Below are 57671 nucleotides of genomic sequence, written 5' to 3'. Positions count from 1 at the left end.
CACCGGCCTGGCCGGATTCGCCGCCGCCGTGCACGTTGATTTGCACGTCGAAAGCTTCGAGGTTTTCCGTGAGTGCCAGCGGTTGCTTAGCAATCATGATGGAAGTTTCGCGGCCGAAGTACTCTTGAATGTCTTTGCCATTCACAGTAATCTTGCCGGAACCTTTTTTCAGAAACACGCGGGCGACGCTGGATTTGCGACGGCCTGTGCCATTGTTCCAATCACCAATCATCTCAAGGCTCCTTAGATTTCCAGCGCTTTGGGCTGCTGTGCGGTGTGGGGATGCTCAGCACCGCCATACACCTTGAGTTTCTTGATCATGGCGTAGCCCAGAGGACCCTTGGGCAGCATGCCCTTGACGGCCTTTTCCAGAGCACGACCTGGGTGCTTCGACTGCATATCACGGAAGTTCGTGGCAGTGATGCCGCCCGGGTAGCCGGAATGACGGTAGTACACCTTGTCCAGGGACTTGGTGCCAGTCACTTTGAGCTGGGCTGCGTTGATGATGACGATGAAGTCGCCGGTATCAACGTGAGGTGTGTAAATGGCTTTGTGTTTGCCGCGCAGACGGAGGGCAACTTCGCTGGCTACCCGTCCGAGCACCTTGTCGGTGGCGTCAATCACAAACCACTCGTGTTGCACCTCAGCGGGTTTTGCGCTGAATGTAGACATGAGTTTTCTCTTTTCGATAAGAGGGTTTGAAGGTCCTTTTCCACGGTCGGCGCTTCTCTGAAGGAAGCCTCTTAGGTGGCGATGCCCACAGCATTGCATGCTGCAAACACTCCGCCGCGGGACCAAAAAATCGCTGCGAAGCTCTCCATTATACGAAATGCGCAACCCTTGTGCTGCATGGCCTTGGCCGGCATGTAAAAATACCTGCCCATTCCCAAAGACCTGCGCTCTTGCCTCCTGGCAGCGTCTGGTTACCATTGCCCCATGTTCAGTTATCGCCACGCCTTCCATGCGGGCAACCACGCCGACGTGCTCAAGCACGCGGTGCTGATTGCCACCTTGCAATACCTCACGCAGAAAGACGCGGCGTTGACCGTTCTGGATACGCACGCCGGCGCGGGCCTGTACCGCCTCGACGGCGACTACGCCAGCAAGAGCGGTGAAGCCAGCGAAGGCGTGCTCAAGCTCGCGGCCACGCCGACCGAAGAGCTCGCGCCCATCCTGCAGGAATACCTGGCGCTGGTGCGCTCCTTCAATCAGGGCAGCACCATCCGCAACTATCCGGGCTCGCCATTCATCAGCCAGGCACTGTTGCGCTCCCACGACAAACTCAAGCTGTTCGAGCTGCACCCGACCGACATGCGCTCGCTGGCCGGCAACGTGACCCAGCTCGACGCCGGCCGCCAGCTGGCCGTGCTGCACGAAGACGGCTTCGAAGGCGTGAAGAAATTCCTGCCGCCGGTGTCGCGCCGCGCGCTGCTGCTGTGCGACCCGAGCTACGAAATCAAGACCGACTACGGCCGCGTGCTCGACATGGTGACCGACAGCCTCAAGCGCTTTCCCACGGGCACCTACGCCGTCTGGTACCCGATCATTCCGCGCCCCGAAGCCCACGACCTGCCGCGTCGCCTCAAGACCATGGCCGTCAAGGCCGGCAAGAGCTGGCTGCATGTGACGCTGACCGTGAAGAGCAACAAGACGTCCGAGCGCGGCGGCCTGCCCGCCAGCGGCATGTTCATCATCAGCCCGCCGTTCCAGCTCAAGGAACTGCTCAAGCCCGCCATGCCCCAGCTGGTCAAGCTGCTGGGCCAGGATGGCAACGCGACGTTCTCGCTCGAATCCGGCGGCTGATTCTCGGCACCGAAACCAGAAAAAAAGCCAGGCAGATGCCTGGCTTTTTTGCATTCGCGCCTCAGCGCTTGCGCGGCCTGGGCGCCACGACTTTCTTGCGCGGCGCGGGGCTGGCTTTCTTCTGCACATTGGCGACGGGCTTGGCCGCCGCGGGCTCGGCGTCGGCCGCGGCTTCGTCGAACATTTCGGGGCACTCTTCCTCATCCTTGTCGAGCTGCCACAGCTCGACCGGCTTGATGCCCAGGCCGACCATGCCCAGCGCTTCGGCCGCGCCCTGGCTCAGATCGATCACGCGGCCATGCGAGAACGGCCCGCGGTCATTGATGCGCACCACCACGGCCTTGCCGGTGATGCTGCTGCGCACGCACACGCGCGTGCCGAATGCCAGCGTACGGTGCGCGGCCGTCAGATCCTGGCTGTCGAAGCGCTCGCCGCTGGCGGTGCGCCGGCCGTGAAAGCGCGGACCGTACCAGGACGCGAGACCTTGCTGATCGCTTTCGCGCGGCGGCGACAGGTCATAGGTCGACGACGCCGGCGGCTCGGCGGGCTCGACCACGGGCGGCAGCGCCGGTTTGGGCTTGCGCGGCGGCCGCGGCCGGGACGGCGCGGGGCGCTCGAAAGGCTCTAGCGGCTGCAGCGACTCGGACGGTGCGGGACAGGGCTGGGTCGTGGTGTCGCCCTCACCGCCGCCCACGGGCACGGTGCAGGTCGACAGCGCTTCGTCGGACTCCGGGGCTACGGGCAGGGGCGTACAGGCAGCAAGCCATAACGACATGCCGACCACGCCCGACCAGCGCATCCACCGCGCGAGGCGGCTATTGCTTTCATCCATTGTGTCTCCTGGAATGGCGGCGCAAGCGCGCAACGCCGGGCCGGCCGCAATGATTACAAGCCCAGCCGCTGGGCGATGGCCAGTACGGCGGCGCTCTGGTTCATGGTGTAGAAGTGCAGGCTGGGTGCACCTTGACTGCGCAGACGTTCGCACAATTCGGTCACCACATCCAAGCCAAAAGCCTTGATGGATGCAGTGTCATCGCCATAGCCCTGCAGGCGCAGACGGATCCAGCGCGGAATCTCGGCGCCGCAGGCGTCCGAAAAGCGCAACAGCTGCGTCGAGCTGGTGATGGGCATGATGCCGGGCACCACGGGAACGTCCAGGCCCAGCGCGCGTGCGCTGTCGACAAAGCGGAAGTAGGCGTCGGCGTTGTAGAAATACTGCGTGATCGCCGAGTCGGCACCGGCGTTGACCTTGGCGGCGAACGCCTGCAGGTCGGCGTCGGGCGAGCGCGCCTGGGGGTGCATTTCGGGATAGGCCGCGACTTCGATGTGGAAGGCGTCGCCGAACTCCGCGCGAATGAACGCCACCAGATCGCTCGCGTACTGGAACTCACCGCCCAGGCCGTAGCCGCTGGGCAGATCGCCGCGCAGCGCGACCAGGCGCGAAATGCCCATGGATTGCAGTTGGCGCAGCTCGGCGCGCACGCTTTCGCGCGTCGCGCCCACGCACGAGAAGTGCGAAGCCGCGCTCATGCCTTCCTGCTGGATTTCCTGCACCAGGCTGAAGGTGCCCGACTGGGTCGAGCCACCAGCGCCATAGGTCACCGAGCAGAACTCGGGCCGGCGCACGGACAGTTGCTGGCGCACGGCGCGCAGTTTTTCCGCGCCTTCGGGGGTCTTGGGCGGGAAGAATTCGTAGCTGATGGGAAAGGCGCTGGCCTGGATCATGCGCTCCTCCGCGCGTGTACAAAGAATTCACGGTTGCCGTCACCGCCGGTGATGGGGCTGTCGATCCAGCCGCGCACTTCCAGGCCCAGTTCGGCCAGGCATTCGCGGATGCGCTTCTCGACCACGGCGTACGACGCCGTGTCGCGCACCATGCCGCCCTTGCCGATATGCTCGGGCTGGAGTTCGAACTGCGGCTTGACCAGCATCACCAGGTCTGCGCCCGGTGCCAGGAAAGGCACCACGGCCGGCAGCACCAGCGTCTGCGAGATGAAGGACAGGTCGCCGACGATCAGGTCGAACTGCTGCGATTCATCGGGCGCGCCTTCGAACGCACCGGCTTCGATCAGCGTGTCGACATCCAGCGTGCGCGCATTGACGCGCTCCAGACACACGATCTTCTCGTGGCCGCGCAGCGTCAGGTTGAGCTGGTCATGGCCCACATCGACGCCGACCACGCGCTCGGCGCCCTGCTGCAGCAGGCAGTCGGTGAAGCCGCCCGTGGACTGGCCCACGTCGAGGCACCACTTGCCCTGCGCCGTGAGCTTGAACGACGCCAGCGCGCCTTCGAGCTTGAGCCCGCCGCGCGACACATAGCGCGCCGCGGCCTGATCGAGCAGCTGCAGCTCGGCATCGCCGGCGAGGTCTTCGCTGTTCTTCTTGATGGCTTGCCACACGCCCGTGGCCGCGGTGCGCCACTCGACGCCCGAAGCAATCAGGCGCTGCGCCTGCGCGCGTGAGGCGGCCAGGCCCTGGTCTACTAGCAATTGATCGGCACGCATGGAGAAATCCGTCTTAAAAAGAAATCGCGACCGCCGGCCTGAAGGCCGACGGCAAAGCCACCCCATCGAAGGGGCGAAAAAAGTATCTGGCGGCCATGCCGGCACGCGGCATGGCCTGGTCCGCTTTTAGTAGCGGTACGTATCGGGCTTGTAAGGGCCTTGTTGGGACACGCCGATATAGGCGGCCTGGCCTTCGGTCAGCTCGGTCAGCATCGCGCCGACCTTCTTCAGGTGCAGGCGGGCGACCTTTTCGTCCAGCAGCTTGGGCAGCACGTAGACCTTGCCGACTTCGTAGGCGTCGGGCTTTGTGAACAGCTCGATCTGGGCAATGGTCTGGTTCGCGAACGAAGCGCTCATCACGAAGCTGGGGTGGCCGGTGGCGCAGCCCAGGTTCACCAGACGACCCTTGGCCAGCAGAATGATCTTCTTGCCGTCGGGGAACTTGATGTGGTCGACCTGGGGCTTGATTTCTTCCCACTCGTACTTTTCGATCGATGCGACATCGATTTCATTGTCGAAGTGACCGATGTTGCAGACGATGGCCTGGTCCTTCATCGCCACCATGTGCTCGTGGCGGATGATGTCGCGGTTGCCGGTGGTGGTCACGAAGATGTCGGCCTTGTCGGCCGCCCATTCCATGGTCACGACCTTGTAGCCCTCCATCGCCGCTTGCAGCGCGTTGATCGGGTCGATTTCCGTGACCCAGACCTGGGCGCTCAGTGCGCGCAGCGCCTGGGCGCAGCCCTTGCCCACGTCACCGTAGCCAGCGACCACGGCGACCTTGCCGGCGATCATCACGTCGGTCGCGCGCTTGATGCCGTCGACCAGCGATTCGCGGCAGCCGTACAGGTTGTCGAACTTGCTCTTGGTCACCGAGTCGTTGACGTTGATGGCGCGGAACAGCAGCGTGCCCTTGGCCGACATTTCGTTCAGGCGGTGCACGCCGGTCGTGGTTTCTTCGGTCACGCCGATGATTTCGGCCGACTTGCGCGTGTACCAGGTGGCGTCAACGGCCAGCTTTGCCTTGATCGCGGCGAACATGATGACTTCCTCTTCGCTGCCGGGGTTGGCCAGCACCGACAGGTCCTTCTCGGCCTTCTGGCCCAGATGCATCAGCATGGTGGCATCGCCGCCATCGTCAAGAATCATGTTCGGACCTTCGCCTTCGCTGCCCTTGGGGCCGAAGTCGAAGATGCGGTGGGTGTAGTCCCAGTAGTCGGCCAGCGACTCGCCCTTGATGGCGAACACCGGCGTGCCGCCGTCGGCGATGGCCGCGGCTGCATGGTCCTGCGTCGAGAAGATGTTGCACGATGCCCAGCGCACTTGCGCACCCAGGGCCTGCAGCGTCTCGATCAGCACGGCCGTTTGAATGGTCATGTGCAGCGAGCCGGTGATGCGCGCGCCCTTGAGCGGCTGGGCGGCGGCGAATTCTTCGCGGATCGCCATCAGGCCGGGCATTTCGGTCTCGGCGATGCGGATTTCCTTGTGGCCCCAGTTGGCCAGGGAAATGTCGGCGATGGCCGATTCGACGGGGTTCAGGGGGATAGCTGCGTTCATGGTTTTCTCCGTTACGGATGGCAAAACCACGCTCTGGGGGAAGACACTCACCGCACAGACGACGTGGGCGAGCGTCGTTGCTGACGCCGGGGCACAGGCCGCGCGGCGGGTTCCGAGCCTCACGTACCGCCGGGCACCGAAATAGTGCGGGGGTGCGCTGCAACGCTCCTCGGAAAGCCGGTATTGTACTAAAAAGCGGGCGGCATGCTGCTCGCCCCCCTTCGTCCTGAGCGCGTCGAAGGATGAACTGCCTGTCTACAGCGCCGCAGCGGCCTTTGCCTTGGGCGCCAGGCGCTTTACGCGCAGCGCCAGCAACAGCACCCCGGCCAGCAGCACCAGCATGCTGGCCACCAGACCCGGCCAGCCGGTGTTCTGCAGGAACCAGCCGCCGCCCGCGCCCAGCAGGCTGGACCCCAGGTAATAGCCGAGCAAATAAAGCGACGACGCATGGCCCTTGGCCTGGGTCGCAAGCCGGCCCACCCAGCCGCTGGCCACGGAATGCGCGGTGAAGAAGCCCATGGTCAGCAGCGCGATGCCCAGCACGATGGCGCTCAGCTGCGCCGCCAAGGTCAGCAGCACGCCCAGCGCCATCAGCGCCACGCCGCTCAGCAGCACGGGCGCACGGCCGAAGCGGTCGGCCAGCGCGCCGGCCACGGGCGAGGCCACCACGCCGAACAGATAGGCATAGAACACATGGCTGATCTGCAAGGAGCTCAGCGCATGGGGCGCGCCAGCCAGCAGAAAGCCGACGTAGTTATAAATGCTGACGAACACGCCCATCAGGCCGAAGCCGATCAGGAACAGCGACAACAGACCGGGCTGGGCCAGATGCCGGCCCCAGGCCTGCAGATGGTAGGCCGCGCCCAGGCCCGACTTGCGCACGAAGTTGCGCGACGCGGGCAGCAGCAGATAGAAACCGACGGCCGCGCACAGATTGACCAGGCTCAGCGCGGCCAGCGCAATATGCCAGTCGACGTATTCGGTCATCACGCCCATGGCCACGCGCCCGAGCATTCCGCCCAGCGCCGAACCGCCGACATAAAGCCCCATCGCAAAGCCCAGCCCCCGGGGCTCGATCTCTTCGGACAGGTAGGCCATGGCCACGGCCGGCACGCCGCCGAGCAGAAAGCCTTCGAGCGCGCGCGCCGCAAGCAGCGTCTCCCAGCTCGGCGCCAGGCTGGCCGCGAGATTGCACAGCGCCGCCAGCAGCATGGAGACAAACATCAGGCCGCGCCGCCCCAGGCCTTCGGACAGCGCGCCCGCCAGCACGATGGCCACCGCGAGACATCCCGTGGTCAGCGACAGCGACAGCGCGCTGTTCGCGGGCGTGACGCCGAAGTGGGCGACGAACGCCGGCAGCAGCGGCTGCACGCAGTACAGCAGCGAGAACGTCGCAAAGCCCGCGAGAAACAGCGCCAGGCTGATGCGTCGATAGGCCGGCGAGCCGCGCTGGACCCAGGAAGCTTGCGGCGCGGCGCCGCTCGTTGGGGAGGACATGACCAGAGCAGGAGAAAGACAGACCTGCCGATTGTGCGGCGCAACACAACTCCCCGCGGCGCGCAGACCATTCACTGCGGTCCGCGCCGCCGTTCCTGCACGATCATGGGAATGCCGCCGCGCGGCCCCAGGCTCAGCGCGCGGCGCGCGTGCACCACCGTCTGCGAGCCAAGCAGCCGCAGGCGATGGTGGCGCACGATGGTCGCGACGACGACCTTCAATTCATACATCGCGAACGCCGCGCCCAGGCAGCGGCGCGCGCCGCCGCCGAAAGGGATGTATTCGAACGGCGAATACCTGCGCTCCAGGAAGCGCTCGGGCCGGAAGCGCCAGGGCTCGGGATAGAGTTCGGGCCGGGAATGCAGCAGCGCGCTCGAGGCGCGCAGCACCTCGCCCGCGGGAATCGTATAGCCCAGCAACTCGAACGGCGCGCGCACGACACGCGCCGGATCGACCACCGGCGGATAAAGCCGCAGGCACTCCTTGCAGACCACTTCGAGATACGGCAGCGCCGCCAGCGCTTCGGGCGAGGGCGCGGGCCCCAGGTCGTCGATCTCCTGCGCAATGCGGTCATGCACCGCCGGCTCGCGCCCCAGCCAATAAAAGATCCAGGCCAGCACCGTGGCCGTGGCCTCATGCCCGGCAAACAGCAGCCCGCGCAGTTGATCGAGGATTTCCGCGTCGCTCATGCCCCAGCCGTCGTCGTAGCGCGCCGCCAGCAGCCGGCCCAGCAGATCGTCTCCGAGCGTGCCCGATGCGCGGCGTGCGCGCATCTGTTCCAGCAGCAGCCCGGCCAATGCGTCCACCGCGCGCTGGTTTCTGGCCCAGGGGCCATGGCCGCCCAGAACGCGGCGCGCCGACGGAAAAAGAAAGAGGACCACATGCAACGACTCGATGAGTTCGAGCACCGCCGCACGGGTGCGCGTGACCCGCGCCGCGTCCTGCATGCCGAATACCACCCGGATCATGATGTCGAGCGTGATGCGCTGGGTCACATCGAGCATGCGGAACGGGCGCCCGACCTCGACCTGCGCCATCTTTTCCTCGGCGACCGCGGCCATGGTCGCGCCATCCGCGCGCATCGCGGGTCCGCTGAACGCCGGCGCGAGGATATTGCGGTCCTGTCGGTGCCGGTCACCCGAGATCACCACCACCGACGCTTTGCCGAACACCGGCTCGATGAAGCCCCCGCCCCACACATCGAAGCAGTCGGGGCTGGCCGTGTAGATCGTGCGCAGCGCCTCGGGGTTGCCGGTGAACGTGACGGGGCGCGAGAAGTACGACACGCGGAACGGGTCGCCATATCTTGCGGCCAGGCGCGCCAGCACCTGCACCGGCGGCGTGAGCCCGGCCTGGAAGAAGTTCAGCGGTCTCAGCCAGCGCGGCCCCGGCGGCAGCGGGCGCGCGCTCATGCCGGGCTCGTGACCGCGGCCCGGCTGGGGCTGCCGGGGTCGGTGCGATCTATGCCCAGGCGATCCTGCGCGGCAACGTCCAGCGACAGGCTCAGCTGCGCATCGACGGCGTCAAACACTGTGTGGACCATGGCGACCGCGACCCGTGCCTGCTCGGCGCTCAGCGGCTCGCTCTTGAACGGATAGCTTCGCCCGGGGTCGATCTCGCCGTCGGCATGGGCGAGGTAATGCCGGTCGGCGAGATAGTCGAGCCGCTGGCCGGTGTCGCGCTCGACGGCCAGCGCGAGTTCGCGGGTGTTCGCGAAGAAGGCCTCGCCGCTGGCTTCGAGCGCCTCGAGCAGCCAGAACCGCAGCACGGTCGATTCATGCGCGAGCGCGAGCTTGGTGAACTTGGCGATGTTGCAGCGGTGCAGGTCGGTGCCGGAATCGAGGAAGAGGAATTCGAGCGTGTCGCTGGAACGCCAGCCCAGGGCCGCGTCCATGCCCAAGGCATCCCAGTCGTTGAGGAACAGTTCGCTGTGCGTCTCCAGCGCCTGCACCCAGCGGTTGAAGGCGCGCTCGTCGAGCTGCTGCGGCGACTTGAAGCGCAGCGCGTAACGGTTCAGGTCGCGATAGCCCATGATGTCCATCACCCACATCGGAATGAAGCGCTGCAGGCGGCGCAGCGGCGACAGCGGGCCGCTGGCCTGCAGCCATGCATAGAAGGGATGGCGCGCCGTGCCCGCCTTGCGGCTCTCCAGCACGCGTTGCACCTCGGCATGGCGTCCCACGATCGCCTGCGCCTGTGGCGGCCCGGCATCTGGCCGGGGCCGCATCGGTGGCAGGGGCCGGCGCGTGCGCTGCGGCGCGACACCGCGCCCGACGTAGTTGCGCGCATAGGCATTGAAGCAGTCGTGCATGCCGAAGAAGATGTCGAACATCGCGTTGGCCAGCACCAGGCCTTTTTCGCGCCGCTGCGGATCGAGCTGCTGGCGGTCGAACACGCCTTCGGACGCAATCACATGTCCCTGCTCGCGCTGCAGGTGATAGTCGCCGAAATAGCGGTAATCGACGTCTGTCCGGCGCCGCAGCTCGACCGCCAGCGGGCTCACGGCGCTGAAGAAGGCATTGCCACAGGCTTCGCCGGCCTCCGAATGGGCAAAGCGCAGCAGCGGATCGCCGCGGTCGACCACCGTCATCCGCGCGAAGTCGAACGCGTAGGCGCGAAACGGCTCGGTCTCCGGCGCCAGGAACAGCCACCACAGCGCGTCTGACGCGCGCCAGCCCAGCTTTTCGTCGAGCTGCAGCTTGCGCCAGTCTTCGATGAAGAGACGCGAGTGGGTCTCGTCCTCGTCGGTATTGCCGTTGATGACCTGCTCGAACGCGTTGGCGGCGCCTTCGAAGCGTATGAACCACAGGTTCATGTCGCGGAAGTTCATGACGAAGTTGGCCATGATCGGCGCGATGTCGAGCTTGATGCCCAGAGGGACCTCGGCGTCACGCATCCACGCGAAGAAAGGATGGGCCGCCAGACGCTCCTTTCGGGCGGCAGCCAGCGCTAATATGCTCTTCATAAGACAAGCTCCTGGTCGGTGGTGGCCTGCGCCTCTGTCCGTACCCGCTGCATTCGGGAGACTCCATGGTCACCGAAGTCAAATCCAGGCCATGCCATCAAAGCCAGATATCGGCATGTCAGCAAAACCAGATGCCAGGCCGACATCAACGCGCCCCCCGTCGTCGGACGCCAACCGCAGGCGCGTAGCGTAGGTGCGCCCCCGTTTATTCCCGCTGCGCCCCACCGGTGCGCCGCGCTCGCTAAAATCCTGGTCTTCTTCGGGTCCCGTCGTCAGGCGCTGCATCAGCGCCGCGCACACGCGCCCGTCCGCCTTACTGCAGCCGGCCTCACCGCCAGCGACCACCCACCCGCACATGTCCTACGCTTCTGAGACCCGGCGCCGCCGCACGTTCGCCATCATTTCCCACCCGGATGCGGGCAAGACCACGCTGACCGAAAAGCTGCTGCTGTTCTCGGGCGCGATCCAGATCGCGGGCGCAGTGAAGGGCCGCAAGGCCAGCCGCCATGCGACGTCCGACTGGATGGAAATCGAAAAGCAGCGCGGCATTTCGGTGGCCTCGTCGGTCATGCAGATGTCCTACCGCGACCATGTGGTGAACCTGCTCGACACCCCGGGCCACAAGGACTTCTCCGAAGACACCTACCGCGTGCTCACGGCCGTCGACTCGGCGCTGATGGTGATCGATGCAGCCAACGGCGTCGAAGCCCAGACGCGCCGGCTGATCGAAGTCTGCCGCCAGCGCGACACGCCCATCATCACCTTCGTCAACAAGATGGACCGCGAAGTGCGCGATCCGCTGGACATCATGGATGAAGTCGAGCGCGAGCTGGGCATGCCCTGCTGCCCCATGACCTGGCCCGTGGGCCAGGGCAAGGCCTTCGGCGGCATCATCAACCTGCGCACGCGCACCATGACGGTGTTCGAGTCGGGCAGCGAGCGCCGCCCGCAGGACTTCGAAGCCATTCCGCTGACCGATGTCGACAAGCTGCGCGCGCGCTTCGGCGACACCTTCGACACCGCGATGGAAAGCATGGAGCTGGCCGTCGGCGCATCGCCGGAATGGGACCACGAAGCATTTCTCGCCGGCAAGCTGACGCCGGTGTTCTTTGGCTCGGGCGTGAACAACTTCGGCGTGATGGAAGTGCTGGACGCACTGGTCGACATGTCGCCCTCGCCCGGCCCGCGCGTCAGCACGCTGGTCGTGAACAAGCAGCCCGTGGTCAAGACCATAGAACCCGAAGACACGGGTTTCTCGGGCGTGGTGTTCAAGGTGCAGGCGAATATGGATGCGAATCACCGCGACCGCATCGCCTTCGTGCGCGTGGCCTCGGGCCGTTATGTGCCGGGCATGAAGCTGCGCGTGCAGCGCACCGGCAAGGACATGCGTCCGACTTCCGTCGTGACCTTCATGAGCCAGCGCCGCGAAGCCGTCGAAGAAGCCTATGCGGGCGACATCATCGGCTTCACCATCCATGGCGGCGTGCAGCTCGGCGACACCATCACCGATGGCGCGGCGCTGCAGTTCACCGGCCTGCCGTTCTTCGCGCCCGAAATGTTCATGACCGTGGTGCTGAAGAACCCGCTGCGCACCAAGCAGTTGCAGCAGGGCCTGGCCCAGCTCGGCGAAGAAGGCGCGATCCAGGTGTTCAAGCCCGATGCGGGCGGCAACATGCTGCTGGGCGCGATCGGCCAGCTGCAGTTCGAAGTCGTGCAGCACCGCCTCAAGGCCGAGTACGACGCCGACATCCGCCTCGAAGGCTGCCAGTACACGGGCGCGCGCTGGATCACGGCCGACACCCCGGCCGAACTGCGCGAGTTCGAAAACGCCTATGTGCTGCGCATGGCGCACGACGCCGCGGGCACGCTGGCGTATCTGTGCACTTCGCCCTACGACGTGCGCCTGGCGCAGGAGCGCTTTCCCAAGATCCACTTCCACCCGCTGCGCGAGCATGCGGGCCTGTCGCTGAGCAATAGCTGATCGATATGGCTTCCATGGAAACTCTGCTGCCCCTGGGGCAATGGCCTCGCCCTGCGCCGGGCCGGTTGCTCGGTGTGCTCACCGATATCGACGACACCCTCACCACCGACGGCGAAGTGCCCGCGCATGTGGTCGCATCGATCGCCGCGCTGCGCGATGCCGGCCTCAAGGTCGTGCCCATCACGGGCCGCCCCGTGGGCTGGAGCGAACCGTTCGCCCAGGCCTGGCCGGTCGATGCCATCGTTGCCGAGAACGGCGCCGTGGCGCTGCGCCGCAACGCGGCCGGCGGCCTCGACAAGCTCTATCAGCAAGACGCGGCCACGCGCAGCGCCAATTTCGCGCGCATGCAGCAAGTGCTTGAACAGATCGAGGCCACGGTGCCCGGCGCGCGCCGCGCGACCGACTCGGCGGGCCGCGAATGCGACATCGCCGTGGACCACAGCGAATTCACCCAGCTGCCCCAGGCGCAGATCGACGAATGCGTGGCGATCATGCGCGCGGCCGGCATGAATGCCACCGTGAGCTCCATCCACATCAACGGCTGGTTCGGCGCGCACAACAAGTGGGAAGGCGCGCAGTGGATAGTGCGCACGCTGTTCGACCGCGACCTGGCCGCCGAGCTCGATCGCTGGGTCTACATCGGTGACTCCACCAATGACCAGCTGATGTTCGAGCGCTTCGGCCACAGTTTCGGCGTGGCCAACATCGCGCGCTTCGTGCCCCAGCTCGCGCACCTGCCGCGCTATGTGACGCCCAGCGAGCGTGGCGAAGGTTTTGTCGAGCTGTCCAACGCCATTCTGGGCCGTACCCCGGCCTGAGCCAGGCACAGCCCGCGCATTCGGCGATGGCATCCATCGCCGAATGCGATCAACCTGTCACATGAATGTCGGCAATGTCCGACAACGCCCATCCAATGGGAGCTTGTTCCCGCGCAACAGCACCTAAAATGCGCCAGCGTTCCCGTTCCTATTTCACCACCTACAAGAGACAACTGCCATGCGCATGATTCGCCGTTCCTTCGTTGCCACCTGCGTCGCGGCTGCTGCAGCCACTGCTGCCGTGCCAGCCCTTGCCCAATCCAAGGAAGTCAAGATCGGGTATGCGCTGGCGATCAACTCGCACTACGGCGCAGCCGCCCAGGCCTGGGCCGACTCCGTCGAAAAGAACACCAACAACGCGTTCAAGTTCAAGCAGTTCCCCGCATCGGCGCTGGGCGGCGAGCGCGAGCTGATCGAAGGCCTGCAACTGGGCACCGTCGAGGCCGTGATCGTGTCCACGGGCGCGCTGAGCAACTTCGTTCCCGATGTGGGCGTGGTCGACATTCCTTTCCTGTTCCGTGACACGACGCATGCGCGCGCCGTGCTCGACGGCGCTTTCGGCCAGGACCTGCTGGGCAAGTTCCAGAAGCGCGGCCTGATCGCGCTGGCCTGGGGCGAGCAAGGCTTTCGCCACCTGACCAACAACAAGCACGCGGTGCAGAACGTTGCCGACCTCAAGGGCCTGAAGATCCGCGTGACCGAGAACCCGGTGCACATCACGGCCTTCCGCACGCTGGGCGCTTCGCCCACGCCCATGTCCTGGCCCGAAGTGATCGGCGCGCTGCAGCAGGGCACGATCGACGGCCAGGAAAACCCGATTTCGGTGCTGTCGTCGGCCAAGCTGTGGCAAGTGCAAAAGCACCTGACGCTCAGCGCCCACGTCTACGCGCCCGTCGCGCTGATCGTCTCGCCCGGCTTCTGGGCCAGCCTGAACGACACGCAAAAAGCCGCGTTCACGCAAGGCGCCAAGAGCGGCGCGCTGGCCTCGCGCGCGTTTGTCGACGCGGTCGAGAAGAAGGGCGTGGAAGAAGCCAAGTCGCACGGCATGCAGGTCGTGGAAAAGGTCGACCAGGCCGCTTTCCGCAAGGCCCTGGAGCCCGCATACAAGCAATACGCCACCAAGTTCGGCCAGAAGACGCTGGACAGCATTTCGAATACTAAGTAGCACCCCCTGAGCCGCTTACGCGGCTTCCCCTGAACAAGGGACGCAGGGAGGCGTGCCCCCTCGGGGCCCTGTGGACTGGGCGGCCCTTCCTCGGTGCCCCCCACGTTGTGCCCGTCAGTTACCTAAATCTGAGGTAGCGGCAGTGCCACAGATAAGTGAATTTTTTCAGAAAGCGGCTGCGCCCGTACTCCCCGGTATGCGCCACGACAGCCGATATGCATATGCTTGAACGAATCGAACGCGCACTTGTCGCCTGCAACCGCTGGCTGCTCATCGTGCTGCTGCTGGCCATGGCCTGCATCGTCTTTGCCAACGTGGTGCTGCGCTACACCACGGGCGACTCCATCGTCTGGGCCGAGGAAGTGGCGCGCCACATGATGATCTGGGTCACGTTCCTGGGCGCGGGCCTGGTGCTGCGCTTTGGCGGCCATGTCGCGATCGACAACCTGCACCGCGCCGTGAGCACGCGCTCGGCACGCATTCTGCGCGCCATCGTGGTCGTGGGTATTGCGGGCTTCTGCGTCTTCATGACCTATTTCTCGGTGCTCTACGCCTGGGCCACGCGCTTCCAGACCACGGCAGCGACCGACATTCCGATTTCCTATATCTATCTGGCGATGCCCGTGGGCTTCGCGCTGATGCTGGTGCACCTGCTGTTCGTCGCGCGCAACTACATCACGGCCGGCGATTACGCGCAGTCCGAAGAGATGAATGCGGACGCCGCAGCGTCCATCTAAGAGGTTCAAGCACCATGGGTATCACCCTTTTCATCGCCATCATCGTCCTGCTCGTGCTGGGCTTTCCGGTGGCCTTCGCTCTGGCCATCTCGGCCGCGCTGGCCGTGCTGGTCGGCGGCCGCTACCCCCAGCTGGTCGTGTTCAAGGAAATGTTCACCGGCATCGACAGCTTTCCGCTGATGGCCGTGCCGTTTTTCATTCTGTCGGCCGAGCTGATGTCGGGCGGCGCGCTGACCCATGTGCTGCTGCGCTTTGCCGCGCAGTTCGTCGGTCACCTGCGCGGCGGCCTGGGCTATGCCAACGTGCTGTCGCTGACGCTGTTCTCGGGCATTTCGGGTTCGGCCCTGGCCGACGCCGCGGGCCCGGGCTCGATGATGGTCAAGATGATGGACAAGGCCGGCTACGCCCGTCCCTATGCCGCGGCGCTCACGGCCAGCACGGCCATCGTCGGCCCCATCATTCCGCCTTCGGTCAGCATGATCATCTATGCGATGCAGGATGAGAACGTCTCGGTCGGCGGGCTGTTCATGGCCGGCTTCATTCCCGGCATCCTGATCGCGCTGGCCATGGCCGGCGTCAACTGGTGGGTCTGCAAGAAGCGCAACTACCATTCGTCCGAGCCACGTCCGACCGCGCGTCAGATGTGGGTCACGAGCTTCAAGGCGATTCCCGCGCTGATGCTGATCGTGCTGATCGTCGTCGGCATCCGTTTCGGCATCTTCACGCCCACCGAAGCTTCGGTGGTCGCGGTGTTCTACGCCCTGGTCTGCGGCAAGTGGATCTACCGCACGCTCGAATGGAAAGCCATTCCCGGCATCACCGCGCGCTCGGCCATGCTCACCGCTTCGGTGCTGCTGGTGATGGCCACCTCGGCGGCCTTCGCCTGGGTGCTCACGGTGGAAGGCATTCCGCAGTATCTGTCGGAGCTGATCGTCAGCTGGAACCTGTCGCCGACCATGTTCCTGGTCGCGGTCAACATCCTGCTGCTGGTGTTCGGCATCTTCATGGAGCCGCTGCCCGGCGTGATGATCCTGGTGCCCATCCTGGCGCCCATCGCGTTCAGCCTGGGCATCGATCCCACGCACTTCGCCATGGTGGTGATCGTCAACCTGACGCTGGGCATGATCACGCCGCCGGTCGGCGGCCTGCTGTTCGTGACCGCGGTCGCAACGCGCGTGACCATCACCGACCTGACGCGCGAAATGCCGCTGTTCCTGCTGGCCCACCTCGTGGTGCTGATCCTGCTGACCTTCATTCCCGAACTGTCGACCTGGCTGCCTCACTCGCTGGGCTTCCAGTAAACCGCGCCCTCCTCCGCTACCAAGGCCCCGCATGTCGGGGCCTTTTTTCATGGCGCGGCCGATGGCATGCGGTCCGAAAAACCATGGGCAGCAGCAAAAAAACAAGACAAGCTATCGAATAATAAATACAATAGTATTTATCAATGATGCATTGCAGGGCATGGCTTTACCGATCCTGGCACGCCGGATCCAGGGCGAGCTTGCATGCGGCAGACCACCGCCGCCGCACGGGAATGCAATTCAGCGCCATGCATCTTGATGGAAAAAATAATTCTTCAAGAGCCAAACATGAAACTCATCATTACGTCACTTGCCCTGCTGACATGCCTTGTCGCGGCGCATCCCGCCAACGCGCACGCCACGGCGTCAGGCCCGTCGACCGCACAGACCGCGGCAATCAGCAATGACTTCAGCTTCGTGCGCTACCGCGCCGACCATGAAGTGAATGCGGATGCCACCAGCGTATCGACCGAAAACGTGGAGATCCTGCTGAAGACCAAGGCGGCCATCGACCAGTTCAGCCAGGTTTATCAAAGCTACAGCGAAAAGATGGAGACGCTGGAAGTGCTCTCGGCCTATACGCTGACCGCCGACGGCCAGCGCCATGACGTGGAGCCGGAACGCATCTACACCCAGGCAAGCCATTCCAGTGCCGCGGCGCCGATCTATGCCGATCACAAGGTGCGCGTCATCGTGTTTCCCAACCTGGCTCCCGGCAATCGTCTGGCCTACCAGGTACGCCGCACGCGCAAGATCCCCCATTTCCCCGGCTATTTCAGCCTGTGGAACACCTTCAGCCTATTCAACCAGTATGAAAATGCCGAAGTCACCCTGACGGCGCCGGCCGACATGCCGATGAATGTGTTCAGCCGCGATGTGCAAGGCAGCAATACCGCGACCCTGAGCGATGGCCGCGCGCACTGGCGCTGGCAATATCAGCGCGCCCAGCCCCTGGCGGTGCAGAACCGCGCGGCGCCGGTGTGGACCTTCAGCCCGACCATCATGGCCAGCACCTATGGCGACTGGACACAGCTCGCCAAGGCCTACCAGTTGAAGGCCAAGCCGGCGGCCGAAGTCACGCCAGCCATCCGCGTGCTGGCGGAAGAAATCACACAGGGAGTGACAGAGCGCCGTGCCCAGGCCGCCGCCTTGCACCATTGGGTTGCACAGAACATTCGCTATGTCGCGGTATATCTGGGCAATGGCGGCCTAGAGCCCCACAGCGCGCAAAGCGTTCTGGACCACCGCTATGGAGATTGCAAGGACCATGTCGTCCTGCTGGAAGCGCTGCTGGCAGCCAAGGGAATCGCCAGTTCGCCGGTATTGATAGGCGCGGGCGGCGGCCCGATCCTGTCCAGCATTCCCCTGGTCGAGCGTTTCAACCATGTGATGACCTACCTCCCCGAGTTTGATCTGTATGTGGACTCGACCAGCCCCTGGGCCCGTTTTGGCCAGTTGCCCGCCGACGATCTGGGTGCCCCGGTGTTGCACACCCATGACGCCCGGCTGGCCTACACGCCGCACAGAGATTTTGTGCGCAACCGCAGCAGTGTCACGGTGGACCTGGTTTTCGACCCATCGGGCAACCTGCACGGCCAGACACGGCTGGAATTGAGCGAAAGCGACGAAATCTACCAACGCGCCCAGTTCTCCCAGCTGAATGCACAGAACCGCACGGCTGTGGAGGAGTCGTTCATGGCCGCCAGCGGCATGGACGGCCATGGACGCATCGAAATGAAGGGCGACCCCTTCGACCTGAATCTCCCGTTCAGCTCCACCTATGCCTTTCAGGCAAACGACTTCATCGATTTCAGCATGGTGGGCGGCATCGTCGTACCGACGCCGCCTGGCAGTTGGTCAATTCGCAGTCTGGCATCGAGCGCCGCCGCCCCGGCGAACGCCACGCCGTTTTCGTGCGACGTGGGACAGCGGGAGGAAACCTATCACGTGGAGTTTCCCGCCCACATCCCCATCATCGCCATTCCCGCCAACCAGCATTTCCGCAACGCGGCCGGCGAGTACCGGGCGCAATGGACACGCAAAGGCCAGCGCGTGAGCGTTCACCACCGGATTCAATTGAATGCGATGCGCGGCAACTGCAAGCTGTGCCAGCCAGAGGACTACCCTGAGATCCGTGCACTGTTCCAGCAGGCGCACCGCGGTTTTCGTGGACAGATCGTGCATGGCAAGCTGTCGGGCTTGCAGTGAGCAGCGACGCTTCAAAAGAAAAGGTCCCGCATTTTGTGCGGGACCTTTTTTGTCTGTGCCGCCGTGATCTCCGCTGCGGCCGCCAGAATCAACGCTGGCTCAGCCTTCCCAGCCCGAGTGCTTTTCGCACAATGCCTTGGTGCTCTTGCCTTTGGGCGTTTCGGCGAAACGCGCGAGGCTGCCCTTGAAGTCCTCGGGCGTCTCGTTCCAGACGCAGGTGCAGTAGGCCTGCGCCATGGTCTGGCCCTTGATCAGGCTTTTTGCATTGCCTCCGGTGTAGTTCTCGTTGGATGTCTTGATACAGGCCGCGTACTGGCTGTCGCCGGCCGGCGGCTTGTTGTAGTCCGTGGCAGCCATCGCGGCCCCTGTCGAAGCCAGCATCGCGGCGGACAGGAAAGCAAAGAACAGTTTTTTCATTTTGGAGGAGGTGAGTTTGCAAAAAGATTTTTGCGAACTCACGCTACCACTGCCAAAGAAGAAAGTAATGTAATTTACAAAATGTAACGAATTGCTTTTCTTTCGCACTACCTCCAGACATTCGCGCTCAACCGCCGACGATGGCCGAGACGTCGAGCACATACATCTGGCGCTGGTGTTCATGCACCGAGTCGATGCAGACCTCGCGGCCGTCGCGGCTCCAGCGCGGGTGCAGGTCGCAGCGGTTTTCCTTGCTCAGGTCGGGCGTCGCGTAGAAGCTGCCCAGGTTGCGGCGCTCGCCGGTCTGCATGTCGAACAGGAACAGGAAGCGCTCGTGCGTCCGGTCATCGGGATAGGTATCGCTGAGCAGCCAGCGCGTGCTCACGGGCGAGAACGTCATGTGGCCGTTCTCGACCAGTACGTCGCGACCGACCACCTGCACTTCCCCGCCGTCCACGTCATGGTAGAGGTGGTAGTGGATCTCGCCCGCGTGCGGGCCCCAGACGATGATGTGCGAATCGTCCTGCCACAGCGGGTGCGAGATCTGGTACTCGGACTTCTCGTAGTCGAACGTGCCCACGGCGCTGGGATCGAAGTCGGCGGCGAGCTGCGGCAGCGGGTGGTCCGAGCATTCGAGCAGGCGCATGTCCGAGCCGTCGGGGTTCATGGTGATCAGGCGGTGCAGGAAGCAGGTCTCGTCCTTCACGCGCTCGGTCCAGCGGTGCAGGAACAGCATGCGCGACGACGCCGGATTGACTTCGATATGGCTGACCCAGTGGATCGCCTTCTCCATCGAGGCCTTGGGCTGAAACGCCTTGAGGTCGGCGTAGCTGACCAGCAGCGCGGCTTCGCCCGTGCCCATGTCCATGCGCCAGATGCCGTCGTCCGCGGGCGCGAGCGGCAGATCGAACGGGCCGCCGACTTCGCTGTAGCCAATGGTCTCGTGCGTCACATACAGACGCCGGTAATTGACCGAAAGCGCCCACTGGCTGCTGGGCGCGACCACATACACCGGCATGGGCAGCACGCGGCGCGCCAGCGTATCGACATCGACGACCACCGCGCCGAACCCAGGGTAGCGCGCCGCCATGTCGCCCGTGCGGTCGTTGTAGACCAGTTGACGTCCCGCGGCGCCCGCCAGCCACTGCAGCTGGCTGCCCATCTGCCAGTTCCAGGCACCGGTCTCGCCGACCGCATGGAAGCGGTCGCCGTCCAGCGTGTCGAAATAGCCGATGGTGGCCTTGGCGTCGGGCGTCAGGTATTGGTCCATCGCGGGCGTGCGCTGGCCCGCGATCAGGCGGTTGCTGCGGTCCCAGTTGGACTTGTTGTAGTAGCCGAAGAAATGGTGCTGGCTGCCATCGCCCACGCGACGGCAGGGCACGTAGGGGGCGGCGTTGGAAGATTCGGTCATGGAAGAAATGGAATGCTGAAAGGAAGCTGCCCGGCGGTCCGGGCAGAGGGAGGCGTGGGGTGGGCGCAGGCCAGGCCTCAGTCGGCCGAGACCTTGCCTTCAAGGATTACGCGGTCCCAGCGGACTTTTTCCTGGGCGACGAAACGCTGGGCTTCGGGCAGGCTGTTGGCCACGGCCGTCATGCCCTGGTCTTCAAGGCCCTTGCGGAACTCGGGCGTGTTGATCACCTTGCGCACATCGGCGCTGATCTTCTCCACAATGGCCTGCGGCACCTTGGCCGACACCGCGACCGTGGTCCAGGACGTGGCTTCGAAGCCCTGGATGCCGGCTTCGGTCGCCGTGGGCACGTCGGGCAGCGCGGCCAGGCGCTGCTTGCCGGTCACGGCCAGCGCCTTCATCTTGCCGCCGCGAATGTGGCCCAGCACCGTGGGCGGATTCTCGAACATCAGCTGGATCTGGTTGCCCAGCAGGTCGTTGAGCGCGGCCGAACTGCCGCGATAAGGCACATGCACGATGGGCGCGCCCGACTGCAGCTTGTAGAGCTCGCCCATCATGTGAACCGACGAGCCCACGCCGGCCGAGCCGAAGTTGACCGTTCCCGGTGCCTTCTTGGCCAGCGCCGTGAGCTGCTGCAGGTCCTTGACCGGCAGCCCCGGCGCGGCCACGACCACATGCGGCATTTCGGCAAGCACCGTGACCACGCGCAGATCGGTCGCGGGGTTGTACGACAGCTTCTTGTAGATGCCATAGGCCGCGTGCAGGCCGATGGAGCCGACCATCAGCGTGTAGCCGTCTGCGGGCTGATCGGCCACATAGCGGCCGCCGAGGTGACCGCCCGCGCCGGGCTTGTTCTCGACCACGACGGTCTGGTCCCAGAGGCGGCTGAGCTTGTCGGCCAGCATGCGCGCCTGCACATCGGAGCTGCCGCCCGCGGTGAACGGCACGATGATGCGCACCTGGCGCGACGGGTTGGGAAAGACGGCATCGCTGGACCAGGCGCTGGCCGAGCAGGCCATGAGGGTGGCGGCCAGGGCGGTCAGTCCGAAATGGCGGCGGGCGATTTGTGTCATGTGAATGCCTCTTGAAAATGCAGCCGCTGTGCGCGGCCTTGTCTGGTGTGAATCCAGTGTAGGCAGCACAGTCCACACCACAAAATGCATTTTTCGGCGCCACCTATACAGGATTGGTATACCCTAGCCCCATGCCCCGCCCTCTGAGTTTTCGCGAAATCGAAGCCTTCCGCGCCGTGATGCAGGCCGGTACCACCACGGCCGCCGCGCAGCTGCTGCACACCACCCAGCCCTCGGTCAGCCGCCTGCTCGCTCAGATGCAGGCCGGCGCGGGACTCAAGCTGTTCGACATGCACAAGGGCCGGCTGCGGCCCACGCCCGAAGCGCTCGATCTGTTCGCCACGGTGCAGCAGCATTTCGTCGGCCTGGAGCGCATAGAGCGCGACCTCCAAGGCCTGCGGCTGTCGGGTGCCGGCACGCTGCGCATAGGCTGCACGCCGGCGCTGGGCCTGTCGGTGTTGCCCGCCGTGGTGCATGCGTTCGTGCTGCAGCACCCGAGCACGCCGATCAGCCTGCAGACACTGGGCACGCCGCATCTGCGCGAAGGCCTGCAGCTGGGCCAGTTCGATCTCGTGGTCAGCACCATGGCGATAGACGCGCCCGACCTCAGCGCCAGCGTGCTGCACCGCAGCCACGCGGTCTGCGTGATGCACCCCGACCACCCCTTGGCGCAGCGCGCGCAACTGCATGTGAGCGACCTCGCCGACCAGTTGCTGCTGACGCTCAACGCCGACGACAACATCTTCCTGCAGCTGCAGCAGACCATGCAGCGCCATGGCGTGCAGGCGCGCTCGACCATAGAGACCACTTACTCATCGACCATCTGCTGCCTCGCGGCCGAAGGCACGGGCATAGGCGTGGTCAACCCCTATGTGGCGAGCAAGTTCGCGGCGCAACTGGCGATTCGCCCGCTGCTGCCGCAGTGCGCGGTCGAGATCGCGCTGGCCCTGCCGCTGCACCGCGCGCCTTCGGCCCGTGCCGATGTCTTCGTGCAGCTGCTGCAGCAGCATCTGCAGACCGGCCAGGGCTAGGGCGTCAGGGAATTTCCACCAGATCCGCATCGCAGCCCGCGCCGGCCGCAATCCAGCGCCGAGAAAGGCGCAGCCAGATGCGGCCCCGCCAGCGCTGCCAGCGTCCGGGCGCGGCGGCCAAGGCCTTGGCATCCTCCAGCACACCGCAGCGGTAATGCGCGCCTTCCTCGTCCCAGCGCAGCGCGCTGCAGGCGCCCGTGCGGCGGCGCGAGACCAGCATGCCCATGGGGCAAGGCTCGGCCAGGCAGCACAGGCCGCAGCCATTGCAGGGCGCACCCAGCAATGGCTTGGCCGGCGCCTGCGCATGCCAGTGCACGGCGTATTCGCGCATCAGGCGGGCGCCGTTGCGTCGGGCGCCGTTGCGTCGGGCGCCGCCACGCCGGCCTTGGCCGGTCCGCGCGCCAGCACCGATGCCAGTGCATTGCCGGTGTGCGTGCCCTGCGCCACCAGCGTTTCGGGCGTGCCTGCGGCGACGATGCGGCCGCCGCCATTGCCGCCTTCGGGGCCCAGGTCAATGACCCAGTCGGCTTCGGCGATCACGTCGAGGTCATGCTCGATGACGATCACCGAATGCCCGCCGTCGACCAGCCGGTGCAGCACTTCGATCAGCTTTTCCACGTCGGCCATGTGCAGTCCCACCGTGGGCTCATCGAGCACGTACAGCGTATGCGGCGCCTTGTTGCCGCGGCGCGCGATGTCGTCGCGCACCTTGGTCAGCTCGGTCACCAGCTTGATGCGCTGCGCTTCGCCGCCGCTGAGCGTGGGCGAGGGCTGGCCCAGCGTCAGATAGCCCAGGCCCACGTCCTTGAGCAGCTGCAGCGGGTGGCCTATGGCCGGCATGCTGGCAAAGAAGTCCACCGCTTCGTCGACTTCCATCTGCAGCACATCGCCAATGCTCTTGCCGCGCCAGGTCACGGCCAGCGTCTCTGGGTTGAAACGCGCGCCATGGCAGGTGTCGCAAGGCACTTTGACGTCGGGCAGGAAGCTCATTTCTATGGTGCGCAGGCCCTGGCCTTCGCAGGCCGGGCAGCGGCCTTCGCCGGTGTTGAACGAGAAGCGGCCCGGGCCGTAGCCGCGCGCGCGCGCTTCGAGCGTATCGGCAAACAGCTTGCGTATCGTGTCCCAGAAACCGATATAGGTCGCGGGGCAGGAACGCGGGGTCTTGCCAATGGGGGTCTGGTCGACTTCGAGCACGCGGTCTATGGTTTCGAAGCCGCGCAGGCCCGCGCAGCCGATCAGCGCCGGCGCCTGGCCCGAGTCCATGGCTTCGCGCCCGGCAAAGGTGCTGCGCTGGCCGACCCAGGCCGCGACATTGGTCCAGAGCACGTCGCGCGCCAGCGTCGACTTGCCCGAGCCACTGACGCCCGTGATCGCCACCAGGCGCTTGAGCGGCACATTGGCGTCGACTTTTTGCAGGTTGTGCAGGTCGGCGCCCAGCACCGTGAGCCAGCGCTGCGGGCCGCTGGCCGCACGTTCGCGCGGGGCCTCGGCCAGCGCGGCGTTCGCGGCCGCGCTGTCGGTCACCAGGGCGGCGGCGGCATCGGCGGCCATCTGCTTTTTCGTGCGCTTCTTCGGCGCTTCGACGGCTTCGGCGACATCGGCCTGGGCCACCGGCGGCCAGACCACGGGCCGGCGCGGCTGGAACGGGTGGCGCATGGCGTGCAGCAGATAGCGGCCGGTGACCGAGTCCTCGGCCTGCATCACATCCTCGGGGCTGCCCTGGGCGACCAGACGGCCGCCGCGCTTGCCCGCGCTCGGGCCGATATCGATCACATGGTCGGCGCGGCGAATGGTGTCTTCGTCATGCTCGACCACGACCAGCGTATTGCCCTTGTCGCCGAGCTTGTGCAAGGCGTTCAGCAGGATGTGGTTGTCGCGCGCATGCAGGCCGATGGTCGGCTCGTCGAGCACGTAGCACACGCCCTGCAGGTTGCTGCCCAACTGGGCCGCGAGCCGGATGCGCTGGGCTTCACCGCCGCTGAGCGTGGGCGCGCCACGGTCCAGCGTCAGATAGCCCAGGCCCACTTCTTCAAGGAACTCGAGCCGGCCCAGGATTTCAGGCAACAGGTCGCGCGCGATGCCGGCTTCGCGGCCGGTGAGCGTGAGCTTCTGCGCCCAAATGCGCACGTCGTTGACCGCGAGGCTGGCGATATCGGTGATGCCCACGCCGTGAAAGCGCACGGCGCGCGCCGTGGCGTTGAGGCGCGTGCCCGCGCAGCACGGGCAGGTGACTTCGGCCAGGTCTTCGACTTCCTGGCCTTCGAACTTCACTTCGCGGCCGCGGTTGTCTTCGGCCATCAAGGTGTCGTCATAGACCTGGCGCTGGTCCTTGGTCAGCTTGACGCCCGTGCCCACGCAGTCGGGGCACCAGCCATGCTTGCTGTTGTACGAGAACAGCCGCGGATCGAGTTCGGCATAACTGGTCGCGCAGATGGGACAGGCACGCTGGGTCGAATACGCCTGCAGCGTGCCCACGCCGGCCGTGCTCTGGCCGCCGGCCATGGCCGCGCCCAGGTTATCGATGCCGCTGAGCACATGCAGCACGCCCTTGCCCAGCTCCAGCGCCTGGGTCAGGTGGCGGCGCAGCTCGGCTTCGTTCGCCGGCGAGACTTCGATGCTGGCCACGGGCAGATCGATGCTGTGCTCCTTGAAGCGGTCCAGCCGCGGAAAACCCGTGGTCGGCAGGAACTCGCCGTCGACGCGCAGATGCGTGTAGCCGCGCGGCCGCGCCCAGTCGGCGAGCTCGGTGTAGACGCCCTTGCGGTTGACCACCAGCGGCGCGAGCAGGCCGATATGCTGGCCGCGGAACTGCGTCATCAGCTGTGCGGCGATGCTGTCGGGCGTCTGCGGCTGCACCGCAGCGCCGTCATGGATGCAATGTTGGGTGCCGAGCTTCACATACAGCAGGCGCAGGAAATGCCAGACTTCGGTGGTGGTGCCGACGGTGGACTTGCGCCCGCCGCGCGACAGCCGCTGCTCGATGGCGACCGTGGGCGGAATGCCGTAGACCGCATCGACTTCGGGCCGGCCCGCGGGCTGGACGATGGAGCGGGCATAGGCGTTGAGCGATTCGAGATAGCGGCGCTGGCCTTCGTTGAACAGGATGTCGAACGCCAGCGTCGACTTGCCCGAACCGCTGACGCCCGTGACCACGTTGAACTTGCCGCGCGGAATCTCCACCGACAGCTGCTTGAGATTGTGCTCGCGCGCATTGACGATCTCGATCACGTTCTTCGCGGGCAGCGCGGGCCGGGTGCGGGCCACGCGCGGGTAGAGCATGGGCGCGACTTCGGTGACCAGCTGGCCGCCCACGCCCATCGCCAGGTCATACTCGCGCAGCGCCTGGGCGGTGTGCGATGTCGGGTGCTGGCGCACGTCTTCGGGCGTGCCCTGGGCGACGATGAAGCCGCCGCCTTCGCCGCCTTCGGGGCCCAGGTCGATCAGCCAGTCGCTGGCGCGTATCACGTCGAGGTTGTGCTCGATGACGATCAGCGAGTGGCCGGCTTCGAGCAGTTTGCGCAGCGCGCGCATCAGCTTGGCGATGTCGTCGAAATGCAGGCCCGTGGTGGGCTCGTCGAACAGGAACAGCGTGCCCTTGCGCGCAATCGCCTGGCGCGACTTGGACGCGGTCTTCGCGGCCTCGGCCAGAAAGCCCGCGAGCTTGAGGCGCTGGGCCTCGCCGCCGCTGAGCGTGGGCACGGGCTGGCCCAGCTTCACATATTCGAGCCCCACTTCGACGATGGGCTGCAGCGCGCGCACCACGTCACGGTCCTGGGCGAACAGCACGGCGGCTTCGCTCACCGTGAGTTCCAGCACATCGGCGACGCTCAGGCGGCGTGGCTGCAATTCACCGACCGCATGGCGCTCGATATGCACTTCGAGGATTTCGGGGCGGTAGCGCTGGCCATCGCAGTCGGGGCAGCGCAGGTACACATCGGACAGGAACTGCATCTCGACATGCTCGAAGCCCGAGCCGCCGCAGGTGGGACAGCGGCCGTCGCCGCTGTTGAAGCTGAACTTGGACGCCGTGTAGCCGCGCTGGCGCGCCAGCGGCGCGACCGCGAACAGCTCGCGAATGCTGTCCCAGGCGCCGACATAGCTGGCCGGGTTGGAACGCGCGGTCTTGCCTATGGGCGACTGGTCGACAAACACGACGTCGCTCAAGTGGTCGGCGCCCATCAGGCGGTCGAACGCACCCGCGGAGTCGGTGGGCTTGCCGAAGTGGCGCAGCAGCGCCGGGGCCAGCACGTCCTGGATCAGCGTGGACTTGCCCGAGCCGCTGACGCCCGTGACGGTGACCAGGCGCTGCAGCGGGAAATCGAGATCGAGGTGCTGCAGGTTGTGTTCGCGCGCGCCTTCGAGCACCAGCCGCGGCGTCGAATCAGTGACCATGCGCTTGAAGCCGAAGCCCACCTGCTTGCGCCCGCCCATATAGGCGCCGGTCAGCGTGTCGGCATGGCGCAGGTCTTCGGGCGTGCCGTCGAACACGATCTGCCCGCCGCGCGCGCCCGGGCCAGGCCCCATGTCGATCACGCGGTCGGCGGCGAACATCACGGCCGGGTCATGCTCGACCACGACCAGCGTATTGCCCGCGTCGCGCAGGCGCTGCATGGCTTCGGTGATGCGCTGCATGTCGCGCGGGTGCAGGCCTATGCTGGGCTCGTCGAGCACGAACAAGGTGTTGACCAGCGAGGTGCCCAGCGCCGTCGTCAGGTTGATGCGCTGCACTTCGCCGCCGCTGAGCGTGCGGCTTTGGCGATCGAGCGTCAGATAGCCGATGCCCACATCGGCCAAGTATTTGAGCCGCGTATGGATTTCGGCGTGCAGCATCTTCAGCGCCTGGGCTTCGCCGTCAGACGCCTGGGCCTGTTCGGTGGGCACGAGCGAAGCGAAGAACTGCTGCAGCCGGTTGATCGACAGCCGCATCAGGTCGTGCAGGCACAGGCCGGGCAAGGCCTCGAGCTGGGCACGGCTCCATGCCACGCCTGCGGGCATGAAGCGCTGCGCGGGCGGCAGCACGGCGTCGGCGCCGGCCTTGCCGCCCAGGCGCCACAGCAGGCTTTCGGTCTTGAGGCGCGCGCCCAGGCAGGTCGGGCATTCGGTGTAGCTGCGGTACTTGGACAAGAGCACGCGGATGTGCATCTTGTAGGCCTTGCTTTCGAGGTATTCGAAGAAGCGCTTGATGCCGTACCAGGTCTGGTTCCACTTGCCGTTCCAGTTGGGCGAGCCGTCGAGCACCCAGGCTTTCTGCTCGGCCGTCATCTTGGCCCAGGCGGTGTCGCGCGGAATGCCTTCGGCTTCGGCGTGGCGCAGCAGGTCGTCCTGGATTTCCTTCCATGCGGGCGTCTGGATGGCCTTCACGGCGCCGGTGCGCAGCGTGAGTTTCTCGTTCGGGATCACCAGCCCCCAGTCGACGCCGATCACGCGACCGAAACCGCGGCAGGCCTCGCAGGCGCCGACCGCGGAATTGAACGAGAACAGCGACGGCATGGGCGTGGTGTAGCCCAGTCCGCTTTCGGGGCAGTGCAGGCCCAGCGAGTAGCGCCACAATTCGGGCTCGCCCTCTTCAGGCAGACAGTAGACGGTCATGTGGCCGCTGCCGCGCTTGAGCGCGACTTCGACGGCTTCCATCGCACGCGCGCGCTCGGTGCGGCCCAGACGGAAGCGATCGGCGACCACGTCGAGCATCTTCACGCGCGTGGGCGCGGCCTTCTTTGCCTTGCCCTTGGCCCCTTCAATCACTGGCGCCGCGATTTCGACTTCGCGCTCGGCCTGGACCTTGGTGAAGCCGCTGGCCGACAGCCATTGCTCCACTTCTTCGGCCGATGTATTGGCCGGCAGCTCGACCGCGAATGTGATCGCCAGCCGCGGATCGCCCGCGGCCGCACTGCGCTGCTCCAGCGCCGCATAGATGGACTCCGCGGTGTCATGCCGCACGGGCAGGGCCGTCACCTTGTCATGCAGATGAGCGGCGCGCGCGAACAACAGCTTCAGATGGTCGTTGAGCTCGGTCATCGTGCCGACCGTGGAACGCGAGTTGCGCACCGGGTTGGTCTGGTCGATGGCGATCGCCGGCGGCACGCCTTCGATGCGGTCTACAGCCGGCTTGTCCATGCGGTCGAGAAACTGCCGCGCATAGGCGCTGAACGTCTCGACATAGCGCCGCTGGCCTTCGGCATACAGGGTGTCGAACACCAGGCTCGACTTGCCCGATCCACTCGGACCCGTGACCACCGTCAACTCGCCGGTGCGAATGTCGAGGTCGACGTTCTGGAGATTGTGCTGGCGCGCGCCGCGGATGCGGATCAGTCCCTGGGACATACAGGCAGTCTTTCTGAATGAAGGCGAACCATTCTAGGACTGGACCTGCCGCGTGCGCCGAGCGTGGCAATAATGCCAGTCAATATTACTGTGTATTTATTCAGTAATATTCCGTGTACAGGATGCTGGCGCGCATAAAAAAACCTCCCTGCACCGAAGCGCAGGGAGGTCTAGGCTTTCACGCACTGGCCGCAGCCAGGCTCAGGCCATCAGAAGTTGTGGCGCACGCCCACGGCCAGCGAGCTGAAATCGGTGCCAGGAGTGCCGCCCTGGTAGCTGATGTTCGAGCCGTTGTCGATCTTGGTGTAGTAGCCGTAGACCTTGGTGCGCTTGCTCAGGTTGTAGTTGTAGCCCAGGGTCCACTGGTTGGCAGCCGTGCCCGACAGGTTGGAGCCACCGGCCTTGATCTTTTCGGCACGGCCGTAGTTGGCGTGGAATTCCGAAGCTCCCAGGGTGTACATGCCGGCCAGGCGGTAGGCGTGGCGCTTGGCATCGGCGCTGGTGCCGTTGTAGTTGTCCAGCGTCGTGTACTGGTAGTACGCGCCCAGGGTGAACGCACCCAGAGCGTAGGAACCGCGCAGTGCGACTTGCTGGGCTTCGCCAGAGAAGCCGCCGAACACGCCGGTCACAGCCTTGTTGCTGGTGTAGCCCAGGCCCAGGCCCAGGGGACCGGCGTTGTAGTTGCCCGACAGGTCAAACGCGTTCTTCGCGCCTGGCGCCTTTTCGCTCAGCGAAACCGCGCCTTCAGCGCTGAAACCACCGAACGCGGGCGAGCGGTAGCCGATCTTGTTCACGTCGCGCATCACATACGAATACAGCGCGTCGGCCGAAGTGCCGGTGTCGTGGTTGTGCATGCTGATGTAGTCAGCGGTGGCGTAGTACGAATCGGAGATGAAGTTACCCAGACGCAGGGCACCGAAAGCGCCCGACAGGTTCACTTCGCTCTGGCGACCGAAGAAGGAGGTCGCAGCGACGCCGGTGTCCGAAGCAAAGCCGCTTTCGAGCTGGAAGCCGGCCTTCAGGCCACCGCCCAGGTCTTCCGAACCACGAACGCCCCAACGCGAAGCATTGTTCTCCATGGCGGTGAGTTTGGCGTCGCCGACCTTTTGGCGTTCCACGGTGGTGTTCACACGACCGTAGATGGTGACGCTGCTTTGGGCCATGGCGGCCGAAGTGCCAGCGACGGCCAGAAGGGCCAGCAATGCGCGTTGGGTGTTATTCATGGGAGCTCCTTGATTTGTATGTTTCGACGCGGAGTAGACAGGGCGACGGCGCGACGCAGGCGCCCACTCCAGCTACGATGAAAATTTTAGAGTCACCGCGATGACGAAAGCCATAACGCCGGTGCTTTTGCACCAAATTGATGCTTCCCCACCACACTTTGGCAAAACGGGAGCTGTGTGACCCCGCTTCAAAAAACAATGCGCGGCGACCAGGGCCGCCGCGCATCATTGCGCCGTCATTCAGCGCGCAGGAGATCAGTCGCCCGCGTAGATGTCGATGTCCTTGGTTTCACGCACGAACAGCGTGCCGATGATCGCCGTCATACCGGCGATGATGATCGGGTACCAGAGGCCGCTGTACATGTTGCCGGTCTGCGCCACGATGGCGAACGACATCGTCGGCAGCAGGCCGCCGAACCAGCCATTGCCGATGTGATACGGCAGGCTCATCGAGGTGTAGCGGATGCGCGTCGGGAACAGTTCGACCAGCATGGCGGCGATGGGACCGTAGACCATGGTCACCAGCAGCACCAGATAGGTCAGGATGACGATCATCATCACCTTGTTCATCTTCGCGGGATCAGCCTTGGCGGGATAGCCGTCGGCCTTGAGCACATCGGCCACCGACTTCTTGAACGCCACGTCCTTGGCCTTGGCGTCTTCCGCCGTCAGACCCTTGGCCGAGAAGCTGGGGATCTCGGTCGTGCCGATCTTGATCACCGCAGGCGTGCCAGCAGGCGCGTCGACCGCGTCATAGCTGACCGAAGCCGAGGCCAGCACCTGCTTGGCGACATCGCACGAGCTGGTGAACTTGGCGGTGCCCGTGGGGTTGAACTGGAACGAGCATTCGGCCGGGTCGGCAACGATCACCACCTTGTTCTTCGCCTGGGCGGCGGCCAGATCGGGGTTGGCGGCTTCGGTCAGCGCCTTGAACACCGGGAAGTACGTCAGCACCGCCAGCACGCAGCCGAGCATGATGATCGGCTTGCGGCCGATCTTGTCGGACAGCGTACCGAACACCACGAAGAACGGCGTGGCGATCAGCAGCGAGGCGGCGATCATCAGGTTGGCCGTGATCGCATCCACCTTCAATTGCTGCGTCAGGAAGAACAGCGAATAGAACTGGCCCGTGTACCAGACCACGGCTTGGCCGGCGGTCAGGCCGAACAGCGCCAGCAGCACGATCTTCAGGTTCTTCCACTGACCGAAGGACTCCGCCAGCGGCGCCTTCGAGGTCTTGCCTTCAGCCTTCATTTTCTGGAAGGCCGGCGACTCGGACAGCGTCATGCGAATCCACACCGACACGCCCAGCAGCAGGATGGAGACCAGGAACGGAATGCGCCAGCCCCAGTCGGCAAATGCCGCTTCGCCCACCGACGTGCGCACGCCCAGAATCACCAGCAGCGACATGAACAGGCCCAGCGTTGCCGTGGTCTGGATCCATGAGGTGTAGGCACCGCGACGGCCGTGCGGCGCGTGCTCGGCGACATAGGTCGCGGCACCGCCGTACTCACCGCCCAGCGCCAGGCCCTGCAGCATGCGCAGGATGATCAGGATCACGGGAGCGGCCACGCCGATCGACGCATAGGTGGGCAGGATACCGACGATGAACGTCGACAGGCCCATGATCAGAATCGTCACCAGGAACGTGTATTTGCGCCCGATCATGTCGCCGAGACGGCCGAACACCAGCGCGCCGAACGGTCGCACGATGAAGCCCGCGGCAAATGCCAACAGCGCAAAGATGAAGGCCGAGCCTTCGTCCAGCCCGCTGAAGAACTGCTTGGCGATGATGGCCGCCAGCGAACCGTAGAGGTAGAAGTCATACCACTCGAAAACCGTGCCGAGTGACGACGCAAAAATGACTTTGCGTTCTTCCGGGGTCATGGGGCGTGGTGCCACCCCTTTGACACCCACGCCTGGTGAAGCGTTGATGGCCATGCTTTTGTCTCCTGTTGGTTATTGGTACCGCCGACAGCGGTCACCCCCATTCTTGGAGACGGTACTGACCCCTCTCTGACACCAAACCAACAGGAACTTGCATCAAACTGACGCAGCGCTGACATTCTCAGGTCCAACCCTTGGGCCGCATTTTGCGATGTGAAAACTGCGGCCTTGGAGCAGGTTTCAGGCTTTCAGACCCGATGGCGTCTGCGGCAATGCATCCCAATGCGCGGCGTCAAACCAGGGGTCCTGCGCCAGATAGGCGCGCAACATCGGCAGGCCGTCGAGCCCCCAGAAAATCTTGCCGTCCACTTCCCAGGCGGGCACGCCAAACACACCGGCAGCGGCCGCAGCGTCGGTGTTCGCGCGCAGCCAGTCCTTGGCGCGCTGCGCGGCCTGGTCATCGGTGCGCAACTGGGCGTCGAGTTGTTGCTGCAGTTGCGCGAGGCGCTGGCCATCGAGCGCCAGCTGGCCGCCCTGCCAGACATGGCGCAGCACCGTGCCGGCGACAAAACGGTTGATGCCGCCGTCGTCGCTGCACTGCAGCGCCAGCCGCAGCAGCGGCAAGGGATTGAACGGGTGCTCGGCCGGCATCTCCAGGCCCACGCCCAGCGATTCGCCCAGCCACTGCACATGGCGATAGGTCCAGGCGCGCTTGGCCGCAATGCCCGCCGGACCGGGATTGCCATCCCGCTGCAGCAGCGCGCCCAGCAGCACCGGCCGGTAGTCCACCGTATAGCTCAGGCCTTCGAGCACTTCGGGCATGCGCTCGAAGGCCAGCCAGGCATAAGGGGAAACGAAATCGAGATGGAAGGTGATGTGTTTCATGGCGAAACCTCTGGCCCGGCGCCACGGGTTTCACGCCGTTCGTCCTGAGCCTGTCGAAGGATGAACGGCCAAACCTCTAATCAGGCGCCGAAACCGCCGCCGGATGCGCAATGCCCGCTCGCACCAGCAGCTGCGCCCAGATGTCGCGCCGCTGCGCGGCACCGACCTTGCCCCAGGCACGCAACTCGTCGAGCGTGCGAAAGCAGCCCTGGCAATGGCTGCGATCGGGCGTCATGCGGCAGACGCTGATGCAGGGCGAAGTGACGACGCCGTCGAAATCCTCGGCAAAGCCGCCTTCGGCCGCTACCAGCGCCGCGCGCTGCGCGAGCGCGACGGGAATGTCGATCACGGGCTTGTCTGCCACGACGGCGGCCGCCACGACCGGAATCTCAGACAGCGTCACAGGCACTCGCTTCCCGCTTGGCCAGCAAGGCCTTGGCGACGCGCGACTGCGTGGGGCGGCCGAGGAAATCGCTGATGTACTGGCCGGCGTCGATCAACGCGTCGAGATCGATGCCGGTTTCAATGCCCATGCCCTGCAGCATGTAGACCACGTCTTCGGTCGCGACGTTGCCGGTCGCGCCCTTGGCATAGGGGCAGCCGCCCAGGCCCGCGACCGAGGTGTCGAACTGCCACACGCCCATTTCGAGCGAAGCCAGCGTATTGACCAGCGCCTGGCCGTAGGTGTCGTGGAAATGGCCGGACACATCGTCGAGCGCGAAATGTGCAAGCGTGGCTTCGAGCGCGCGCTGCACCTTGATGGGCGTGCCTACGCCAATGGTGTCGGCGACGCCCACATGCTGCACGCCAATGCCTTTCATCAGCCCCGCCAGATAGCCCACGCGCTCCGGCGCGATCTCGCCTTCGTACGGGCAGCCGACGGTGCACGACATCGCGCCGCGCACATAGATGCCGGCCGCGCGCGCGGCTTCGACCACGGGAGCGAAGCGTTCGATGCTTTCGGCAATGGAGCAGTTGATGTTGCGCTGGCTGAAGGCTTCGCTGGCCGCGGCGAAGACCACGATTTCATCGGGCCGGCTCGCGAGCGCGGACTCGAAGCCGCGCATGTTGGGTGTCAGCACCGAGTAGCGCACGCCGGGCTGGCGCGTGATGCCGGCCATGACTTCGGCGTTGTCGCCCATCTGCGGCACCCACTTGGGGCTCACGAAGCTCGTGACTTCGATTTCGCGCAGGCCCGCGGCCTGCAGGCGGTGCACGAGTTCGATCTTCACGGCCGCGGGAACGGTCTGCTTTTCGTTCTGCAGGCCGTCACGCGGGCCGACATCCACCAGTTTGACGCGGGAGGGATAGCGCATGGTTGTGATTCCGTAGGGTAGTTGTGGAAGGTGGGCGCTGCGCGCCCAGGTTCAATAGCCGCGCGCGCCTTCGACCACACCGGTCAAGGCCTCGCCGCGTTCCAGCGCCGCGATCTTGCCCGTGATCTGCGCCAGGCAGTCGTGGTGCAGCGTGCGCGCCGACGCATGCGGCGTGAGCCGGATGCGCGGGTGGCGGCGAAACGCGTGGTCCGCGGGCAGGGGCTCGGTGCGAAACACATCGAGCGTGGCGCCTGCCACATGGCCGGCGTCGATCTGGTCCAGCAGGTCCTGCTCCACCAGATGCGCGCCGCGCGCGACGTTGATCACATAGGCGCCGGCCTGCAGTTGCGAGAAGGTCCTGGCGTTGAGGATATCGCGGGTCTCGTCGGTCAGTGGCAGCAGGTTGACAAGCACCCGGCTCGCGCCGAGGAATTCTTCCAGGCCCTGGGCCCCGCTGTAGGTGGTGACACCGCCCTGCTGGCGCGGCGAACGGCTCCAGCCATGGACCGGAAACTCGAAATGCGCGAGCGCCTGCGCCACGCGCTGGCCCAGCACGCCCAGGCCCATCACGCCGACGGGGAAGTCGCTACGCACGCGCGGCTTGCGGAAGGTCCACGCACCACGCGCCATGTCTTCTTCATAGACATCGAGCTCGCGGAAATGCCGGATCACCGCATGGCACACATATTCCGCCATCTGCACCGCCATGCCCGCGTCTTCGATGCGCACCACGGGCACGCCCGCGGGCAGCTTCAAGCGCAGCAGGCCGTCGACGCCCGCACCCATATTGAACATGGCCTTGAGACCGGGCTGTTCGTCCATGAACTGCTGGGGCGGCGCCCAGACCAGCGCATAGTCGGCCTGCGGATCGCCCGGCTGCCAGACCGACACTTCGGCATCGGGCAAGGCGGCGCGCAGGTCCTCGATCCAGGGACCGGGCTTGATATCGGTACAGCAAAAAGTGATTTTCATGGGGCCTGAGCGTACCCTGGCTTGGGCGGCAGCGCCGCCAAAAGCCCGGGGTTCTTGCGTCTATGTCGTGGTGCCAGGCTTATGCGCGCGCCAGCCGCAGCAGTTCGGCGCCGTCGCCGATCTGATCGCCGGGCAGATACAGCAGCTCCTCGACCAGGCCGGCGTGCGGCGCGGCGATGGTGTGCTCCATCTTCATCGCTTCCATCACGGCCAGCGCCTGTCCGGCCGTCACGCTGTCGCCCACCTTGACGGCAAACGACACCAGCTTGCCCGGCATGGGCGCGGTGAGGCGGCCGCCTTCGGTCTGCGCTTCGCCCGCATGGGCCAGCAGGTCTATGCCGGTCAGCGTCTGCGCGCCGCGCGGCGTGAACACATGGTATTGCTCGCCGAGTTGATGCACCTGGGCGCGCGTGCGCTGGCCGGCATATTCGAGATCCAGCTGACCGTCCTTGGCGGAAAAAACCAGCGGGGCGTCCAGCGCCGGCAAATCCTCCTGCGCGGCCAGCACCAGCGCCAGCGCGCCACCGGGCAGATAGCGCAGGCGTGCGTCCACGGTCGCGCCTTCGATCACCCACGACCAGGGGCGCTCGGTGCGGCCATGCGACTGCCAGCCATCGCGCCGGCTGAACGGATCGGCGCCCTGCTGCGCCTGCTCCTGCAGCAGCGCACTGGCCACGGCCGCGGCCACGGCCAGCGGCACGCCCACCGGGTCCTGGTGGAACAGCTGATCCTTCTCGCGTTCGATCAGCGCGGTATCGAGCCGGGCCTGCGCAAACGACGGCGAGCGCAGCACATGGCGCAGGAACTGCACGTTGGTCGCCAGGCCCACGATCTGCGTCTGGGCCAGCGCCGCGTCGAGGCGCGCCAGCGCCTGCTCGCGGTCGTCGCCGCGCACGATCAGCTTGGCGATCATCGAGTCGTAGAACGGGCTGATCGCATCGCCTTCGCGCACGCCGTCGTCGATGCGCACATCGGCGATGCTGAAGCTGCTGGCGGCCGGCTTGCGGTACACATGCAGCGTGCCGGTCGCGGGCAGGAACTGGTTGTCGGGGTTCTCTGCGCAGATGCGCGCCTCGATCGCATGGCCGATGATGCGCAGCTCGTCCTGGCGCTTGGGCAGGGGCTGGCCGCTGGCCACGCGCAACTGCCACTCGACCAGGTCTTCGCCGGTGATGGCTTCGGTCACCGGATGCTCCACCTGCAGCCGGGTGTTCATCTCCATGAAGAAGAAGTCCATCGCGCCGCCGTCGCGCTGCTCGACGATGAACTCCACCGTGCCCGCGCCCACGTAGTTGACGGCGCGCGCCGCGGCCACGGCGGCCGCGCCCATCTGGCTGCGCAGCGCTTCGGTCATTCCCGGCGCAGGCGCTTCTTCGAGCACTTTCTGGTGGCGGCGCTGCACCGAGCAGTCGCGCTCGAACAGATAGACATAGTTGCCCAGCGTGTCGCCAAACACCTGGATTTCGATATGGCGCGGGCGCTGCACGTATTTCTCGATCAGCACCGCGTCGTCGCCGAAGCTGTTGATCGCTTCGCGCTTGCAGCTCGCGAGAGCGGCCGCGAAGTCTTCGCTCTTGTCGACCGCGCGCATGCCCTTGCCGCCGCCGCCCGCGCTGGCCTTGATCAGCACCGGGTAGCCGATGCGGTCGGCTTCGCGCTGCAGCTGCTCGGGGTCCTGGCCCGCGCCGTGGTAGCCGGGCACCAGCGGCACGCCGGCCTTTTCCATCAGCTGCTTGGAGCCAGCCTTGAGGCCCATCGACTGGATGGCCGAAGGCGGCGGGCCGATGAACACCAGGCCGGCGTCGGCGCAGGCCTGGGCGAACTCCTCGTTCTCGCTCAGAAAGCCATAGCCCGGATGCACGGCCTGGGCGCCCGTGGCCTGGGCCGCGGCCAGAATGCGCTCCCAGCGCAGGTAGCTGTCCTTGGGCGCGCTGCCGCCGATGTGCACGGCTTCGTCGCAGGCCGCGACATGCTGGGCGCGCGCGTCGGCGTCGGAGTACACGGCCACCGTGCGAATGCCCATGCGGCGCGCCGTGGCGGCGACGCGGCAGGCGATTTCGCCACGGTTGGCGATCAAGATCTTGCTGAACATACTGTCTCCCGGAAATTCGTTGTGTGCGCCGCCGTTACGCGAGCCAGGAAGGCTTGCGCTTCGACAGGAAGGCCTGCACGCCCTCCTTGCCTTCGGCGCTCGCGCGGATGGTGGCGATGCTCTCGACCGTGGCCGCGACCAGGCCGGGCTCGATCTCGCGCTCGGCGACGTCGATCACCAGCTTCTTGCAGGCGCGCACCGCGGCCGGGCCGGCGCTCAGCAGCGGCTTGAGCAAGGCGGCCAGCGTGTCGTCCAGCGCGTCGGCGCCGGCGACTTCATGCACGAAGCCCATGCGCCGCGCCTCGGCGGCGTCGAAACGCTCGCCCGTGAGGAAATAGCGGTGCGCGGCGCGCGCGCCCATCGCGCGGATCACGTAGGGGCTGATGGTCGCGGGAATCAGGCCGATCTTGACTTCGCTGAGGCAAAAGCCTGCGGTATCGGCGGCCACGGCCATGTCGCAGGCCGCGACCAGGCCCATACCGCCCGCATAGACATCGCCCTGCACGCGTGCAATCGTCGGCTTGGGGCATTCGTAGATGACGCGCAGCATCTCGGCGAGCTTGCCCGCGTCGTCGCGGTTCTCGTCGCGCGTGTAATCGGCCATGCGGCGCATCCAGTTCAGGTCGGCGCCCGCGCAGAACGCCGGGCCTTCGGCCGCGAGCACCACGGCGCGCACGTCGGCGCGCTCGCCCACCGTCAGAAAGGCCTGGGTGATGTCGGCGATCGCGACATCGCTGAACGCGTTGCGGATTTCGGGCTGGGACAGCGTGATGCGGGCCACGCCCGCGTCATAGGCAATGTGAAGCGTAGACATGCGGACTCCTTTACATGCGGAACACGCCAAAGCGTGTGTCTTCGATGGGGGCGTTGCGCGCGGCCGAAAGGCCCAGCGCCAGCACGCGGCGCGTGTCGGCGGGATCGATCACGCCGTCGTCCCACAGCCGCGCGGTCGCGTAGTAGGGGTGGCCCTGGTCTTCGTACTGCTGGCGGATGGGCGCCTTGAACGCTTCCTCCTCGTCGGCGCTCCACTGGCCGCCGCGGCCTTCGATGCCGTCGCGCTTGACCGTGGCCAGCACACTCGCGGCCTGCTCGCCGCCCATCACGGAGATGCGCGCGTTGGGCCACATCCAGAGGAAGCGCGGCGAGAACGCGCGCCCGCACATGCCGTAGTTGCCGGCGCCGAAGCTGCCGCCGATGATGATCGTGAACTTGGGCACGGCGGCCGTGGCCACGGCCGTGACCAGCTTGGCACCGTGGCGCGCAATGCCTTCGTTCTCGTACTTGCGCCCGACCATGAAGCCCGTGATGTTCTGCAGGAACACCAGCGGAATCTTGCGCTGACAGCACAGCTCGATGAAGTGCGCACCCTTGACGGCCGACTCGCTGAACAGGATGCCGTTGTTGGCGATGATGCCCACCTGCATGCCTTCGATGCGCGCGAAGCCGCAGACCAGCGTGCTGCCGAAACGCGCCTTGAATTCGTCGAACTGGCTGTCGTCAACGACGCGGGCGATGATTTCGCGCACGTCGAACGGCTTGCGCGTGTCGACGGGAATCACGCCGTAGAGTTCCTCCGTGGCAAAGCGCGGCGCCACGGGCACGGCATCGGCGGCGTCGGCCGGCTTGCTACGGTTCAGGTGCGAGACCGCGGTGCGCGCCAGCGCCAGCGCGTGCAGATCGTTTTGCGCCAGGTGATCGGCCACGCCCGACAGCCGCGTGTGCACGTCGCCGCCGCCCAGGTCTTCGGCGCTGACGACTTCGCCCGTCGCCGCCTTGACCAGCGGCGGGCCGCCCAGGAAGATCGTGCCCTGGTCCTTGACGATGATGGACTCGTCGCTCATCGCGGGCACGTAGGCGCCGCCGGCCGTGCACGAGCCCATGACCACGGCGATCTGTGCGATGCCCTGGGCGCTGAGATTGGCCTGGTTGAAGAAGATGCGGCCGAAATGGTCGCGGTCGGGAAACACATCGTCCTGGTTGGGCAGGTTGGCACCGCCCGAGTCGACGAGATAGATGCAGGGCAGGCGGTTCTGCGCGGCGATCTCCTGCGCGCGCAGATGCTTCTTCACGGTGATCGGGTAGTAGGTGCCGCCCTTCACCGTGGCGTCATTGCAGACGATCATGCAATCGATGCCGCTGACCCGGCCAATGCCCGCGATCAGGCCCGCGCCCGGCGCGGCGTTGTCGTACATGTTGAGCGCGGCCAGCGGCGCGAGTTCGAGAAACGGCGTTCCCGGGTCCAGCAGCTGCTGCACGCGGTCGCGCGGCAGCAGCTTGCCGCGTGCCAGATGCTTGGCGCGCGCGGCTTCGCCGCCGCCCGCGAACACCTTGTCGACCTGGCGGCGCAGGTCTTGCACCACGCTCTGCATCGCGGCCGCATTGGCCAGGAAATCCGCCGAGCGGGAGTTGAGTCGAGATTCGAGAATGCCCATTTCTTGCCTCTGTAGCATTTGCCCTAGCGGCAAACGTGGTTTTTATTTCCATTCAGCGGTCTGCGGGGTTTGCCGCTGAGGACAATGCCCGGATGCACACCGTTGAAACCGTCTTGTTGGTACTGATGCTCGGAGCCTTGACCGGCATCGCTGCCAGATATGTCCGCGCCATTCCCCTGCCCCTGATCCAAATCGCGCTCGGCGCCCTGATTGCCTGGCCCCAGAAGGGCTTGCACATCGCTTTCGACCCCGAGCTGTTTCTGCTGCTGTTCATTCCACCGCTGCTGTTCTCCGACGGCGCGCGCATTCCCAAGCGCGAGTTCTTCGCGCTCTACAAGCCGATCCTGAAACTCGCGCTGGTGCTGGTACTGTTCACGGTACTCGGTCTGGGCTATCTGATCCACTGGATGATTCCCGCAATGCCGCTCACAGTGGCCTTCGCGCTGGCCGCGGTGATCTCGCCCACCGATGCGGTGGCGGTGTCGGCCATCACGCGCAATCTGGGCATGCCCGAAAAGACCATGCATGTGCTCGAAGGCGAATCGCTGCTCAACGACGCCTCGGGCCTGGTGGCGCTCAAGTTCGCGGTCGCCGCGACGCTGACCGGCTACTTCTCCTGGGGGGAAGTCGCCAAGGACTTCACCTGGATGGCCGTGGGCGGCCTGGGCGTGGGCACGGCCCTGGGCTGGGGCTTCAGCTACGCGCGCAGCACCATCACGCGCCGCCTGGGCGATGTCGCCGCGACGCAGATGGTCTTGCTGCTGTTGCTGCTGCCGTTCGCCGCCTATATCGTCGGTGAAAAAATCGGTGTCTCGGGCATTCTGGCGGCCGTTGCCGCGGGCGTCGCGACCAACTTCGCCGACCTGGACCGCGGCAACTTCATCACCGAACGCATGCAGAGCACGGCCACCTGGTCCATGGTCGAAGCCGCGTTCAACGGCGCGATCTTCCTGTTGCTGGGACTGCAGCTGCCGTCCATCATCGGCAGCACGTTGTTCGCGGCCGGTGAAAACTGGTGGATTCTGGTCGGTTACGTGATCGTGATTTCGACGGCGCTGCTGCTGATGCGCTGGGTCTGGCTGATGCTGGGCGTGCAGCGCAGCCTGCACCAGGCCCACCGCCAGGGCAAGATGGCCGAGAAGCCATCGCGCCTGCTGACGCTGGCCACCACGGTCGCCGGAATCCGCGGCGCGGTGTCGCTGGCTGCGGCGCTGTCCGTGCCGCTGCTGCTGAAGAACGGCCAGCCGTTTCCCAGCCGCGATCTGCTGATCTTCCTGGCCACGGGCACCATCTTGTTCACGCTGGTGCTGGCCAGCATCGCCCTGCCCTGGATACTGCGCCACATGCCGCCGGCCGCCGAGCCCGAAACCGTGCGCGAGGAACGGCTGGCGCGCGTCGCCGCGAGCCAGGCCGCGCTCAACAGCCTGATGCTGACCGACGAACAGGCGCAACAGCGCGACCCCGCCTGGCTGGCCCAGCGCCAGGAAGTCGTCGGCCACCTGACGCAGGAATACCGCAACCGGCTGAACCTGCTCGATGACGACAGCACTTCGGCCTCGTCGGTCGAGGCCCAAAGCGAAACGCCCGAACTGGTGATGCAGCGCAAGCTGCGCTACGTGATGGAAATGGACATGCGCATCCACTGCCTGCAGCGTGAACGCGAAGTGCTGTACGCCGAACGCCAGGCGCACCGCATCAACGACGAGTCGCTGCGCAGCCTGGTCAATGAACTCGACCTGTCCGAAGTCGCGCTGCGCAAACGCCTGGCCGTGGCGCGCCGCGCTGCCGGCCTGCCGCCGGCCGGCGAGCATACGGCCGCGGGCCATGCCGCGCATTGAGCGGCGGGGGGCGGCGGTCTTGGAGCAGGACATGCCTGTCAGCATACGGGTCTGCCCTGCGCCATTCAGGCCACAAAGGTTGCAATAATTGCCAGCACCATGTCCACACCGGCCCTCGTCCGCCCTCCCCAGCCGCTGGCCGCGCACGCCGCCGACGGCCACCCCGCCCTTACGCCCATGGCGTTTGTACAGGCGATCGTGCAGGCCTATGCCGACCGCGGAATGCCCGCCGACGGCGCGCTGAACAAGGCACAAATTGCGCCACAGTCGGTTGCCGATGACAGCGCCCGCATCACCGCGATGCAGATGGAAGCGCTGTCGGACGCCGCGATGCGCGAACTCGACGACGAAGCCCTGGGCTGGTTCGGCCGCCGCCTGCCCTGGGGCAGCTACGGCATGCTGGCGCGCGCCTCGATCAGCAGCGGCTCGCTGGGCCTGGCGCTCGCGCGCTGGTGCCGCCACCACGGGCTGCTGGCCGACGACATCGCCTTGAGCCTGCAGACCCAGGGCGAGACCGCCGAGCTGGTGATCACCGAACAGCGCTCGCTGGGCGCGATGCGCGAGTTCTGTCTGGTCTCGGTGCTGCGCAACATCCACGGCCTTGCGAGCTGGATGATCGATGCGCGCCTGCCGCTGCTGCAGGCGCAGTTTCCCTTCGCGCCGCCCGCGCATGCCGATGTCTATCCCGTGCTGTTTCCCGTCGCCGGGCCCGCGGGCGTGGTGTTTGACGCGGCCCAGGCGAGCCTGCGCTTCGACGCCCGCCACCTCGCGCTGCCGCTGGCGCGCGACGAAGCCGCATTGCAGCAGATGCTGCAGCGCGCGCTGCCGCTCACCGTGCGCCCCTACCGGCGCGAGCGCCTGCTGGCCCAGCGCGTGCGCCGCCTGCTGATCGCCGACGCCCAATGCCTGCACACCGCCGCGACGCTGGCCGAGCTCCTCCACCTGTCGGCGCGCAGCCTGCACCGCCAGCTCAAGGAAGAAGGCACGTCGCTGCAAGCCCTCAAGGACACGGTGCGGCGCGCGCGCGCGCTGGCCCTGCTGCACCGCACCAGCCAGCCCATCAAGCGCGTCGCGCTGGCCTGCGGCTTCGTCAGCGAGAAAAGCTTCATGCGCGCCTTCCGCCAATGGACGGGCGACACGCCGGCGCAGTACCGGCGGCGCAGCAACGCCTTGCCCGACTGAGAAAACTGGCGCGATCCGCACCTATAACGGCGGACGGCGCAACCGGGCCCTGCCTAGACTGGCCCATGCCCGACACCCCCGCCCCCTACCAGCTGCACCACTGCGTGAGCGCGCGCTCGTTTCGCGCGCTGTGGATTCTTGAAGAGCTGCAGCAGCCCTACGAATTGCTGATGCTGCCATTTCCGCCGCGCGCGCTGGCGCGCGACTATCTCGCGCTCAACCCGCTGGGCACGGTGCCGCTGCTGCGCCATGGCGCGGCGCGGCTCACCGAGTCGGCGGCCATCTGCGAATACCTGGCCGCGCGGCATCCGCAAGCCGGGCTGTCGGTGGGCGCGCACGAAAGCGACTTCGGCGCCTATCTCAACTGGCTGCACATGAGCGACGCGACGCTGACGTTTCCGCAGACGCTGGTGCTGCGCTACACCCACTTCGAGCCGGCCGAGCGGCTGCAGCCCCAGGTCGCCCAGGACTATGCGCGCTGGTTTCTCGCGCGCCTGCGCGCGGTCGAAGCGACCGTTGAACAACAGGAATGGCTTTGCGCCACGCGCTTCACGGCCGCCGACGTGGCCGTGGGCTATGCGCTGATGCTGGCCGTACACCTGGGCCTGTCCGCCCAATGGGGGCCGGCGACACAGGCCTATTGGCAACGCCTGCAGGCCAGGCCGGCCTTTGCGCGCGCGCTCGCCGCCGAGCATGGCGCGGCGCTGGCGCAAGGCGTGCCGACCACGCCGTCGCCGCTGCTGCGGCCCTGACGGCGCGCGTCAGCCCGCGAGCAATGCCGGGAGTTCGCTCATCGAGCGCATGATGCGCGCCACGCCCGCGTCCTGCAGCATCTGCGGCGTCGCGAACAGCACGGGATCGGGGCAGTAGCCCCAGACCGTCGCCCCGGCCGCAAGCCCCGCCTGAATGCCCGGCACCGAATCCTCGATCACCAGACAGCGTTCTGGCGCGATGCCCAGCGCGGCCGCAGCGGCCAGGTAGACATCGGGAAACGGCTTGGAGCGCGGCGTCTCGTGGCCGCTGAACACCCGGCCCGTGAAGTACGGCGCCATGCCCACCTGGGTCAGCTGCATTTCGACCTTGAAGCGGTCCGCGCCCGAAGCCACGGCAATGCGGCCCTGCAGCTGTTCATGCACGGCCTGCACCGAAGCCAGCGCACCGTCGATCGCCACCAGCTGCGCGCGCAGTTGGTCGTTGCGGCGTTCATAGAAAGCCGCCATCCATTCGTCGGTCAGCGGCTTGCCGGTATGCGCCTCGATGCGCGCGGTCTCGCTGCGCACCGTGCGGCCGATGAAGACGCGCATGCATTCCTCGGCCGAAATCGGCCAGCCCGATTCGTTGAGCATGGTGCACAGCACCGTATTGGTAATGGTTTCGCTGTCGACGAGCACGCCGTCGCAGTCAAACAGGATCGCTTCAAATTGCATGGCTTGCGCCGGCATTGCGCCGGCCTGGGTGATTCAAGAAAGGAAAAGGCAAACGCCCTCAGAACTGGTCGCCGTCGACATAGAACCAGCGCCCCTGCTCGCGCACAAACCGGCTGCGCTCATGCAGCCGCACCGCGCGCCCCGCAATCCGGTAGCGCGCGACAAACTCGACTTCCGCCCGGTCGTCGCCCGTCACCTGGAAGTCCTTGACGCTGAGCCCCAGCCAGCGCGTGGCGGCATCGAAATCCAGTGTCGCCGGCCGCTGGCTCGCATGCCAGGTGGCCTGCAGATAAGCCGCGTCAGCCCGCACGAACGCGCTGTAGCGCGAGCGCATCAGATGCTCGGCATCGGGCGCGGGCCGGGTGTCGAAATGCGCGACGAAACGTTCGCAGCAGTCGGCATAGGACAGCGGCCGCGCCTTGCCATCGACCCGCCCGCAAGGGCAGGCCTGTGTCGTCGCCTGGCCCATCAGCGTGCCCCGAACACTTTTTGCAGCAGCGCGCTGCCCGTGCCCACGGGGTCCTTGCGGATCTTGCGCTCTTCCTCGCCAATCATCAGAAACAGCCCGTCGAGCGTCTTGCCCGTCACGTACTGCGACAGATCGGCATCCTGGGCGCTGATCAGGCCCAGGCCCGCGGCCTTGCCCGCGAACTGGTTGTACTGCTGCGCCAGGCCCACCTGGTCGGTCGCCTGCTTGACCACGGGCAGAAAGCGCGTGTTCAGCGGCGCGCGCGTCTTCTCGGCGAAGAACGCGGTCACCGAGTTGTCGCCGCCGGTCAGGATCTTCTTCGCGTCGGTGACGCTCATGGTCTGCACGGCGTTGACCAACAAGTCCTTGCCCATGGGCACGGCAGCCTCGGCCGCGCGATTGATCGAGGTTTCGAGTTCGGTGATGCGCTTGCCCTGGCCGAAGCGCTTCATCAGCTTGGCCGCATCGTCGAGATATCCGGGCAGCGGAATGCGCACTTGCGGGTTGTTCAGAAAACCATCGCGCCGCCCGAGCAGCGCCACCGCGGCTTCGGCTCCTTTGCTCAGCGCCAGCTTGATGCCGCTGCTGGCATCGGCCGACGACAGCTGGGCCAGCGACAGCGCCTGGGCCTGCTGCCAGGCGCCCAGCAGCAGCGCGCCCAGGGCGGCGTGGCACTGGCGACGCGTCACGCAAGAGGGAGGAGACAGCGGGTGGTGCATGGTGAAAATTCCTTCAAGAAGCAGGTGCCGGCCCTGCAGGCGCTGGCGGTGCCAGTCGCCATTTTGCCTCTGACCACAGCACCCTTGCAGCATGGCGGTCTGGACAAGCCGCGCACCGACCGGCACAGTGGCCCATGCAACCCAAGGAGTGCGACAACATGCTGGAGCTATCGGTACCGTGGTGGGAGTTCATTTTCCGGGGAATCGTCGTCTATCTGTTCCTGCTGGTCTTCATGCGCCTGACCGGCAAGCGCCAGACCGCGCAGTACGCGCCGTTCGACCTGATCCTGCTGCTGATCCTGTCGAACGCCGTGCAGAACGCGATGAACGCCGGCGACAACTCGCTGCTCGGCGGGCTGATCCTGGCGACCACGCTGCTGGTGTGCCACATGCTGCTGTCGCGGCTGGGCTACTACTTCCCGCGCCTGTCGCGCCTGATCGACGGCAAGGCCCAGGTGCTGGTCGACCAGGGGCAGGTCAACGCGCCGCTGATGCACCAGGAGCTGATCACGCGCGAAGACCTCGACGCCGCGCTGCGCGCCGGCGGCTGCCTGCACCTGCACGAAGTCGAGCGCGCGACGCTGGAAACCGACGGCCACATCACCATCGTCCTGCGTCGCAAGAGCCCCTGATTCAGGCCAGCGCGCGCTGGATGATGATCTTCTGCACGTCGCTCGTGCCTTCATAGATCTGGCACACGCGCACGTCGCGGTAGATGCGCTCGAGCGGAAAATCGCTGACCACACCATAGCCGCCCAGCGTCTGTATCGCCGCGCTGCACACGCGTTCGGCCATTTCGCTGGCGAACAGCTTGGCCATCGCGGCCTCCTGCAGGCAGGGCCGGCCCGCGTCGCGCAGGCTGGCCGCATGCCAGATCAGCTGGCGCGCGGCTTCGAGCTGGGTCGCGCATTCGGCCAGCCGAAAGCCCACGGCCTGGTGCTGAATGATCGCCTGACCGAAGCTTTCGCGCTCCTTGGCATATTGCACCGCCACCTCGAACGCGCTGCGCGCCATGCCCAGGCTTTGCGCCGCAATGCCTATGCGCCCGCCTTCGAGCGCCGACAGCGCGATCTTGTAGCCTTCGCCTTCTTCGCCCAGCCGGTTCTCTGCCGGAATGCGGCAACCTTCAAAGCGGATCTGCGCGGTGTCGCTGCTGTGCTGGCCCAGCTTGTCTTCGAGGCGCGCGACCACATAGCCGGGCGCGCTGGTCGGAACGAGAAACGCGCTCATGCCTTTCTTGCCCGCGGCCTTGTCGGTGACCGCAATGACGATCGCCACCTGGCCGTTCTGGCCGCTGGTGATGAACTGCTTGTCGCCGTCGATCACATAGTCGCCGCCGTCCTTGCGCGCCGTGGTGCGCAGCGACGAGGCGTCCGAGCCCGCATGCGGCTCGGTCAGGCAGAACGCGCCCAGCATCTCGCCGCGCGCCAGCGGCACCAGCCACTGCTTCTTCTGCGCCTCGTTGCCGTAGCGCATCAGGATCGCGTTCACCGGGCAGTTGGTCACGCTGATCGCGGTGCTCGTGCCGCCGTCGCCCGCGGCGATTTCTTCCAGCACCAGCGCCAGGCTCAGCGTGTCGAGGCCCGCGCCGCCATAGGCTTCTGGCACGCAGATGCCGTACGCGCCCAGCGCCGCCAGGCCCTGGTGCACGTCCTTGGGAAAGTGGTGTTCCTTGTCCCAGCGCGCCGCATGCGGCCAGATTTCGCGCTGCGCAAAATCGCGCACCGCGTCGCGAATCATTTCCTGGTCGGGGGTCAGCAGCATGTTGTTTGTCTCCGTTATTGATATTTATGTGGGGTCCGTTCAGCGCGGCACACACGACCCAGCAAATCGCAGATTTGCGGTTGAGGCTAGGCGCGGCCGGCTAGGCGCCGGGCCGCAGACAGTGCGAATAGCACGGCAAGGCGCGGCAACGACGCCTCAAGGGTCGTTTGTGCCGCGATCACCAGCTGTCTGCGCGGCGGCCGTCGTGGTGCAGCAGCTTGCCCGCATCCGCGGCCTGCGCGCCCGCGAGCGTCGCGCGCATGCCCTGCACGCTTTCCTCGACCGACAGCGGCGCCACGCTGCCGCCCATCTCGGTGCGCACCCAGCCCGGGTCCATGGTCAGCAGCAGCACGCCGGGCCAGCCATGCTGGGCCGTCGCCACCGCCATGTTGAGCGCGGCCTTGCTGCAGCGGTAAAGCCAGGAATGGTCGTCGTCCACATGGCCGATCTGGGCCATGCTGCTCGAGATGAAGGCGAACTTGCCGCCCGCCGCCTGCACCATGGGCGCGACCTGGGGCAAGGCCTGCATCGCCCCCAGCAGATTGGTGTGCATCACGCGATCGAACTCCTGCTGCGTGGGCGGGTTGGTCGAGTGCAGATGGTCGAGCACGCCGGCCACATACCACGCATGGTCGAATTTCTCGCCGTCGAGCAGCCAGGCCAGGCCGCTGACCGACTGCGGCTGGGCCACGTCGATCAGATGCACGGCCGCCGCGCCCCGCGCCAGCAGCGCGTCGCGGTCCTCGGCGCGGCGCACCGTCGCGATCACGCGGTCGCCGTTGTCAATGTACTGTTGCGCCAGCTCACGGCCAATGCCGCGCGACGCGCCTATCACCAATACCTGCGCCATTGCGCCTCCTTTAAAAACCTGGGCTTCTAGGACTCGCCCGTGGGTGCAACGCCCTGCTCCTGCGCGATCAGGTGCGCATAGCGCGCCACCATCACTTCGTGCGGCTCGGCCGGTGCCTTCAGACCTATCTGCGCATGCACCATCTGATTCAGGCCGGGCATGGTCGAGCGCGGCACCTGGGCCTCGGGCTTCCACAACCGCGCGCGCATCAGCGCTTTCGCGCAGTGCAGATAGGCTTCGTGCACCGTTACTTCGATCACCAGCCGTATGCGTGGGTTGTCGGCGCGGAACAAGGCCGTGTAGTGGGCTTCGTCGCGCAGCCGCGCCGTGCCGTTGACGCGCAGCGTCTCGTCGAAGCCGGGAATGAGAAACAGCAGACCGATGCGCGGGTCGTGCAGCAGATTGCTCATGCTGTCGAGCCGGTTGTTGCCGCCCACATCGGGCAGCAGCAGCGTGTTCTTGTCGGGCGCCTTGACGAAGCCCGGGCGCCCGCCGCGCGGCGAGGCGTCGAGCAGCGCGCCCGCCGGGCCCGCGGTCGAGACGATGCACAGCGGCGACAGCGCCAGGAAACGCAGGCAGTAACGGTCCAAATCCACTTGCTGCTTGAGCAAGGCCCGCTCCGCAGGCGCTTCGTAGAGCGTTCGCAACTGCTCCTCGTTGGTGATCACGGTGTTTCCCTTCTCTGATGCCGCCCGCGGTTCTCGGGCCGTCAGGCAGCTTAAACCAACTCGATCGCCATGGCCGTGGCTTCACCGCCGCCAATGCACAGCGTGGCCAGGCCACGCTTCTTGCCCCGGGTCTGCAGCGCATGCAGCAGCGTGACCAGAATGCGCGCACCGCTCGCGCCTATGGGGTGGCCCAGCGCGCAGGCGCCGCCATTCACGTTGACGATGTCGTGCGACACGTTCAGCTCGGTCATCAGCGCCAGCGGCACGACCGCGAAGGCTTCGTTGATTTCCCACAGATCGACATCGGCCACGCTCCAGCCGGCCTTCTTCAGCGCCTTCTGCGTCGCGCCCACAGGGGCCGTGGTGAACCATTCGGGCGCCTGCGCGAAGCTTGCGTGCGCAACGATGCGCGCCAGCGGCTTGCAGCCCAGTTCCTTGGCCGTCGATTCGCGCATCAGCACCAGAGCGGCCGCGCCGTCGTTGATGCTCGAGCTGGACGCCGCCGTGATCGTGCCGTCCTTCTTGAACGCCGGCTTGAGGCTGGAAATCTTGTCGAGCCGCGCCTTGGCCGGGCCTTCGTCAATGCTCACCACCACGTCGCCCTTGCGCGTCGACACCGTCACGGGCGTGATCTCGGCCGTGAACGCCCCGCTTTGCGTCGCCGCCTGCGCGCGCTGCACGCTGGCCGTGGCGAACGCGTCCTGCTGTTCGCGCGTGAACTGGTACTTGGCCGCGCAGTCTTCGCCGAACGTGCCCATCGATCGGCCGGGCTCATAGGCGTCTTCAAGGCCGTCGAGCATCATGTGATCGAAGATCTTGTCGTGGCCCATACGGTAACCGCCGCGGCCCTTCTTCAGCAGATAGGGTGCGTTGGTCATGCTCTCCATGCCGCCCGCCACCATCACGTCGCGGCTGCCGGCCACGAGCTGGTCATGCGCCAGCAGCGTCGCCTCCATGCCCGCGCCGCACATCTTCGACAGCGTCACCGCGCCCGTGCTTTGCGGCAGGCCGCCCTTGAAACCCGCCTGGCGCGCCGGGGCCTGGCCCTGGCCGGCCATCAGGCAGTTGCCGAACAGCACTTCATCGACTTTCTCGGGCGCGATGCCCGCACGCTCCACGGCCGCGCGTATCGCCGCACCGCCCAGATCATGGGCCGCGAGTTCGGCGAAGTCGCCCTGGAAAGCACCCATGGGGGTACGGGCTGCGCCCACGATCACAATGGCTTCGGTCATTCTTCTGTCTCCTGTTGGTTTGAAAATGGAAAAGAACGCCCGGCGCTGTTCGCGCTGAGCGGGTCGTCGCAGGCATTCCACACAAAGCGGCGTTCGCGCTCATAGGGAAAAACATCGTGCATATGGCCGGCGCGAATGCGCTGCTGGTGGCCCTGCCAGAACGCGGGCTCGAGCAGATCGGCATGGTGTTGAAGAAACACTTCGCGCACCGCCGGATGACCCAGCAGGAAAGGCGCGAAGCTCTGCGGAAACACATCGCGCGGCCCTACCGCGTACCAGATTTCGCCGCTCATCTCGTCTTCCTCGTTGCGCGGCTGCGGCACGGCGCGGAAGTTGCAATCCGTCAGGTACTCGATCTCGTCGTAGTCATAGAACACCACCTTGCCGTTGCGCGTCACGCCGAAGTTCTTCCACAGCATGTCGCCCGGAAAGATGTTCGCCGCGACCAGGTCCTTGATCGCATTGCCGTACTCGACCACGCTGCGCGCGAGCTGCGCCTGGGCGCGCTCGTCTCCCGGCCCGGCCTCGAGCGCCTCCTGCAGGTACAGGTTGAGCGGAATCATGCGCCGCTCGATATAGAGGTGGCTGATGATGACTTCGGTGCGCCCGTCGCCGTCGCGGTCGCTGATCTCCAGCTGGCTGGGCGCGAACTTCTCGATTTCGGCGATCAGCGCGTCGTCGAAGCGATCGCGCGGAAACGCCACCAGGCTGTACTCCAGCGTATCGGCCATGCGCCCCACGCGGTCGTGCTGCTTGACCAGCTGGTACTTGGCCTTGACCTGCTCGCGCGTGGTGTCCTTCTGCGGCGGGTAGTAGTCCTTGATCAGCTTGAACACATAGGGAAAGCTGGGCAGGTCGAACACCAGCATCACCATGCCCTTGATGCCCGGCGCGATGCGAAAGGCATCGCTCGAATAACGCAGGTGGTGCAGGAAGTCGCGATAGAACAGCGTCTTGCCCTGCTTGGCCAGGCCCAGCGCGGTGTACAACTCGGCGCGCGGCTTGCCCGGCATCAGGCTGCGCAGGAACTGCACATAGCCGCTGGGAATTTCCATGTCGACCATGAAATAGGCGCGCGCAAAGCTGAACAGCGCCTGCAGATCGTCCTCGCCGAACAACGCGGCATCGATCACTAGCCCGTCGCGCGGCCCATGCAGCAGCGGCAGCACCAGCGGCAGCTCGGTGAAACCGTTGATCAGCTTGGCCACCACATAGGCGCCCTTGTTGCGAAAGAACAGGCCCGACAGCACCTGGATCTGAAAATTCGTGCGCTGCTTGTCGAGCACGCCCTGGTCGAGGATCGCCTGCTGCACCGCGGCCAGATCGCGCGGCAGATCCTCGAACGCGCGCTGCAGGCCGAAGTCTTCGACGATCTGCTGCAGCGTCGCCAGCAGCGTCTGCGGCGCGGGCGCACGCCGCGGGTAATAGGCGCGGTAAGTGGGCCGCGCGGCGGGGTCGTCGTTCTCTATGTATTCCGTGCTGACCGCGGGCCGCACGAAAATGAAATCGTTGTGGAAGTGCGTGCGGTGCAGGATCTTGGTCGTGACCGAGTTGAAGAAAGTCTCGGCCAGCTCGGGCTGGAAGTGGTTCACGAGCAAGCCGATGTAATGCAGCTTGACCTGCTGCCACACCGCCATCGGCAGCCCTCCGGCCGCGAACTCCTTCTCCAGGCGCCGCGTGCATTCCTTGACGCGCAAGTCATAGAACTCGATGCGCTCACGCTGGGCGCGCTGCTGGCCATGCCAGTCAGCGGTCTCGAAGCGGTGCTTGGCGCGCGCCGACTCGGAGCGAAACAGCCGGTAGTGGCGGTTGAAACCATCCATCATCGCCTTGGCGATGTCATAGGCCTGCGGCGCATCGAGACGTTGGGGAAACATCGCGCCGTGCCTGGAGGAATTCCGCCGTCGCCGCGCGGCTTAGCTGCGCTCGCGGCTGGCGACGTACGCCACGGCCTGCTGGTAGGCCTTGTCGGCGCCCTCGACGCCGGGCAGCGTCATCTGCAGGTTGTTGATCAGGCCGTCCTTGAGGCCATAGCACCAGCCGTGCAGCGTGACTTTCTGGCCGCGCGCCCAGGCGTCCTGCATCACCGTGCTCTGCGAAATGTTCATCACCTGCTCGATCGAATTGAGCTCGCACAGCGCATCGTGGCGCCAGGCCGCGGGCAGGGCCTCGAGCAATTCGCGGTGCTTGTCGCGCACATCCTTCACATGGCGGATCCAGTTGTCGACCAGGCCCATGCGCAGGTCATTGAGCGCGGCCAGCACGCCGCCGCAGCCGTAGTGGCCGACCACCATCAGGTGTTCGACATGCAGCTGGTCGACCGCGTACTGGATGGTCGACAGACAGTTGAGATCGCTGGGCACGACCACGTTCGCGACATTGCGGTGCACGAAGATCTCGCCCGGCTCCAGGCCCGTGATCTGGTTGGCGGGAACGCGGCTGTCGGAGCAGCCTATCCACATGTAGCGCGGTTTCTGCTGCGCCATCAAGCCAGTGAAGAACCCGGGGCGGTCATGCTCCACCTGGGCAGCCCATGCGCGGTTGTGAGCGAAGAGTTCATCGATGGAAGTGGTCGTCATGTGGAATTCCTGGTAATCAAAAGACAGGCGCGGAACGCTCAGCAGGTCTCGGCAAACAATTCGCGACCGATGAGCATGCGGCGGATTTCGCTGGTTCCCGCGCCGATTTCATAGAGTTTCGCATCCCTCCAGAGTCGCCCCAGGGGGTAGTCGTTGATATACCCATTGCCGCCATAGATTTGCACGCCTTCGCCGGCCATCCAGGTGGCTTTCTCGGCGCACCACAGGATCACGCTCGCGCAGTCCTTGCGCACCTGGCGAACATGCTCCGTTCCCAGCAGATCGAGGTTTTTGGCGACCGTATAGGCAAAAGAGCGGCCCGCTTGCAGCACGGTGTACATGTCCGCGACCTTGCCCTGGATCAGCTGGAACTCGCCAATGCTCTGGCCGAACTGCTTGCGATCGTGGATATATGGCACGACCGAATCCATCACCGACTGCATGATGCCCAGCGGCCCGCCGGTCAGCACCGCGCGCTCATAGTCGAGCCCGCTCATCAGCACCTTGGCGCCGTTGTTCAGGCCGCCGAGCACGTTCTGCGCCGGCACTTCGACGTTCTCGAACACCAGCTCGCCCGTATGGCTGCCGCGCATGCCCAGCTTGTCAAGCTTCTGCGCCACGGAGAAGCCAGCCATGCCCTTCTCGATCAGGAACGCCGTCACGCCGCGCGCGCCCATCTGCGGCTCGGTCTTGGCATAGACCACCAGCGTGTCGGCATCGGGACCGTTGGTGATCCACATCTTGCTGCCGTTGAGCAGGTAGTAACCGCCCTTGTCCTCGGCCTTGAGCTTCATGCTGATCACGTCCGAGCCCGCGCCCGGCTCGCTCATCGCCAGCGCGCCCACATGCTCGCCGCTGATCAGCTTGGGCAGGTACTTGCGCTTTTGCTCTTCCGTGCCGTTGCGGTTGATCTGGTTCACGCACAGGTTGCTGTGCGCGCCATACGACAGGCCGACCGAAGCGCTGGCGCGAGAGATCTCTTCCATCGCCACCATGTGGGCCAGATAGCCCATCTGCGCACCGCCCCAGGCCTCGGGCACGGTAATGCCCAGCACGCCCAGCGCGCCCATCTTTTCCCACAGGTCCATGGGGAACTGGTCGTTGCGATCGATCTCGGCGGCACGCGGCGCGATCTCGCTTTGCGCGAATTCGCGCACCGCATCGCGCAGCGCATCGATGTCTTCGCCCAGCTGGAAGTTGAGTCCTGGAAGGTCGGTCATGGCTTGTCTCCTGTCGGTTTATTTTGATTACGTTTACGTAAACGTCAATTATGGATTATTTTGCCCCATCGACCTTGTCCAAAAGCTGACGGGCCTCGTTTTCATGTTCGCGCACCTCGTCCAGGTTCATCTGCAGGTCGGCCATGCGGTCCTCGAGTTGCTGCCGGTGCTGGCCCAGCACTTCGAGAAATTTGCGCAATTGCGCTCCCGTATCGCGCGGGCTGTCGTAGACATCGATGATGTCCTTGGCTTCGCTGAGCGACAGGCCCAGGCGCTTGGCACGCAGCGTCAGGCGCAGCCGGGTGCGGTCGCGCGCGCTGTAGATGCGGTTTCGCCCCGCGGGCCCGGTGCGCTCGGGCTGCAGCAGCCCCATGTCTTCATAGAAGCGCATGGCGCGTGTGGTCAGGTCGAACTCTTTGGCCAGGTCGCTGATGGTGTAGGTGATGGGCATACGAAGATCGGGGGGAGAGCCGCGCAAGTGACATGCGAACCTGCGCGAATCCCTAGAATGCAAAATGTGACGTTTACGTCAACGTTAACATAACTCGGTCCGCACCATGAACCTGCTTGAACACGAAATCCACTACCCTCTCGCGGATGCGATGCCGCCAGCCGGGAGCTGCATGGAAGTCGCACCAGGCGTCAAATGGATTCGCATGGGCCTGCCGTTCGCGCTCAACCACATCAACCTCTGGCTGCTGCGCGACCACTTCGACGACGGCGCGGGCCCGCGCGAAGGCTGGACCGTGATCGACTGCTGCGTGGCCAGCGACAGCAGCCGCGCGCAATGGGAACAGATCTTCGCCGAGCAGCTCGAGGGCCTGCCCATCGTGCGCGTGCTCGTGACCCACATGCATCCCGACCACATCGGCCTCGCACATTGGCTTTGCAGCCGCTGGCAAGCGCCGCTGTGGATCAGCGCCACCGATTACCACGTGGCGCTGGTCGCCTGCAAGCCACCCGCGAGCCACGACCTCGAAGGCGGCGCGCGGTACGCGGCGTTCTATCAGCAACACGGCCTCGACGACCCCGAGTTCCTCGAGCATGTGATGCACCGCACCGCCTACTACCCGCAGCTCGTTCCCGACCTGCCCGACAGCTTTCGCCGCCTGATGGACCACGATCGCATCCAGATCGGCGCGCAGACCTGGGAATGCATCGCCGGCTACGGCCATGCGCCCGAACACATGGCGCTGTACTGTGCCGAATTGCAGGTGCTGATCAGCGGCGACATGGTGCTGCCGCGCATTTCAACCAATGTCAGCGTGCACGCCAACGAACCCCAGGGCGACCCGCTGGGCTGGTTCCTCGATTCGCTGCAGCGTTATCTGCCGCTGCCCGAAGACACGCTGGTGCTGCCGTCGCACGGCAAACCGTTTCAGGGCCTGCACACGCGCATCCGCCAGCTGGAAGACCACCATGCCGAACGGCTGGACGAAGTGCGCGCAGCCTGCGCGCTGGGCCCCACCAATGCGGCCCAGGTCATGGAGACCATGTTCCGCCGCAAGCTCAATCCGCACGAGCAGACGTTCGCGCTGGGCGAAGCCCTGGCTCATCTGAACTACCTGTGGCGCCGCGGCGAACTCGCACGCCATGACCGCGACGGGCACTGCACTTTTACGTCAGTGACAAGATAGGGAGAACAGCTGGCGGCGGCATCCATGCGCCAGTCTTGGAGAATAAATTGCGGCAGGAAGCGCGTCAGCGCCGGCTGGTCGGGTCCTGCCCTGCCGCGCTCAACAGTACGCCTCCTCTAAAATCGAGGTTTCTCTGGCGCAAAGCAGCGTTCGTCCCTTCGATCTCTATCAAGTCAATAAAAATGAAACGATTGCCCACCCTGGTCGAAGGCCTCGACGACATCCTCAATGGCGGCTTGTTCGAAGGCGGCGTCTACATTTTCGAAGGGCCACCGGGCGTAGGCAAGACAACGCTGGCCAATCAGATTGCATACACACTTGCCAGGCGCGAAATCCGCACGGTGTATGTCACCATGCTCGCCGAGTCCCATGCGCGCATGTTGCAGCATATGGAACAGCAGATCTTCTTCGACAAGCAGGAAGTGAGCGCGACGGTCTTCTACGTCAGCGGCTATCGCGAGCTGGAACAAGGGGGCCTGAAAGCCGTCGTGCGCCTGCTGCGCGGCGAACTTGTGCGCCACCGTGCCTCGTTGCTGGTGATCGACGGAATGGTGGTCGGCAGCCTGGGTTCGATGACCAACGAAGCGGTGCGCCAGTTCGTGCACGAACTGCAGAGCCTGGTGAGTGCCATGTCCTGCACCTGTCTTGTGCTCACCAGCGGCCATGGCAATGCCTTGAGCGCGGAACAGACGATGGTCGACGGCATTTTCGCTTTCGAGGACCACGGCTTTCATTGGCGCGCCGAGCGCCGCATGCAGGTTCGCAAGTTCCGCGGCAGCGAGATCATCCGCGGCCAGCATACCTTCTGCATCTCGACGCAAGGGCTGCAGTTCTTCCCGCGCCTCGAAAGCCTGCCGCTGGCCGATGGCAATGCGAAGCTGGGCAAGAACACCGTATCCACCGGCTTGCGCGCAATCGACGATGTACTGCATGGCAAAGGCCTGGCCAGCGGCAGTGCGTCGGCGGTCATCGGACACACAGGTTCCGGCAAGACCACCTTCGCGCTGGCTTTTGCAGCAGCTTGCGATACCAGCGCCCCTGGGCTGATACTTTCTTTCACGGAGTCCAGCGGCGACTTGCGACGCATCGGAACCGAACTGGGCCTGGGCGTAGACGCGGCCGTGGGTTCCGGTGCATTGGTGATCAAGAATTTCGGGCATGAAGACGAATCCATGGATGAAATGGGCCACAAACTGCTGCGCCTGGTGGATGAGCTGAAAATTCGCCGGCTGGTGGTCGATGGTCTCGCAGGATTGGCCGACACCCTTGCATTCCCGGAACGGGGCTACCGTTTCCTGGGCCGTCTGCTGGTCGAACTGCGCCGGCGCGGAGTCACCTCACTTTTCACGGTCGATCCCGATGCCCTGGCCGTTGCGGCGGGCACACCGTTGGCCGATGGCATGGCTGGCTGGTTCGACAACGTTTTCTCTTTTGCACCTTTGCCCGCCGCTGATCGACAAGTCGACCGGCACGTTCTTACAATTGGAAAGATCCGCGGTGGCGCGGCCTCCCAGACTGCGGTAAACATCTTTGTTTCGCGTCCCCGGGCCGCAGAGCCTCTCGTTCCTTAAAAGGAGTTTGTCTCGATGAAAATGATTCTGATCGTCGAAGACGAATATGGAAATGCCGAGATCTTGCGGCTTTTGCTCGAGGCCGAAGGCTACCGGGTCATGCTGACGTCCAATGGCAAACACGCCTTGGAAGTCCTGAGAAACGGCGAAAAGCCCTCGCTGATACTTTCAGACTTCATGATGCCCATCATGAATGGCGGTGAATTGGGCCAGGCCGTGAGCCAGGACCAGGTGCTGAGCCAGATTCCTTTCATCTTCATGAGCGGGACCAGCCAGGATGTCGTGCGCCGTGCCTACAACGGCTACGACGCATTCCTGGCCAAGCCCATTGAGTTTGACTCCCTGCTGCTGGTAGTTGCCCGCCTGATTGCAGAAGGACGACCACCTCACCTGCCTGCAGAAGGGCGGTCACAGCCCCCACCCAATGGACAGGTAGAAGAATCGATGCGCCATCTGCTGAAGGGAATCCACATACCCCGGCGCGATTGACGCTGCGGCCGTACCGACACAAAGCAAAAAGAGAGCGCGTAGCGCTCTCTTTTTTGTTTTCGGATGTTGGATCCGCCGTCGTTATAGCTGCAAGCGCAGCCATGCCCTAGGCTGCCCCGCAGCGATGGCGTGTTCCCCTCAATGGAGAAACTGCTCGGAAGATGTTTTCAAATCGGAAAAAACAAAACCCCCAGGCCTTTGGGGCGCTGGGGGTTTGCTTGCTGTAAGAGCCTGACAATGACCTACTTTCACACGGGAACCCGCACTATCATCGGCGCAAAGTCGTTTCACTTTCCTGTTCGAGATGGGAAGGAGTGGTGCCAACTTGCTATGGTCATCAGGCATAACTTTTTGCTTCGGCGCTCAGTTTGTCGAGCGCTTCGGCGAATTCATAGAGACTGAAATCAGATTATATTTGATTGCGACTTGGCAT

Annotated in this window: 49 protein-coding genes, 1 rRNA gene and 1 riboswitch (1 of these 51 running past the window's edge); of the genes, 15 read left to right on the top strand and 35 right to left on the bottom strand. The window is 65.4% G+C overall.

The genetic code is table 11. The features are described from left to right. Both rpsI and rplM read right to left on the bottom strand, forming a co-directional pair. Positions 1-232, bottom strand: the 5' portion of a protein-coding gene (gene rpsI / locus KHY18_RS04870; RefSeq protein ID WP_159917395.1) for a 30S ribosomal protein S9. The gene continues 161 nt to the left of window position 1, outside the view; 232 of the gene's 393 nt are visible here — the first part of the coding sequence; it begins with the start codon at positions 230-232; the stop codon falls past the left edge of the window. An 11-nt stretch (positions 233-243) separates the two neighbouring features. Beyond that, complete coding sequence (gene rplM, locus KHY18_RS04865) at positions 244-672, bottom strand: 50S ribosomal protein L13 (RefSeq protein WP_159917394.1); 429 nt, start codon at positions 670-672, stop codon at positions 244-246. A gap of 264 nt (positions 673-936) precedes the next feature. Here rplM and KHY18_RS04860 point away from each other — a divergent pair, with 264 nt between their 5' ends. Beyond that, positions 937-1803 carry a 23S rRNA (adenine(2030)-N(6))-methyltransferase RlmJ gene (locus KHY18_RS04860; RefSeq protein WP_213294935.1) on the top strand — a complete coding sequence of 289 codons (867 nt, stop codon included), beginning with the start codon at positions 937-939 and terminating at the stop codon, positions 1801-1803. Positions 1804-1864: 61 nt separating this feature from the next. Here the strand turns inward: KHY18_RS04860 and KHY18_RS04855 are convergent, their stop codons facing one another. The 7 genes from KHY18_RS04855 to KHY18_RS04825 form a co-directional block, all read right to left on the bottom strand. Then, the gene (locus tag KHY18_RS04855) at positions 1865-2602 is read right to left on the bottom strand and encodes a septal ring lytic transglycosylase RlpA family protein (RefSeq protein ID WP_502768299.1); all 738 of its coding nucleotides are present in this window, start codon (positions 2600-2602) and stop codon (positions 1865-1867) included. A gap of 86 nt (positions 2603-2688) precedes the next feature. After that, positions 2689-3528 (bottom strand): methylenetetrahydrofolate reductase [NAD(P)H], encoded by an 840-nt coding sequence (gene metF / locus KHY18_RS04850; RefSeq protein ID WP_213294932.1) that lies wholly within the window; start codon positions 3526-3528, stop codon positions 2689-2691. Continuing rightward, entirely contained in the window at positions 3525-4307 is a 783-nt protein-coding gene (locus tag KHY18_RS04845; RefSeq protein ID WP_213294929.1) for a TlyA family RNA methyltransferase, read from the bottom strand. The genes metF and KHY18_RS04845 overlap by 4 nt, the downstream gene beginning before the upstream one ends. 126 nt (positions 4308-4433) lie before the next feature. Next, positions 4434-5864: an adenosylhomocysteinase gene (ahcY, locus tag KHY18_RS04840; RefSeq protein ID WP_213294927.1), complete on the bottom strand. Its 1431-nt coding sequence runs from the start codon at positions 5862-5864 to the stop codon at positions 4434-4436. A gap of 62 nt (positions 5865-5926) precedes the next feature. Next, positions 5927-6041: riboswitch (S-adenosyl-L-homocysteine riboswitch) on the bottom strand. A 78-nt stretch (positions 6042-6119) separates the two neighbouring features. After that, positions 6120-7361 (bottom strand): MFS transporter, encoded by a 1242-nt coding sequence (locus KHY18_RS04835; protein ID WP_213294925.1) that lies wholly within the window; start codon positions 7359-7361, stop codon positions 6120-6122. Between the two features lie 71 nt (positions 7362-7432). Beyond that, entirely contained in the window at positions 7433-8773 is a 1341-nt protein-coding gene (locus KHY18_RS04830) for a cytochrome P450 (RefSeq protein ID WP_213294923.1), read from the bottom strand. After that, positions 8770-10326 carry a hypothetical protein gene (locus KHY18_RS04825; RefSeq protein WP_213294921.1) on the bottom strand — a complete coding sequence of 519 codons (1557 nt, stop codon included), beginning with the start codon at positions 10324-10326 and terminating at the stop codon, positions 8770-8772. The genes KHY18_RS04830 and KHY18_RS04825 overlap by 4 nt, the downstream gene beginning before the upstream one ends. Before the next feature lie 355 nt (positions 10327-10681). Between KHY18_RS04825 and KHY18_RS04820 the strand changes: the two genes are divergently transcribed. The 6 genes from KHY18_RS04820 (at position 10682) to KHY18_RS04795 (ending at position 18536) form a co-directional block, all read left to right on the top strand. After that, entirely contained in the window at positions 10682-12307 is a 1626-nt protein-coding gene (locus tag KHY18_RS04820) for a peptide chain release factor 3 (RefSeq protein ID WP_213294918.1), read from the top strand. Positions 12308-12312: 5 nt separating this feature from the next. Further along, positions 12313-13125: an HAD-IIB family hydrolase gene (locus KHY18_RS04815; RefSeq protein ID WP_502768282.1), complete on the top strand. Its 813-nt coding sequence runs from the start codon at positions 12313-12315 to the stop codon at positions 13123-13125. Between the two features lie 178 nt (positions 13126-13303). Next, entirely contained in the window at positions 13304-14290 is a 987-nt protein-coding gene (locus KHY18_RS04810; protein WP_213294913.1) for a TRAP transporter substrate-binding protein, read from the top strand. Positions 14291-14511: 221 nt separating this feature from the next. Next, a complete protein-coding gene (locus tag KHY18_RS04805; protein WP_213294910.1) occupies positions 14512-15027 on the top strand; it encodes a TRAP transporter small permease in 516 nt (171 codons plus the stop codon). A 14-nt stretch (positions 15028-15041) separates the two neighbouring features. Continuing rightward, positions 15042-16328 carry a TRAP transporter large permease gene (locus tag KHY18_RS04800; protein ID WP_213294907.1) on the top strand — a complete coding sequence of 429 codons (1287 nt, stop codon included), beginning with the start codon at positions 15042-15044 and terminating at the stop codon, positions 16326-16328. 288 nt (positions 16329-16616) lie between these two features. Continuing rightward, positions 16617-18536: a DUF3857 domain-containing protein gene (locus KHY18_RS04795; RefSeq protein WP_213294905.1), complete on the top strand. Its 1920-nt coding sequence runs from the start codon at positions 16617-16619 to the stop codon at positions 18534-18536. Between the two features lie 99 nt (positions 18537-18635). On the opposite strand, the gene KHY18_RS04790 is transcribed toward KHY18_RS04795, so the two are convergent. The 3 genes from KHY18_RS04790 to KHY18_RS04780 form a co-directional block, all read right to left on the bottom strand. Further along, a complete protein-coding gene (locus KHY18_RS04790) occupies positions 18636-18953 on the bottom strand; it encodes a hypothetical protein (protein ID WP_213294902.1) in 318 nt (105 codons plus the stop codon). A 127-nt stretch (positions 18954-19080) separates the two neighbouring features. After that, on the bottom strand, positions 19081-20364 hold the full coding sequence (locus tag KHY18_RS04785; protein WP_213294899.1) for a hypothetical protein: 1284 nt from the start codon (positions 20362-20364) through the stop codon (positions 19081-19083). Positions 20365-20441: 77 nt separating this feature from the next. Next, complete coding sequence (locus KHY18_RS04780; RefSeq protein ID WP_249728923.1) at positions 20442-21380, bottom strand: Bug family tripartite tricarboxylate transporter substrate binding protein; 939 nt, start codon at positions 21378-21380, stop codon at positions 20442-20444. 185 nt (positions 21381-21565) lie between these two features. Between KHY18_RS04780 and KHY18_RS04775 the strand changes: the two genes are divergently transcribed. Beyond that, positions 21566-22465, top strand: a complete 900-nt coding sequence (locus KHY18_RS04775) for a LysR substrate-binding domain-containing protein (RefSeq protein WP_213294893.1) — start codon at positions 21566-21568, stop codon at positions 22463-22465. A gap of 4 nt (positions 22466-22469) precedes the next feature. Here KHY18_RS04775 and KHY18_RS04770 read toward each other — a convergent pair whose 3' ends face one another. From KHY18_RS04770 to KHY18_RS04720, 11 genes are all read right to left on the bottom strand, one after another. After that, positions 22470-22796: a hypothetical protein gene (locus KHY18_RS04770; RefSeq protein ID WP_213294890.1), complete on the bottom strand. Its 327-nt coding sequence runs from the start codon at positions 22794-22796 to the stop codon at positions 22470-22472. Beyond that, complete coding sequence (uvrA, locus tag KHY18_RS04765; RefSeq protein WP_213294887.1) at positions 22796-28786, bottom strand: excinuclease ABC subunit UvrA; 5991 nt, start codon at positions 28784-28786, stop codon at positions 22796-22798. The genes KHY18_RS04770 and uvrA overlap by 1 nt, the downstream gene beginning before the upstream one ends. Before the next feature lie 209 nt (positions 28787-28995). Beyond that, positions 28996-30009: a porin gene (locus KHY18_RS04760; RefSeq protein ID WP_213294884.1), complete on the bottom strand. Its 1014-nt coding sequence runs from the start codon at positions 30007-30009 to the stop codon at positions 28996-28998. 255 nt (positions 30010-30264) lie between these two features. After that, positions 30265-31950 (bottom strand): MFS transporter, encoded by a 1686-nt coding sequence (locus KHY18_RS04755; RefSeq protein ID WP_213294882.1) that lies wholly within the window; start codon positions 31948-31950, stop codon positions 30265-30267. Positions 31951-32136: 186 nt separating this feature from the next. Next, a complete protein-coding gene (locus KHY18_RS04750) occupies positions 32137-32781 on the bottom strand; it encodes a DsbA family protein (protein ID WP_213294881.1) in 645 nt (214 codons plus the stop codon). A gap of 76 nt (positions 32782-32857) precedes the next feature. Next, the gene (locus KHY18_RS04745; RefSeq protein WP_213295027.1) at positions 32858-33127 is read right to left on the bottom strand and encodes a DUF1289 domain-containing protein; all 270 of its coding nucleotides are present in this window, start codon (positions 33125-33127) and stop codon (positions 32858-32860) included. 43 nt (positions 33128-33170) lie between these two features. After that, positions 33171-34097, bottom strand: coding sequence for a hydroxymethylglutaryl-CoA lyase (locus KHY18_RS04740; protein WP_213294880.1), 927 nt, complete (start codon positions 34095-34097; stop codon positions 33171-33173). Between the two features lie 51 nt (positions 34098-34148). Continuing rightward, positions 34149-35069, bottom strand: coding sequence for a 2-hydroxyacid dehydrogenase (locus KHY18_RS04735; RefSeq protein WP_213294879.1), 921 nt, complete (start codon positions 35067-35069; stop codon positions 34149-34151). A 79-nt stretch (positions 35070-35148) separates the two neighbouring features. After that, a complete protein-coding gene (locus tag KHY18_RS04730) occupies positions 35149-37161 on the bottom strand; it encodes an acetyl/propionyl/methylcrotonyl-CoA carboxylase subunit alpha (protein ID WP_213294878.1) in 2013 nt (670 codons plus the stop codon). A 34-nt stretch (positions 37162-37195) separates the two neighbouring features. Further along, positions 37196-37975: an enoyl-CoA hydratase/isomerase family protein gene (locus tag KHY18_RS04725; protein WP_213294876.1), complete on the bottom strand. Its 780-nt coding sequence runs from the start codon at positions 37973-37975 to the stop codon at positions 37196-37198. 10 nt (positions 37976-37985) lie between these two features. Beyond that, positions 37986-39593 carry a carboxyl transferase domain-containing protein gene (locus tag KHY18_RS04720; protein ID WP_213294873.1) on the bottom strand — a complete coding sequence of 536 codons (1608 nt, stop codon included), beginning with the start codon at positions 39591-39593 and terminating at the stop codon, positions 37986-37988. Between the two features lie 92 nt (positions 39594-39685). On the opposite strand from KHY18_RS04720, the gene KHY18_RS04715 reads away from it, so the two are divergent. From KHY18_RS04715 to KHY18_RS04705, 3 genes are all read left to right on the top strand, one after another. After that, positions 39686-41431, top strand: coding sequence for a Na+/H+ antiporter (locus KHY18_RS04715; RefSeq protein ID WP_213294871.1), 1746 nt, complete (start codon positions 39686-39688; stop codon positions 41429-41431). 99 nt (positions 41432-41530) lie between these two features. After that, a complete protein-coding gene (locus KHY18_RS04710) occupies positions 41531-42613 on the top strand; it encodes an AraC family transcriptional regulator (RefSeq protein WP_213294870.1) in 1083 nt (360 codons plus the stop codon). Positions 42614-42678: 65 nt separating this feature from the next. Beyond that, entirely contained in the window at positions 42679-43365 is a 687-nt protein-coding gene (locus KHY18_RS04705; protein ID WP_213294869.1) for a glutathione S-transferase family protein, read from the top strand. Between the two features lie 9 nt (positions 43366-43374). On the opposite strand, the gene KHY18_RS04700 is transcribed toward KHY18_RS04705, so the two are convergent. From KHY18_RS04700 to KHY18_RS04690, 3 genes are read right to left on the bottom strand one after another with little or no spacing between them, the layout of a single operon-like run. Next, the gene (locus tag KHY18_RS04700; RefSeq protein ID WP_213294867.1) at positions 43375-44040 is read right to left on the bottom strand and encodes an HAD family hydrolase; all 666 of its coding nucleotides are present in this window, start codon (positions 44038-44040) and stop codon (positions 43375-43377) included. A 58-nt stretch (positions 44041-44098) separates the two neighbouring features. Further along, positions 44099-44509, bottom strand: coding sequence for a YchJ family protein (locus tag KHY18_RS04695; RefSeq protein WP_213294865.1), 411 nt, complete (start codon positions 44507-44509; stop codon positions 44099-44101). Further along, positions 44509-45228 carry a DUF4197 domain-containing protein gene (locus tag KHY18_RS04690; RefSeq protein ID WP_213294863.1) on the bottom strand — a complete coding sequence of 240 codons (720 nt, stop codon included), beginning with the start codon at positions 45226-45228 and terminating at the stop codon, positions 44509-44511. Before KHY18_RS04690 ends, KHY18_RS04695 begins: the two co-directional genes overlap by 1 nt. A gap of 158 nt (positions 45229-45386) precedes the next feature. Between KHY18_RS04690 and KHY18_RS04685 the strand changes: the two genes are divergently transcribed. Beyond that, positions 45387-45860 (top strand): DUF421 domain-containing protein, encoded by a 474-nt coding sequence (locus KHY18_RS04685; RefSeq protein WP_213294861.1) that lies wholly within the window; start codon positions 45387-45389, stop codon positions 45858-45860. Position 45861: 1 nt separating this feature from the next. Here the strand turns inward: KHY18_RS04685 and KHY18_RS04680 are convergent, their stop codons facing one another. The 8 genes from KHY18_RS04680 to KHY18_RS04645 all read right to left on the bottom strand — a co-directional run bounded on the left by KHY18_RS04680 (position 45862) and on the right by KHY18_RS04645 (position 53992). Then, on the bottom strand, positions 45862-46992 hold the full coding sequence (locus KHY18_RS04680) for an acyl-CoA dehydrogenase family protein (RefSeq protein WP_213294858.1): 1131 nt from the start codon (positions 46990-46992) through the stop codon (positions 45862-45864). A 178-nt stretch (positions 46993-47170) separates the two neighbouring features. Next, positions 47171-47842, bottom strand: coding sequence for an SDR family oxidoreductase (locus tag KHY18_RS04675; protein ID WP_213294855.1), 672 nt, complete (start codon positions 47840-47842; stop codon positions 47171-47173). A 26-nt stretch (positions 47843-47868) separates the two neighbouring features. Next, a complete protein-coding gene (locus KHY18_RS04670) occupies positions 47869-48510 on the bottom strand; it encodes an MSMEG_1061 family FMN-dependent PPOX-type flavoprotein (protein WP_213294853.1) in 642 nt (213 codons plus the stop codon). 50 nt (positions 48511-48560) lie between these two features. Next, a complete protein-coding gene (locus tag KHY18_RS04665) occupies positions 48561-49742 on the bottom strand; it encodes an acetyl-CoA C-acyltransferase (protein ID WP_213294851.1) in 1182 nt (393 codons plus the stop codon). Then, positions 49739-51619 carry a bifunctional isocitrate dehydrogenase kinase/phosphatase gene (gene aceK, locus KHY18_RS04660; protein WP_213294848.1) on the bottom strand — a complete coding sequence of 627 codons (1881 nt, stop codon included), beginning with the start codon at positions 51617-51619 and terminating at the stop codon, positions 49739-49741. Before aceK ends, KHY18_RS04665 begins: the two co-directional genes overlap by 4 nt. Positions 51620-51658: 39 nt before the next feature. Then, positions 51659-52321 (bottom strand): carbonate dehydratase, encoded by a 663-nt coding sequence (gene can, locus KHY18_RS04655; protein WP_213294844.1) that lies wholly within the window; start codon positions 52319-52321, stop codon positions 51659-51661. 38 nt (positions 52322-52359) lie between these two features. Next, positions 52360-53541 carry an isovaleryl-CoA dehydrogenase gene (locus KHY18_RS04650; protein WP_213294841.1) on the bottom strand — a complete coding sequence of 394 codons (1182 nt, stop codon included), beginning with the start codon at positions 53539-53541 and terminating at the stop codon, positions 52360-52362. A gap of 55 nt (positions 53542-53596) precedes the next feature. Then, positions 53597-53992, bottom strand: a complete 396-nt coding sequence (locus KHY18_RS04645) for a MerR family transcriptional regulator (RefSeq protein ID WP_213294838.1) — start codon at positions 53990-53992, stop codon at positions 53597-53599. A gap of 106 nt (positions 53993-54098) precedes the next feature. Between KHY18_RS04645 and KHY18_RS04640 the strand changes: the two genes are divergently transcribed. The 3 genes from KHY18_RS04640 (at position 54099) to KHY18_RS04630 (ending at position 57238) form a co-directional block, all read left to right on the top strand. Continuing rightward, a complete protein-coding gene (locus KHY18_RS04640; RefSeq protein WP_213294835.1) occupies positions 54099-55178 on the top strand; it encodes an MBL fold metallo-hydrolase in 1080 nt (359 codons plus the stop codon). Positions 55179-55360: 182 nt separating this feature from the next. Then, positions 55361-56749, top strand: coding sequence for an RAD55 family ATPase (locus KHY18_RS04635; RefSeq protein WP_213294832.1), 1389 nt, complete (start codon positions 55361-55363; stop codon positions 56747-56749). 15 nt (positions 56750-56764) lie between these two features. After that, positions 56765-57238 (top strand): response regulator, encoded by a 474-nt coding sequence (locus KHY18_RS04630; protein ID WP_213294830.1) that lies wholly within the window; start codon positions 56765-56767, stop codon positions 57236-57238. A gap of 229 nt (positions 57239-57467) precedes the next feature. Here KHY18_RS04630 and rrf read toward each other — a convergent pair. Then, a 5S ribosomal RNA gene (gene rrf / locus KHY18_RS04625) occupies positions 57468-57580 on the bottom strand. Positions 57581-57671 lie beyond the last annotated feature (91 nt).

Origin of the sequence: Acidovorax sp. CCYZU-2555 (assembly GCF_018413525.1) — a bacterium.
Taxonomy (GTDB): Bacteria; Pseudomonadota; Gammaproteobacteria; order Burkholderiales; family Burkholderiaceae_C; genus Comamonas.
This window is presented reverse-complemented; position numbering and strand designations above follow the sequence as displayed.

Bases quoted from the DNA above. Each gene is read 5' to 3' on its own strand.
- KHY18_RS04690 (WP_213294863.1), bottom strand. From the start codon at position 45,228: ATGCACCACCCGCTGTCTCCTCCCTCTTGCGTGACGCGTCGCCAGTGC.
- KHY18_RS04825 (WP_213294921.1), bottom strand. From the start codon at position 10,326: ATGAAGAGCATATTAGCGCTGGCTGCCGCCCGAAAGGAGCGTCTGGCG.
- KHY18_RS04695 (WP_213294865.1), bottom strand. From the start codon at position 44,509: ATGGGCCAGGCGACGACACAGGCCTGCCCTTGCGGGCGGGTCGATGGC.
- KHY18_RS04650 (WP_213294841.1), bottom strand. From the start codon at position 53,541: ATGACCGACCTTCCAGGACTCAACTTCCAGCTGGGCGAAGACATCGAT.
- KHY18_RS04830 (WP_213294923.1), bottom strand. From the start codon at position 8,773: ATGAGCGCGCGCCCGCTGCCGCCGGGGCCGCGCTGGCTGAGACCGCTG.
- KHY18_RS04800 (WP_213294907.1), top strand. From the start codon at position 15,042: ATGGGTATCACCCTTTTCATCGCCATCATCGTCCTGCTCGTGCTGGGC.
- KHY18_RS04750 (WP_213294881.1), bottom strand. From the start codon at position 32,781: ATGAAACACATCACCTTCCATCTCGATTTCGTTTCCCCTTATGCCTGG.
- KHY18_RS04720 (WP_213294873.1), bottom strand. From the start codon at position 39,593: ATGGGCATTCTCGAATCTCGACTCAACTCCCGCTCGGCGGATTTCCTG.
- KHY18_RS04755 (WP_213294882.1), bottom strand. From the start codon at position 31,950: ATGGCCATCAACGCTTCACCAGGCGTGGGTGTCAAAGGGGTGGCACCA.
- KHY18_RS04725 (WP_213294876.1), bottom strand. From the start codon at position 37,975: ATGTCTACGCTTCACATTGCCTATGACGCGGGCGTGGCCCGCATCACG.
- KHY18_RS04835 (WP_213294925.1), bottom strand. From the start codon at position 7,361: ATGTCCTCCCCAACGAGCGGCGCCGCGCCGCAAGCTTCCTGGGTCCAG.
- KHY18_RS04715 (WP_213294871.1), top strand. From the start codon at position 39,686: ATGCACACCGTTGAAACCGTCTTGTTGGTACTGATGCTCGGAGCCTTG.
- KHY18_RS04735 (WP_213294879.1), bottom strand. From the start codon at position 35,069: ATGAAAATCACTTTTTGCTGTACCGATATCAAGCCCGGTCCCTGGATC.
- KHY18_RS04705 (WP_213294869.1), top strand. From the start codon at position 42,679: ATGCCCGACACCCCCGCCCCCTACCAGCTGCACCACTGCGTGAGCGCG.
- metF (WP_213294932.1), bottom strand. From the start codon at position 3,528: ATGATCCAGGCCAGCGCCTTTCCCATCAGCTACGAATTCTTCCCGCCC.
- KHY18_RS04795 (WP_213294905.1), top strand. From the start codon at position 16,617: ATGAAACTCATCATTACGTCACTTGCCCTGCTGACATGCCTTGTCGCG.
- ahcY (WP_213294927.1), bottom strand. From the start codon at position 5,864: ATGAACGCAGCTATCCCCCTGAACCCCGTCGAATCGGCCATCGCCGAC.
- KHY18_RS04760 (WP_213294884.1), bottom strand. From the start codon at position 30,009: ATGAATAACACCCAACGCGCATTGCTGGCCCTTCTGGCCGTCGCTGGC.
- KHY18_RS04730 (WP_213294878.1), bottom strand. From the start codon at position 37,161: ATGTTCAGCAAGATCTTGATCGCCAACCGTGGCGAAATCGCCTGCCGC.
- KHY18_RS04645 (WP_213294838.1), bottom strand. From the start codon at position 53,992: ATGCCCATCACCTACACCATCAGCGACCTGGCCAAAGAGTTCGACCTG.
- KHY18_RS04815 (WP_502768282.1), top strand. From the start codon at position 12,313: ATGGCTTCCATGGAAACTCTGCTGCCCCTGGGGCAATGGCCTCGCCCT.
- KHY18_RS04855 (WP_502768299.1), bottom strand. From the start codon at position 2,602: ATGCGCTGGTCGGGCGTGGTCGGCATGTCGTTATGGCTTGCTGCCTGT.
- KHY18_RS04685 (WP_213294861.1), top strand. From the start codon at position 45,387: ATGCTGGAGCTATCGGTACCGTGGTGGGAGTTCATTTTCCGGGGAATC.
- KHY18_RS04780 (WP_249728923.1), bottom strand. From the start codon at position 21,380: ATGGCCTGCTCGGCCAGCGCCTGGTCCAGCGATGCCGTCTTTCCCAAC.
- uvrA (WP_213294887.1), bottom strand. From the start codon at position 28,786: ATGTCCCAGGGACTGATCCGCATCCGCGGCGCGCGCCAGCACAATCTC.
- can (WP_213294844.1), bottom strand. From the start codon at position 52,321: ATGACGACCACTTCCATCGATGAACTCTTCGCTCACAACCGCGCATGG.
- KHY18_RS04845 (WP_213294929.1), bottom strand. From the start codon at position 4,307: ATGCGTGCCGATCAATTGCTAGTAGACCAGGGCCTGGCCGCCTCACGC.
- KHY18_RS04700 (WP_213294867.1), bottom strand. From the start codon at position 44,040: ATGCAATTTGAAGCGATCCTGTTTGACTGCGACGGCGTGCTCGTCGAC.
- KHY18_RS04665 (WP_213294851.1), bottom strand. From the start codon at position 49,742: ATGACCGAAGCCATTGTGATCGTGGGCGCAGCCCGTACCCCCATGGGT.
- KHY18_RS04635 (WP_213294832.1), top strand. From the start codon at position 55,361: ATGAAACGATTGCCCACCCTGGTCGAAGGCCTCGACGACATCCTCAAT.
- KHY18_RS04710 (WP_213294870.1), top strand. From the start codon at position 41,531: ATGTCCACACCGGCCCTCGTCCGCCCTCCCCAGCCGCTGGCCGCGCAC.
- KHY18_RS04630 (WP_213294830.1), top strand. From the start codon at position 56,765: ATGAAAATGATTCTGATCGTCGAAGACGAATATGGAAATGCCGAGATC.
- aceK (WP_213294848.1), bottom strand. From the start codon at position 51,619: ATGTTTCCCCAACGTCTCGATGCGCCGCAGGCCTATGACATCGCCAAG.
- KHY18_RS04770 (WP_213294890.1), bottom strand. From the start codon at position 22,796: ATGCGCGAATACGCCGTGCACTGGCATGCGCAGGCGCCGGCCAAGCCA.
- KHY18_RS04740 (WP_213294880.1), bottom strand. From the start codon at position 34,097: ATGCGCTATCCCTCCCGCGTCAAACTGGTGGATGTCGGCCCGCGTGAC.
- KHY18_RS04790 (WP_213294902.1), bottom strand. From the start codon at position 18,953: ATGAAAAAACTGTTCTTTGCTTTCCTGTCCGCCGCGATGCTGGCTTCG.
- KHY18_RS04675 (WP_213294855.1), bottom strand. From the start codon at position 47,842: ATGGCGCAGGTATTGGTGATAGGCGCGTCGCGCGGCATTGGCCGTGAG.
- KHY18_RS04805 (WP_213294910.1), top strand. From the start codon at position 14,512: ATGCTTGAACGAATCGAACGCGCACTTGTCGCCTGCAACCGCTGGCTG.
- KHY18_RS04820 (WP_213294918.1), top strand. From the start codon at position 10,682: ATGTCCTACGCTTCTGAGACCCGGCGCCGCCGCACGTTCGCCATCATT.
- KHY18_RS04785 (WP_213294899.1), bottom strand. From the start codon at position 20,364: ATGACCGAATCTTCCAACGCCGCCCCCTACGTGCCCTGCCGTCGCGTG.
- KHY18_RS04775 (WP_213294893.1), top strand. From the start codon at position 21,566: ATGCCCCGCCCTCTGAGTTTTCGCGAAATCGAAGCCTTCCGCGCCGTG.
- KHY18_RS04810 (WP_213294913.1), top strand. From the start codon at position 13,304: ATGCGCATGATTCGCCGTTCCTTCGTTGCCACCTGCGTCGCGGCTGCT.
- KHY18_RS04640 (WP_213294835.1), top strand. From the start codon at position 54,099: ATGAACCTGCTTGAACACGAAATCCACTACCCTCTCGCGGATGCGATG.
- rplM (WP_159917394.1), bottom strand. From the start codon at position 672: ATGTCTACATTCAGCGCAAAACCCGCTGAGGTGCAACACGAGTGGTTT.
- KHY18_RS04860 (WP_213294935.1), top strand. From the start codon at position 937: ATGTTCAGTTATCGCCACGCCTTCCATGCGGGCAACCACGCCGACGTG.
- KHY18_RS04680 (WP_213294858.1), bottom strand. From the start codon at position 46,992: ATGCTGCTGACCCCCGACCAGGAAATGATTCGCGACGCGGTGCGCGAT.